Origin of the sequence: Kaistella polysaccharea (assembly GCF_020410745.1) — a bacterium.
Taxonomy (GTDB): Bacteria; Bacteroidota; Bacteroidia; order Flavobacteriales; family Weeksellaceae; genus Kaistella; species Kaistella polysaccharea.
The window spans coordinates 2,537,544-2,595,214 of the sequence record NZ_CP084528.1; the positions used below are offsets into that span (position 1 = coordinate 2,537,544).

Below are 57,671 nucleotides of genomic sequence, written 5' to 3' on the forward strand. Positions count from 1 at the left end.
GGGAGTCCATTTATCTTCGATGGTATTTTGGTCTTGGTAGATAAATGCTTTCCCTAAAATGGAGAGGTATTCAGAATTTTCATTATTCATAAAATAAAGCTGAACGCGGTTGTCTTCCTTAATTTCAAAATTCTTATGACTTTGGTCACTGCTTAAAAACCATAGATTACCTTCGTCATCGCATTCTTTTAAACTCATCGGCCTTGATGCGTTTGGTATAGAATCTAAATCGGTACAGAACATACATGTTCTTGCACTTTCAGAAAGTTTTTTTAGTGTTTCAAGAGCTTCTTTTTGAGTTAAATTTTCTGTAGACATCTATTTATCGTTTTAATGTTAATATTCAATCATCAATTTAACAATGATTTTTACAGCGTTTGGTATTCAAATATTAAACCATCATACTTATATATTGCGGGACAAAGGTTAAACTTTTCATAAATAGTGATCTTTAGAATTCTTAGATTTGAAAGCACTTTAAGTTGTGTCTATCGGCTTAATATTTGTTGCCTATGTTCAATGAAACATAGAAACATAGATTCATTATAAACCAGAATTACAGTTGATTAATCATTAAAACAAGTGATATGAAAAATTTAAAAAAAATAGCAATTCCAGTTGCAGTCACAATTTTAGGAATTGGGTTATTAAGTTCGTGTTCTGTCGGAATTCCAGAAGGTGCTGCGGCAGTTCAAAACTTTAAAGCAGATAAATATTTAGGTAAATGGTATGAGATTGCGCGTTTTGATTACCGTTTTGAAAAAAACCTAAAAAACGTAACCGCGACTTATTCCCAAAAGGATAATGGAAATATTAAAGTGGAAAATCGAGGGTATAATTACGTGAAAAATAAGTGGAGTGAAAGTACGGGAGAAGCAAAATTTGTAGGAAATGAAAATGTTGGGCGTTTGAAAGTTTCTTTTTTTAAACCAATTTGGGCGGGTTACAATGTCATCGATATTGATGAGGATTACAAATATGCTTTGGTCGCTGGTAATAATTTAGATTATTTATGGATTATGTCGCGTGAGAAAACAATTCCTGAGTCTTATAAACAAAGATTTATTGAAAAAGCAAAAAAAATAGGCTTCAATACAGAAAACTTGATTTGGGTAGAACACGATAATTAAATTCTTTCTAATTATTTTTTTAAAGATCGTACTGGATTTTACGCACGCGTTGCCGTAGAATTCCGTATTTTTATATTTTAAAATCTTGTATGAAAGCAGTACTCATTACCATCGGTGACGAAATTCTCTCGGGCAATACCGTTGATACCAATTCTAATTTTATAGCGACGGAACTCAAGAAAATTGGAATTCCCGTCGTTCAGATATTTACCATTTCAGATGAAATTAATTCTATAAAAAAAACTTTAAAATCGGCTTTTGACCTTGCAGATTTGGTGATCACAACGGGTGGTTTAGGTCCTACAAAAGATGATAAAACGAAAACTGCTTTCAAAGAATTCTTTAACGACGAAATAATTCTAGATCCTGCCACTTTCGACCATCTCCGCAGATTGTTCGAGAAAAGAAATCGCGGTCATCTTTTGGAATTGAATAAACCACAGGCAGAAGTTTTAAGAAAAGCGTTCATTTTTCAAAATGAAAATGGAAGTGCCCCTTGTCAGATGATTCAGGAAAATGGAAAAATCGTCATTTGTCTTCCTGGAGTTCCTTTCGAAGTGAAACCTTTAATCAAAGATAAAATCATTCCCTTCCTTGCAAATAAGTTCGGTTTGAACCATATTGTTACGCAAACTATTTCCGTCGTTGGTATTCCAGAAAGTCTGTTATCAGAACAAATTGAATCCTGGGAACTGGCTTTGCCAAAAGATATTTCGTTGTCTTATCTTCCCGTCGGAAACCGAATTAAGTTGCGTTTGACTGCGCAGGGAAAAAGTAAAGAAGAATTACAAGTCAAAATCGATACTGAAGCTCAAAAACTAAAACCACTTATCGGCGAAAATGTTATTTCCTGGAATGGTGACCATATTCAAGAAATTTTAAAAGAAATTCTAGACGACAAAAAACTCACTGTTTCCACGACGGAAAGTTGCACCGGCGGTGAACTTTCAAGATTACTCACTTCAATATCAGGAAGTTCTACTTATTTTTCAGGAGGAATTATCGCTTATGATTACCACAAGAAAATAGAAATATTAGGAGTTTCAGAAAAAACAATTCAAGAGAAAACAGTGGTTTCGGAAGAAGTTGCGCAGGAAATGTCGGCGGGCGCGCAAACGCTTTTTAAAACACAGATCGCGCTTTCTACAACAGGTGTCGCCGGTCCAGATTCTGATGAATTTAATAATGAAATAGGAACTGCTTTCTATTCTATTCGTGTTAATAATTTCGAGAAAACCCGTCGTTTGAATCTTCCACACTTTGAACGGAATGATTTCGCGAATTTTGTTTCACAAAGAGTTTTACAAGACTTAGTGGAAATTTTACTCCACGAAAACTATTGATTTATTAAGCACAAATCGGAGATTCACTTGATTCCTTAAAAAAATAGAAAGGTGAAGTAAAGTCACAAAAAAATTCATTTTTCTCTCTTCCAAAAGTAATTGAAATTATTTAGCGGGTTAAAAGTTTGATTTTTTTTGAACTTCAACTTTTGTGACTTCTGTGGTTTTTCAAATTTAAAGTTCAAAAATAAGATCATCTGTAAACGCAATACAGTCGAAATCCTGACAAGACTGCGTATCTAATCCTGTGAATTTACTAAACGCCGGCAAAATCAACTGATTTTCTGAGATGCGGAAGCACGGCAAACGCACCGACTTTCTTTTTTCTAATTTTACAGTTACGCCCGGATGAAGATGGCCGGAAATTGAAAACTGCTTTTCCTTATTTTCTGGAATGTGAATGAAGGTGAAAGGTTCGATGATCAGAGAATTTTCCTCAATTGAGATATCCAGATCATGTAAAAAATTTGCTCTATGAACGTCGTGATTTCCTTTAATTAAAGTAATCTTCAAACTGAGGTTTATAGTTCTCCAGGCTTCAAAAATATTGAAATCTGCATTCTTTCCCGAATGTAAGAAATCACCCACAACAATGAGTTTTTTGGCGTCAAAATGTTGAATTAAAAAATCAAGTCTTTCCAAATCATCTTCCAGAATATCCGAGGGAACGGGAATTCCATTTTTCCGGAAATATGCCGATTTACCTAAATGCAAATCGCTGATAATTAAGGATTTGTTTTCAGTCCAGAATAAGGCACGTTGATTTGTAAAAATGAGGTTTTGGTCGTGAACTGTTTTTTCTATGGTCTGAAGGGTCATTTTTTCATTTTCTTTTTCATGGCTTCCACTTTCATTCGTAAAATCCGGGCTTTCAAATCTTCACTGCTTAAACTTTGACGCAGACTGTCCACTTTTATAGGGAAACTTAAGGGCGTAAAGGTATTTGAATTTTTAATAATAATCTCACTTTCATGAATTCGATTGAAAGCATCAACCAATCTTCCTTCATCAATTTGCTGAAAAAACACTTCAGAATAAGCTTGTTTTAATAATAAGTTTTCCGGATCGTAATCTTCCAGAACATTAAATATTAATCCAGATGACGACTGTAAATTTTTATTGTTTTTCTGCTGTCCGGGATAAGTGCGGATCACCATTCCAGAAATTACAGCGATATCCCGAAACTTTCGTCTTGCCATTTCTGTGGAGTTCACAGAAGCCATCACATCGCGAATTAAATCTTCTTTTGATAATATTTCGTTGATATTTTCTTCCGTTAAAGGAATTTCCAGTTTTGAAAATAGTTCAAAACCATAATCATTCATTGCAATAGAAAAGGATATCGGTGTAATTCTGGAAATACGATAGGCGATTAAGGCGGACATCACTTCATGAATCAACCTTCCTTCAAAAGGATACATAAATAAATGATGGCCTTCGCGGGTTTTGATGCGTTCTACCAAAAACTCTTTTTCACTGGGAATATGAGAATTCTCTTGCTGGCTCACCAAAAGCGGATGTAAAAAGCGAAGTTCTTTTTCTGATGATTTTGCGTCTAAAGACTCTGATAATTTCTGTCTTAAAAATCCACTCAAATAAGACGACAATGGTAATCTTCCGCCCAAATAACTCGGCACAATTCCTTTTCCGCTGGAGTTCCGAACAAAGACTGTCATTTCCTTAACATGCGAAACTTCCAGCACTCGTCCAGCCAAAATAAATTTATCGTTCTTCTTTAATTTTGAAATAAAATATTCCTCGATCATTCCAATATAGCCACCACCGAAAAACTTCACTTTCAACATAGAGTCGCTCACAATCGCACCGATATTCATTCGATGCAACATTGCGATTCTGCGAGAAGTCACTTTATACAGACCATTTTCGACGACAACTTTATGGTATTCTTCGTAATTTTTTAATTTTCCACCTATGGTAATGAATGTCAAAATCCAGGTCCATTCTTCCGGCGACAAATCTCTAAATGCATTAGTCGCAGTAATTTGCTTAAAGGTTTCTTTTTCTTCAAAACCATCGCCGACAGCGAGTGTTATGACGAATTGAAGCAAAACATCATAACATAAAACTAAAGGTTCCCGCGGTTCGATTTTATTTTGCTTAACAGCTTCCTTTAAAGCTGCCACTTCAATCAGCTCCAAAGAATGCGTCGGGACAAAATATATTTTTGAGGTCTCAAAAGGGGAATGACCACTTCGGCCTGCACGCTGGAGAAATCGCGCAATTCCTTTACTGGAACCAATTTGAATTACAGTATCAACTGGTTTAAAATCGACGCCTAAATCTAAAGAAGAGGTTGAAATAACGGCTTTTAAATATCCCGAAGACAGATTATCCTCAATCCAAATTCGAATATCTTTGTCTACGGAACTGTGGTGAATGGCGATTTGCCCTGCAAAATCCGGATGCGTGTTCAATAATACCTGATACCACATTTCAGCCTGACTTCTCGTATTGGTGAAAACCAAAGTAGTTTGACTTTCGAGAATAATTGGAATAATTTTATCCGCGAGTTTCGTTCCCAAATGGCCGGCCCAGGGAAGAACTTCAACATCATCGGGAAAGACTGATTTTATTTCAATTTTCTTTTTTTCTTTTGCAACGATTTTTGTTTTCTTGATATCATAAGGAATAAGCACGTCCATGGCTTCGTCGAGGTTTCCGATGGTTGCTGTAATTCCCCAGATTCTTAGTTTTTTCTGATAACTAAATATCCTGGAAACTGCCAATTCTGTCATTACGCCGCGTTTCGAGCTGAGCAATTCGTGCCATTCATCTACAACAATGCATTGCAAATGATTAAAGAATTTTTGATGTTGTTTTTGAGCCAAAAGCAAATGCAGACTTTCCGGCGTGATGATTAAAATATCCGGCATTTTCTTCGTCTGCTTCGCGCGAACAGCAGTCGGCGTATCGCCATTCCTCACGGAAACTTCCCAATCCAGTCCAATGTCTTCTAAAGCTTCGCTCATGGCTTTGGCAATGTCTTTTGCTAGAGCACGAAGTGGCGTGATCCACAGAAGTTTCATGCCGGATTTATAATTATCCGGATGATTCATGTAGTCAATAACTACTGCTAAAAATACAGAGAACGTCTTTCCAAAACCTGTGGGTGCGATGACCATTCCCGAGTAATTATTAGAAAATTTAAACCACGTTTCAGACTGAAAACCAAAGGGTTCCCGATCTTGAGAATCCATCCATTTTTTGATGATTTGGAAACCTGTGGAATTTTTAAATTTCTCGGTCATTATTTAAATGAAAATTTGGTCGTGGCGGATTAGATTAGGTAATTAGTTTTTTAATTTCTTCAAGTTCATCAATTTCATCTACGGTTTTATCGCGACGCCAACGAACAATTCTTGGAAATCGTAAAGCAATTCCACTCTTATGACGGCTACTAAATCCTATTCCTTCAAAGGCAATTTCAAAAACTAATTCTGGTTTTACAGTACGTACAGGCCCGAATTTTTCAATCGCATTTTTATTCACGAATTTACTGACTTCCATAATTTCTTTATCCGTCAGTCCCGAATAAGCTTTAGCAATCGTTACCAACTTATCTTCGTTCTTAACTGCGAATGTATAATCAGTGTAATAACTGCTTCGTCGTCCAGAGCCTTTTTGCGCGTAAATCAAAACCGCATCGATGGTCAAAGGACTCACTTTCCATTTCCACCAGTCGCCTTTTTTCCTACCGGCATGATAGTGCGAATTATTTTCTTTCAACATCAAACCCTCGGAATTATTGTCACGGGAATTTTCCCGGATTTCTGCCAAACCCTCCCAGGAATCTGCATTAACAATTTCTGAAATTCGGATGCGATCGACCGGTGAATTTTGAATCAAACTTTCTAAAAGCAAACGTCTTGCGGAGAGTGGTCTTTCCCGCAAATCTTCAAACTCAAGTTCCAAAATATCATAAACATAAATATGAACTGGTAGCTCTTCCAACATTTTCTTCGGAATCGTCTTGCGGTTTAGGCGCTTCTGTAATTCATTAAAATTGAGAACTTTATCTTCTTTTACCACTAAGATTTCTCCATCAATGGCGAAGTTGCCTTCTACCTCTTTAAGAGCAGCGACAATCTCTGGGAATTGTTCCGTAACGAGTTCTTCCCCGCGCGACCAGATGAAAATTTCGTCATTTCGTTTGATAAATTGTCCGCGAATGCCATCCCACTTAAATTCTGCCTGCCAATTATTTCTATCGCCCAAATCTTGAGTTTCTTTTTCCAAAGGATAAGCCAAGCAAAAAGGGTAAGGTTTGGAAGCATCAGGATTAATGTTCGTTCCCTGAATAAGATCATCGAAATTTTCTTCCTCCATTTTCCATTTTCCCATAATGGAATGCATCAGAATATTACCATCAACTGCCGAAAATTTTGAAAGTGCGTTAATCAGCAACTTTTTCGATACTCCGATCCGAAAACTTCCGCCAATTAGCTTATTGAATATAAACCGTTCAACATGGTTCAAACCGTTCCAGGATTCTAAAACATATTTCTTTTTCTCTTCTTCGGTCTGATCTTTTAGCGCAACCAATTCAGTCATCCATTGAGTTAATGATTTTTCGATTTCATTTTCGGCATTGGGAAGAATCAATGATAATGTTTCGCCCAAATCGCCAACAGATGAATAAGATTCAATAAATAACCATTCGGGAAGCTGCGTAATTTCTAGAGCCCATTGTTTTAAAAGATTGGTATTTACAGGTCTTTTCGGTCTTTTTCCTGTAAATAAAGCAAGAAACCACAACTTGTCATTAGCATCGGCAATCTGAAGGTAAGAAACCATGGCTTCGACCTTTGCCGTAGTTTTATTGGTGCTGTCGAGCGCATTGATAAGGTTTGCGAAATCTTTCATCTAGTTTTCTATCAATTCTTTTTCGGTCGTTTCCTCGTCGCCGAAAATGGTTTTTAATTCTACCGCATTAATTCCAATCTCATTTAAATATTTGGAGAAAACAGCTGTTTGTCCGTGTGTTACATACACTTTTTCAGCTTCGGTAGCTTTCACGGTATTGATTAAACCATTCCAGTCTGCATGATCAGAAATTGCAAAACCGGCGTCAGCTGAGCGCCACCTACGAGAACCTCTAACCTGCATCCAGCCAGAACAAATGGCAGTCGCACGATTTGGTATTTTTTTAATAATGTTGGAATCAAATAAAGCCGGCGGTAAAATTACAATCTCACCATCTGCATGTTTCACACTTTCCAGAAAATCTAAAGTTTCGTATTCCGGCAGATCGATACCGACAGATTCCATTCCTTCATTGAGTTTCCCAATGGAACGATGAACAAATATTTTTCCACTTCCTTCAATTGACTTCATGATCCGCTGGGCTTTTCCTAAGGAATAACCAATGAAAACAGAAGTTTTTCCATTCTCTCGATTCTGCTGCACCCACGTTTTCATTAATTCAGAATATTCCTGCGGTTTCAGCCAATTGTAAATGGGAAGTCCGAAAGTACTTTCGGTAATAAATTCATGGCATTTAACGAGTTCAAAAGGAGTTGATAATCCATCGTCATCTGTTTTGTAATCGCCGGAGAACACAATAATATACCCTTTGTACTCCATTTTTATTTGGGCAGAACCTATAATATGTCCAGCGGGATACATGGAGACTTTAACACCGTTAATCATTATTTCTTCCCCATAACCCACGGTCTGGACTTCAATATCTTCGCCGATACGATGCAGAAGAATAGGTTTGGTAAAATGGTGACACAGGTATTTTTTCATTCCCCACCGTGCATGATCACCATGTCCGTGTGAAATTACAGCCAAATCTACGGGTTTCCAGGGATCAATATAAAATTTCCCGGGAACACAATAGATTCCTTTGTCGGTTAATTTGATGAAGGTTTTTGATTTCATAGAAAGCGGAAAAGTAATTTTGGAAGATTATTGCTATTCAAAAATTGAACCTTTCTCGGTTTAAAAAGTATTCCGTTTAACATCCTAAAGTACGTTTCGTTGAATAAAATTTGGAAATATCGCATTGGTTCAAAATAAAACTGCTGTAAAAACCGTTGTTTTAATTAAATTAAAAGTTATGAAAAAAGTTGCGGTAGGTTTAATGTTGGGATTGTTCCAGCTTTCTTTTGCTCAATTCAGTAGAAATGTGGGTGAATTTAATTCTTTGAAAGTGTATGATAAAATCACGGTGGTTCTTATTCCATCTTCGGAAAGCAAAGTGGAAAGTACAAGCGGTGACGCAGATGTGGAAACCGTAAATAAAAACGGGGAGTTGAAAATCAGAATGGCACCAACTCGCCTTTTGCAGGGAGATCAAGTTTCGGTAAAGGTTTATTATCAGAATTTGAATGATATTCAGGCAAGTCAAGGTTCCACAGTAAGTTCTCCTGAAACAACTGAAGCGAAAATGCTGACTTTAACTTCCAATGAAGGTTCAAAGATTATTTTGGATATTAACACGGGAAAATTGAACGTAAAAACAAATTCTGGTGGAGAAATTAAAGTTACGGGAAATGCGGATTATCAGGATATCGTGGTGAATTCGGGTGGAAAATTTAACGGCCAAACTTTAGAATCGCAAAGTGCTACTGTTACGGCAAATGCCGGCGGTATCGCTGATGTTTTTGCAACTGAGGCTGTAAACGCAACAACGCGCGCCGGCGGGATCATAGATGTATATGGTGATCCTGAAGATCGAAAATTTAAAAATGTGATTGGCGGTAAAATCACTTTCAAATAAATAATTTAAAGTCATTCATCACGAATGGCTTTTTTTTATGACCTTTACTTGTAACAAATAAAACTATTTTTTGACTAAATAATAAAGTACGCTCTATGAAAAATTTAAATATTGGTATTCTGGCGTTTGCCGGAATAATCGCCTTAAATTCCTGCGCCTCGAAGGTGGTGCCGGCTGAACCTTCTGTGAATACAGAAATGGTGAAAGAAGTTCCCGAACAGGGATTAGATCTATCAACCATCGATAAGTCGGTAAGGCCGCAAGATGATTTCTATAACTTCGTGAATGGAAGTTGGATGAAAACCGCGAAAATCCCAGCTGATAAATCGACATGGGGAAGTTTTAACAAACTTGCTGAAGATACAGACAACAATTCGATGACGATTCTTAATTCCCTGCTGAAAGATGATTTTGCAGCGGGCAGTGAAGGCAAGAAAATTCAGGATTTATACGGTACGTACATGGATATGGACAAAAGAAATGCGGATGGTATTTCTCCGATCAAGTCTGACTTGGCTAAAATCGACGCCATTAAAACAGTCGCAGATTTACAAAATTATTTAATTGGAGCCACGAAAGATGGTGAAAATCCTTTCTACTCCTGGGGTGTTTTTTCAGATTTAAAAAACTCTACCATGAATGCGGTTTATCTGGGTGAAGGTAGTTTGGGTTTGGGAAGAGATTATTACCAGAAAGTAAATCCTAAAAACACGGAAACTTTGGCAGAGTATACGAAATATGTATCCACAATGTTGAATGTTTTAGGATATAAAAATCCTGCAGTTACCGCAGAAAATATTGTGAATTTCGAAAAAAGTATGGCGCAGACTTACTTAACCAATGAGCAAATTCGGGACGCAACTTTACAATATAACCCACGCACAATGCCCGAACTTGCAAAGCTGGTTAAAAACGTCAACTTGCCGAAATACCTGAGCGCAGTTGGTGTAAATACAGACAAAGCAATAATTGGAGAACTAAAATATTACCAGAATCTAGATAAATTTTTAAACGCAAAAAATCTTCCGTTAATTAAGGATTATATGAAGTTCCATTTGCTTTCTGGCAGTGCCAGTTATCTTTCTGAAAATTTGGATAATATGAAATTTAATTTCTACGGTAAATATTTACGGGGTCAAGATGAGCAACGGGCGCAAAATAAAAGAGGATTTGAACTTATCAACGGTTCTTTGGGAGAAGCTTTTGGGAAGTTGTATGTAGAGAAATATTTTCCTGCAGAAGCAAAAACTCAAATGGTAGAACTTATTGGATATCTGAAAAAAAGCTTCGCTTCGCACATCAGCAATTTAACCTGGATGTCCTCAGTAACAAAGGAAAAAGCATTAAATAAGCTCAATAAATTCACCGTAAAAGTAGCTTATCCAGATACGTGGAAAGATTATTCAAAGCTGACTGTTAATTCAAAAGAAAGCGGAGGATCATTGTATAAAAATCTACAAAACATTTCCTCTTGGCAATATGACAGAAATTTAGAAAAAGTGGGAAAACCTGTGGACCGCACCGAATGGGGAATGACGCCACAAACTGTAAACGCATATTACAACCCGGTAAACAACGAAATCGTTTTCCCGGCTGCAATTTTACAACCGCCTTTCTTTAATCCAAATGCAGATGCTGCCATCAATTTTGGTGGAATTGGAGCCGTAATTGGACACGAAATCACGCACGGTTTTGATGATTCAGGTTCGCAGTTTGATGCAGACGGAAATTTGGTTGATTGGTGGACGCCAGCTGATAAAGCAAACTTCCAAAAAGCTACGAAAGCACTTGCGGCTCAATACGATAAATTCGAGCCCGTAAAAGGTACTTTCGTTAACGGAACATTTACAAACGGAGAAAATATTGCCGATTTAGGAGGTGTAAATATTTCTTACGATGCGCTGCAAATGTATCTGAAAGATCATGGGAATCCAGGATTGATCAGCGGTTATACCCAAGAACAAAGATTCTTTATGAGTTGGGCAACCGTTTGGAGAACGCTTCAAAAAGAAGCTGCGCTCATCAATCAAATTAAAACGAATGAACATTCGCCAGGATTATACCGCGCGTTTGGACCTTTGGTAAACACCGATGCTTTCTACAAAGCTTTCGATGTGAAGCCTGGTGATAAACTTTACAAAAAGCCGGAAGATCGTGTGAAAATCTGGTAAAATAATCAGAAACTATTTTTATAAAATCACTCAATTTAATTTGGGTGATTTTTTTTGGGCGTATCCTTCACAGGGGAATTTTATTCCCTCATTCAGGTCGGGCTTTCCGCTATATCCCGCCACGGCGGGGATGCCGCTGCAATCCCTTACGCAACCATAATCCTCTGAAAAGTAGATTTTAAAATATAAAATAATTGCTATCTTTACGAGTACCAATAAAAATTTCAATTACAGGCTTATGAAAAAAATTACAATTACTGTACTCGCATTTTCGGGAATCGTATTCCTAAATTCGTGTGCTACCACGAAAACCGTCGCTCCGGAAACCGAGCAGGCTCCGGTAGAAAATAAAGTAGTGGCAGAAGAAGGTTTAAATCTTTCTTATATGGATACCACCGTTCGTCCACAAGATGACTTCTTTAATTATGTGAATGGAAACTGGATGAAGACAGCTGAAATTCCGTCCGACAAATCAAGTTGGGGAAGTTTCAACGCTTTGAGAGAAGACGTGGATAATGCGTCTTTGGAAATTCTTAATAAAATCCTTACCGATGATTTCGCTGCAGGTTCTGAAGGACAGAAGATCCAGAATCTTTACGGCACTTACATGGATTGGGATAAAAGAAACGCCGATGGACTAAGTCCCATTAAAAATGATCTACAAAAAATTGATAATATTAAAACAATTGGCGATTTACAAAACTATCTAACACAAGCGACCAAAACGGGCGATAACCCTTTCTACGCTTGGCGTGTAGGTGCTGATATGAAAAATTCGGTGATGAATGCGGTGTATTTGGGTGGCGCTTCATTAGGTTTGGGCCGCGATTATTATCAGAAAGAAAATGAGGCTAACACTAAAACTTTAGGTGAATATAAAAATTACTTGACGCAAATTTTTGAAGCCATTGGTTCTAAAAATGCAGATCAGTCTGCACAGCGTGTTGTAAATTTCGAAAAGAAACTCGCGCAGGATTTATTGACGAATGAACAAAATCGTGATGCAAACCTACGGTACAATCCGAAAACGATCCCGGAACTTTCAAAATTGGTTTCCAATATCAATCTACCGAAATACTTAAGTGATGCCGGCGTAAATACCGACAAAGTAATCGTCAGCGAGTTGAAGTATTATAAAAATATGGATTCTTGGATGAATTCTAAAAATCTTCCGCTGATCAAAGAATATATGAAAGCCCGAATGGTTTCGTCGAATGCGGGAAATCTAAATAAGGAGTTGGATGATTTAAACTTTAATTTCTACTCAAAATATCTTCAGGGTCAGCAAGAACAAAGACCGATGAACAAAAGAGGTTTGGGAGTTATTAATGGTGTTTTAGGAGAAGCTTTCGGAAAATTGTATGTAGAGAAATATTTCCCGGCAGAAGCAAAAACACAGATGGAGACGTACATCAGTTATCTTAAAAAATCCTTCGAGCAACATATCGCTGAGAATGATTGGATGTCTCCAGAAACAAAAGTGAAAGCCCAGGAAAAACTTTCTAAATTTGCGGTCAAAATTGCTTATCCGGATACTTGGAAAGACTATACGAAATTACAACTTACAGGTCCAGCACAAGGTGGAACCTATTATAAAAACCTACAAAACATCACCGAATGGCAATATGCCAAGAATTTAGATAAAGTAGGAAAACCTGTAGATAAAACAGAATGGGGAATGTCGCCCCAAACGGTAAATGCTTATTACAGCGGTTCTAACAATGAAATCGTTTTCCCGGCAGCAATTTTGCAACCGCCATTCTTTAATTTTAAAGCAGATCCTGCCGTAAATTTCGGAGGAATCGGTGCTGTAATTGGTCACGAAATTTCTCATGGTTTTGATGATTCAGGATCCAGATTTGATGGTGACGGAAATTTAAATAATTGGTGGACTGAAGCTGACCGCACAAACTTTGATGCAAAAGTGGGACAATTAGCCAACCAATATAATGAATACGAACCGGTGAAAGGGAGTTTCATCAACGGTAAGTTCACAAGTGGGGAAAATATCGGTGATTTAGGTGGAGTAGCAGTTGCGTATACCGCATTGCAAATGTATTTGAAAGACCATGGTAACCCGGGTTTAATCAGCGGTCTTACTCAGGATCAACGATTCTTTATGAGCTGGGCAACTGTTTGGAGAACGAAATCTACCGAGCAGTATATGGTGAATCAGGTAAAAACCGATCCACACTCTCCGGGTTATTTCCGCGCGTTTGCTCCTTTAGTGAATCAAGATTCATTCTACAAGGCATTCGACGTGAAACCGGGTGACAAATTGTATAGAGCTCCGGAAGAAAGAATAAAAATTTGGTAAAAACCGAATTAAAAATATTCTCAAACCCTTTCAACCTTTAATGGCTGAAAGGGTTTTTTTACTCTAATCAAAACGGTTTAGACTTTGTGAATGTTTTCATTTTGAAAATTTCATCATCTGCTTAGCTTTACTTTTTATAATTGATTAACTTTAATAAAAATAAAAAATATTCAAATGGAACTTCATATCAACCGAAATATCATCATTAAAAATTCCGAGACACGGGATTTTTTAGCCGACGCTTATTATCGGGAAACCGAAGAAAAATTACCACTCGTTATTTTTGCACATGGGTACAAAGGCTATAAGGATTGGGGTGCTTGGGATTTGATGGCTAGGAAATTTGCAGAAGCAGGATTTTTCTTTGTTAAATTTAATTTTTCGCATAATGGAACAACCCTTGATCAACCTGAAGAATTTGCAGATTTAGAAGCTTTTGGAAATAATAATTTCACCAAAGAAATGTCAGACTATCACCAGGTGATTAGCCATTTCGAGAATGATCCCAAAATTGACAACGATAAAATTGTCATCATCGGTCACAGTCGCGGCGGTGGAATCTCGGTGATTGAAGCTTATGAAGATGCCCGCGTGAAAGCTTTGATTATTCTCGCTGGAGTAAGTCATTTCGGTTACCGTTTCCCATCTGGCGAGAGATTAGAGGAATGGGAAAATGAAGGGGTTATGTACTCCGAAAATGGACGAACGAAACAACAAATGCCCCATTATTTTCAATTCTTTGAAGATTATAAATCCCATGAAGACCGATTCAATATTCAGCACGCTGCCCATAATTTAGAAAAACCAACTTTGATTGTTCAGGGAACAAATGATGAAGCGGTGAAAGATAAAGAAGCTTATTTGCTCAATGAATGGATCAAGAATTCTAAATTATTTCTCATCGATAAGGCAACACATACTTTTGGAGCAAAGGAACCTTGGCCGGAGGATCAACTTCCTGAAGATTTAGAAAAAGCAACATTGGAGATGATTAATTTTATCCAAACTCAATTCACATCGTGATGTAAATAAAAATTAATATTAGATTAAATAGAATTTTCTGTAATTTTGCGAACCAAAAATTTTATATATGATGCTTCTGTCGGTTCTAGAATTCCCTGATTTTGCGCAACCGCAAATCTGGATCAGTTTATTAACGCTTACTTTCCTGGAAATTATTTTGGGTGTAGATAATATCATCTTCATTTCCATTATTTCTGATAAATTGCCCAAGGAAAGACAGAAATTTGCTAGAAATCTGGGATTGGCTTTCGCCATGATTTTCCGTATTGCTTTGTTGTTAATGATCAACTGGATTATCGGTTTGAAAGAACCTATTGTAACGTTGCCATTTCTCGATGAACCCGGTACAGATCTGCCACTCTCGTTAAGCTGGAAAGATTTAATCTTATTAATCGGAGGTATTTTCTTGATCGGAAAAAGCACCTTTGAAATTCACGGAAAAATGCAGGTTCACGATGAGCATCATCAACCAAAATCTGCAGGTTCATCGTTAATGACCATGGTCATCATTCAGATTATTTTAATCGATATGGTATTTTCATTAGACTCAATTCTTACCGCGATTGGTCTGGTTGATAATGTGGTGTTAATGATTATTGCAGTGGTTATTTCAATCGGAATTATGATGGCATTTGCGGGACCGATTTCGGCCATTATCAATAAATACCCAAGTTTGCAAATGCTTGCTTTGTCCTTCCTGGTTGTGATTGGAGTGATGTTGGTTTCAGAAGGAATTCATCAACATGTGAGCAAAAACATCATTTATTCTTGTCTTGCTTTCAGTTTACTGGTAGAAGTGTTGAATATTAAATTAAGAAATAATCAAAACCGAAAAGCTTTGAAACTGAATCCAGATCTAAATGAAGATTTAAGTATTAAGGACTAATTCAAATATAAAAGCCACAGATAATGTGGCTTTATTTTTATCTTTTGTGTAAATGTTCCGCTGATTAAACCCGTAATTTTTCCCACGCCTCCAAGATTTGATGATGATGTAAAAGATTTTGCGCTTCTTTATGAACGGTTTCATCTGCGCTGAAATTTCCTTCCATAAGATCTTCAATATTTGCCAGCATCCCTAAATCATTGCCGGTGAAGACGGTGCTGAACTTAATTTCATTGGGTAATCTGTCGAAACCAATTCCCTTTGTAACTAATGGTTTCGGAACTTCAAATAGATTATCTTCATTATTTCTGGAATACCAACTGCCGCCTAATCGGGCAACAAGATCCAATTTTTTCTGATCCAATGCTCCTTGATCATTAAGATATTCTTCGCGAACATGAATTTTAATCACTTCACAAATTACTAAATTTCCTGCGCCGCCTTCTGTTCCTAAATGTTTAACTTCTAGAACCTTGCATTCAAGATTGACAGGACAGTCGTCGATTAATTTTGGTTGAACTAAATCTGCTTCCTTCATGGTCAAGCCTGATTTTACAAACTCGTTGATTTCTTTGTCATATTCTGTAGAAGCCAGAGAAATTTGCTGAACGATCTTATAATTCACAATTCCAATCACAACTTCAGGAACTTCCAAAACATTTTCTAAAGTATGCTTTGTCGTATTGTCTCGAACTCTTCTCGCCGGCGAAAATATGACGATTGGCGGATTAGAACTGAACATATTGAAAAAACTGAAGGGACTTAAATTGACATTGCCATTTATATCAATCGTTGAAGCCAATGCGATAGGACGCGGTGCAATCGCAGTCTGCAAAAGCGTTTGTAATTCGAAGTTGTTTAAGTCTTGTGGAGAAATAGTTTTCATTGTCTTTAATAAAATATAAAAAGGAAGTTTAGATTTTCGATATGGTATCGATCTACTTGGCCGGCAAAACTTTCCCCACGACTTCTCCAAAACCAACTCTAATTCCATCTTTTTCAGCGTGACCACGCATAATGATGGTGTCATTGTCTTCGATGAATTTTCGCTCAGAACCATCTGCCAAATGGATTGGTTCGGTCCCGCGCCAACTTAGTTCGAGCATTGAGCCAAAAGAATCTTTATCCTTCCCAGATATGGTGCCGGATGCATAAATATCTCCAACTTCTACATTACAGCCATTTACGGTATGATGCGCAAGCTGTTGCGTCATATTCCAGTACATGAATTTATAATTGCTTTGGCAAATTAAATTTTCCTCACCACTTTCCGGTTTTAAATACACCTGAAGTTTAATGTCTAAATTCTGCTTGCCCTCAAATTTTAAATAATTCAAAACTTCTGGTTCCTGAATTGGCGACTCGATGCGGAAAGGTTCCAAAGCTTCTAAGGTAACGACCCAGGGCGAAATGGAAGAACAGAAATTTTTCCCTAAAAATGGTCCCAATGGAACGTATTCCCAACTTTGAATGTCGCGCGCAGACCAATCATTAAATAAAACCATTCCGAAAATTGCATCATTTGCTTCCGACGTTGAAATACTGTCGCCCATCTCCGAGTGTTTATTCACAATGAACCCCATTTCGAGTTCAAAATCCAACTGTTTACAAGGTCCAAAAACTGGACTTTCTGCTCCCGGCGGTTTCATCTGTCCTTTTGGGCGGTAAAAATCTGTCCCAGAAACCACAATAGAAGAAGCGCGCCCGTGATAACCTACAGGAAGATGTTTCCAGTTTGGCAACAGTGCGTTTTCTTCACCTCGAAACATTTTTCCAACATTTGTTGCATGTTCAATACTGCTGTAAAAATCGGTATAATTTGGAATATGTACAGGCATCATCATCTGAACATGGTCAAATTTGTAGAAACATTGTTCCACCGTTTTTTTGTCTTGTCCAAGTTTTGAATCTTCCTGTAAAAGTTCCTGAATTTTAAGTCTTACGGCATTGGTAACCGGTTTTCCGAGTTCTATAAATTCGTTTAGCGTGTAGGCTTCAAAAACATTTTCCTCAAGGCCTTCTATTTCATCAAAAAATCCGTAATCATAAATAGTGGCCAAATCGAGAACCATATCACCAATCCTTGTACAACAGGCGATATATTCCTGATTGAAAATGGCAACACCAAAGGGAATATTATGAATTGAAAAATCTGAATTTTCCGAATAAGAGATAAAAGATTTCATAAGATAGTATTTAAAATAAAGGTTCAAAGTATGCGATTATCATGACTTTGAACCTTAAATGAATAATTTGTATTTAGTTTTTATTTATGGCAGTTTCATCAATCCATCTTTCTTTGGTGTTGATGTCGATGAGGTACAGAATTTTTTTCTGCTTTGTCATCAGAAAGGTTTTTGTAACCGCGATGGGGATCTTTTTCCCCTCCAGCAAATCTGCACGCAACGATACGATGTTGTGTTTAGACCGAACTACATCTCCACTGAAAACATTCGATGTACTTTGCCCGTTACTTTTGTCATCAAAAATTTCGATATAGGTGGCTAAATTACCTTTAATCACAAGAAATGAGCGTTCTGTGTGATCTTCAAAATCTTTAATTAAAACAAACTTCTTATCATCAATGTTTACATTTTTTAAATTTTGATTAATGCCTCTTCTTTCCTCCAAACGGTCTAAAATAGCATTGGCCGAACCATACTGTGCCCGGAGCCCAAGCGTGGAGAAAACAAGAAATATGAGGAGCAGTAATTTTTTCATCTTATACTTTTGAAATTGTAGCATCTATAGATTTCCTCTTTTAGCTTGCTCTCTTTCTAAAGCTTCAAAAAGTGCTTTAAAATTTCCGGCGCCGAAACTTTGTGCGCCATGTCTTTCTATAATTTCAAAGAAAAGAGTCGGGCGGTCTTCTACAGGTTTTGTGAAAATCTGGAGTAAATAACCTTCCTCATCGTGATCGATCAGGATTCCTAATTCCTGTAGTCTTTTAATATCTTCATCAATATGTCCCACGCGTTCCGGAACCATATCGTAATACGCTTCTGGCGGTGCAGAAAGGAATTCAACTCCTCGGGATTTAAGTTCAACTACAGTTTTTATAATATCTTTTGTTGCTACGGCAATGTGCTGAACGCCTTCTCCTTCATAAAAATCCAGATATTCTTCCACCTGAGATTTTCGTTTACCTTCCGCCGGTTCATTGATAGGGAATTTAGCAAAGCCATTACCATTGCTCATTACTTTTGACATCAAAGCAGAATATTCTGTGTTGATCTGCTTGTCATCAAAACTGAGAATATTAACAAAACCCATGACTTCTTCATACCATTTTACCACAGGTATCATACGGTCCCATCCAACATTTCCAACGCAGTGATCTACATAAAGTAAACCGACATCGGTAGGAGCATAATCGCTTTCCCATTTCTGATAGCCAGGCATAAAATCACCGTTGTAATTTTTACGTTCTACGAACATGTGCACTGTTTCTCCATAAGTATAAATTCCAGACATGCGAACTTCGCCGTTTTCATCTGTTAGAGTAGTCGGCTCTAAATAAGGTTTTGCACCTCTTTTTGTAGTTTCTTCGAATGCAGAATAAGCGTCGTCAACCCACAAGGCGAGAACTTTCACACCATCGCCATGTTTTTTCTGATGTTCACAAATGGGTGAATCAGAATTTAAACCTGAAGTAAGTACAAGTCGTATTTTGCCCTGTTGTAAAACATAAGATGCGCGATCACGCATTCCTGTTTCAGGACCGGCATATGCTACAGACTGAAATCCGAAGGCGGTCTTATAAAAATGGGCAGCCTGCTTGGCATTACCTACATAAAATTCAAGATAATCTGTACCATTGATGGGCAGAAAGTTTTCTGCTTGTGCTATTTTTTCTGCAAAGGTGAGTGTTGACATTTTTTTCAAATTTAGATATTGCAAATTACAAAAATTTTAGGAGTAGTAGAATTGAGCGTTTAGTTTTAATTTTCTTTTAAAATAATTTCAACCTTATATTAATCTTCAAAATTATAGGAATTTGTATGAAAGGTTGGTTGATCTGAAAAACCATATTAAAACAATAATTCCCGAAGTGATCGGGAATTATTATTTATTTTCAAATTAGACTAAAACTTTAAAACGTTCAAATGCTGCTTGATCCAACATTTCACGGTCATCTGGATGCGCAATTTCGATTAGATCTTTCGCACGCTGACGTAAATTTTTACCATAAAGATAAGCCACGCCATATTCAGTTACCACATAATGAATGTGACCTCGCGTTGTAACAACTCCTGCTCCAGGTTTTAAGAAAGGCGTAATTCTCGGAATTCCTTTTTTAGTACGTGATGAAATGGCGATGATTGGTTTTCCACCTTCAGATAAGGCTGCGCCACGCATGAAATCCATTTGTCCACCAATGCCACTAAATTGATAAGTTCCTATGGAATCGGCGCAAACCTGTCCGGTTAAATCTATCTCAATAGCGGAATTAATGGCGATCATTTTTTTATTTTTCATAATATTGATCGGATAATTCACGTGCTCCACATCCATAAATGCAAAAGACGGATTATCATCAATGTAATCGTATAATTTACGGGTTCCAAACGCAAAACTGGTGATGGTTCGGTTCAAATGGGTTCCCTTGTATTTATTCGTAATCACATCATTGGCAACCAAATCTACAATTCCGTCGCTGATCATTTCTGTATGTACACCCAAATCTTTGTGATTGCCCAGACATTTCAATACCGCATCGGGAATGGTGCCGATACCCATTTGTAAAGTACAACGGTCATCAATAAGTTCTGCCACATTTTTACCAATCAGCATTTCACATTCACCGACTTTAGCACCATAATCGATCGTGAGCAATTCCTCTTCGTGCCACACCATTTTGTCGATTTTAGAATAGTGAATCATTCCATCACCATGTGTTCTTGGCATTCGTGGATTTACTTGTGCGATGATAATTTTTGCATTATCCACGGCACTTCTGGCAACATCCACAGAAGTTCCAAGCGTGCAATATCCATGAATATCTGGTGGGGAAACAGTTACAATGGCGACGTCAAGCGGAAGAATTCCACATTTGAAAAGCGTTGGAATTTCACTCAGGAAAACAGGTACGAAATCTCCGCGTTCTGAATTTACCGCTTCCCGCACTGGCGTAGATACGAAAAGTGAGTTGATGTAAAAACTGTCTTTATACTGTGGTTTTGCAATCTCTACATTTCCCTGTTGCGTAATGGAAACAAATTCGATATCCCGTAACCGAGCCGATTGTCTAGCCAACTCGTCAATAAGCAGATTGGGCGTACAGGCGCTGCCGTGAGAAAATATTCGATCGCCACTTTTGATGACAGAAACTGCCTCTTCGGCGCTGATATACTGAACCATATTTTTATTTTTTATTATACATTAGAATACGTCTCAAAAGTAATTATTTACTTTCAGTTTTGAAATGAGTAAAGTCAGTTTTAGATTATTTACAACATGATATTTATTCCTGGCTGCGGTCTGCCAGATAATTCTCGTCGGTTTCTAACCAGGAAGTTTTATAAGTTGGATCTTCAACCTTTAATGCTTCTTCCGTTATTTTAAATGGACGAAAAGGATCAACCATTACCGCATATTCCTCCGTGAATTTTTTCCCGATGCTGCGTTCCATAGCACCCGGATGCGGTCCGTGAACAATACCACCAGGATGTAAAGTGAAATCCATTAAATCGATATGATTGCGGCTCATAAAATCACCTTCGGTATAGAATAAAACCTCATCGGAGTCAATATTTGAATGATTGTAAGGTGCCGGTATTGCTTGTGGGTGATAATCATACATTCGCGCAACAAAAGAACACACAACAAAATTATGGGCTTCAAAATTCTGGTGAGTCGGTGGAGGAAGATGAACGCGACCTGTTATCGGTTCGAAATTTTTGATATTGAATTTATAGGGATAAAAATAACCGTCCCAACCAACGACATCAAATGGATGCGTGGCATAAACGAAATCCCAAAGTTGATCTTCTTTTTTCACTTTAATTAAAAATTCTCCTTTTTCATCGATCGGTGTTGAAAATGTAGGAGCTATTATATCTCGCTCACAAAATGGCGAATGTTCCAGCAATTGTCCAAATTCGTTTCGATATCTTTTCGGTGTGTAAATAGGAGAGTGACTTTCAATGAACAAAAGTACATTGTTTTCGTCTTTAAATTCAATAGAGTAAATGGTTCCGCGCGGAATAATAAGATAATCGCCCACAGAAAATTCTATATTACCGACAAATGTTTTCAGTGTCCCACTTCCTTCATGTATAAAAAGCATTTCATCGCATTCGGCATTTTTATAAAAATAATCAGTGGATTTTCGGGGTTTTGCTAAGCCTAATTTCAGATCATTATTTAGGAGAAGTACTTTTCTACTGTCGAGAAAATCATCTTCCGCAGAAATATTCATTCCTTTAAACATGCGCGGCGTAACATTTTTGGCGACTGCAATTTTAGGTGTTACATCTTTGGGTTCACTGATGGATTTTATCTGCGTTGGTCGGTGAATATGGTAAAGAAGTGAAGAAATACCATGAAATCCTTCGGTACCGAAAAGCTGTTCGTAATAAAACTTATCATTTTCGGACTTAAAAACGGTATGTCTTTTCTGTGGAATTTTCCCGGACTGATGATATCTCATTTTGGTAATTTTAGTAAGTAAATTTAATGAAATTTTCAGACTTCGGAAAAAGACGCTGATATTTAAGCAGGTGTGAATTCCATCACCGCCTCATAGAATTCCTCTTCCATAATACCAAATTGCTGGGCGAGCAATTGTAAACCTGATAAATTGGATGCTAAGATTTCGTCATCAGTATGAAAAGGAATCGAGCCCATCGGGCTTTTAATCAAGAAATTTCGGCCGTTTTGGGAGTAATCAGTTTTAGTAAATTCTAACTTTCTAAAGTAAGCACTTGGCGCTTCTACTTCAGCATTTAAAGTCTGAGGATAAATTAAAACGCCGCCGGATATCATTGAGTTGCTTACGAAGTTTAAATCATTTTGCTCAACTTCCGAAGTTACTACTGCGATATTTGGTTTGAAATTTTTAACAATTTCCGGGTCGAATGATTCCAGAATTACAAAATCATTTTCAGAAATTTCAAGATCTTGATTTGAGGAAAAATAATCAAACTGCTTGCCGTGAAAATTTAAGACCTGTAAAAAAAAGGGCCGAACAGAAGGCGTTTTACTAAAAAGGAGGACGCGCGTTTTACTTTGAAACTTGCTAAACATATTCTGAAATAAAATTATTTTTTCGAATCTGCTTTTACGTGCTTGGTGATAATGTCCTGGAAAACCATAACAACTTTATCCCAACGTTCCTGATCCTTCGGCATAATATAAGAAGCGTCACTTTTTCTCCCGGTATTATTGCCTTTTTTAACACTGATAGATGTTGAGATATGATCATACAGTTTCTTATAATCTTCCTGTATCATCCGAAAATTGTTGTCCTCAAGCACGTTTTCTATTTCTCTTAGCTCCTGATTGGTAATTCTAAAATCCTTTTTAATTTTTTGATTTTGACCTTCGAAAGAGTAATGCGCTTTATGACCTTTGATCAACAAATTCTCATAAATAGGCGACAAACCGCCGCTCCTGGCGTAGCTGTAATCGAAATCGCTGTATTTATTTGGTGTTGCACACGCTGTTAAAAGTAAAAGGGTAAAGACAAAAATCAGTTTCTTCATACGGGTTTAATTTAAATTTTAACTTCTGCTTTTTGGGCTTTCAGTTCTTCATCATAATCGTGTAAAACGTTAAAATCTTCAGTCTGCTCTATAGCGACCATGATTTTACGCATTATTTCGTTTGAATTATCGTTATCGTAATCAATATCTAAAGGAGGTTTGAATTCCATAGTTGGCTTTACGCCGGTGACTTTTACGCGTAAGCCTTGCTTATCGAAAGCCCGTCGGAAGCCATTTATTTTGATTGGAATTACGATTGGTTTTTGACTTTTCACCAACTTTGCAGTTCCTTTTCTACCTTGCGCAAAAGCAGATGTTGTACCCTGCGGAAAGGTAATTACCCAACCGTTGTCCAGCGCTTTCATGATGTTTTCTACTTCCGATAAATCTACCATTCTGTTCACATCATGACCTTCTGCCCGCCAGGTTCTTTTTACGGTTACTGCGCCGGCTAATTTGAAGATTTTAGTCATAAAACCTTTGTTCATTGTTTCTTCCGCCGCGACATAATAGATGTCAACTTTTGGATTTAAAAGATAGATCGGATTTTTAATTGAATTTAAATAACCATTGTTTACCGCGCAAAAAGCCTGATACATTGCGGCAACATCAGCAAAATAAGTTTGGTGATTTGAGACGAAAAGAACATTCGAATCTGGAAGATTGACTAAATTTTCAGTACCGGAAATTTTTAGCTTATTGAAACCATTAAATCTTCGGTAGGATACCATTCCTAAAATGAAAATAATCATCCTTTTCAGGAAATACAGATTACCAAAAGCATCCGTGAAAATATTTTTCTTCGCCATTATCTAATTAACATAGGCTGCGAATTTACAAATTTTTCAATAATTGACTAAATTCGCTTAAGATCATTGATGTCGCACCCCAAATGATATATCCATTGAAGTTGATAACAGGAACTTCAACTCCGCGGGAACTGTCTAAAACCATCATTTCCGGTTCATCTTTCAAGCTTAAAATAGAGGAAATTGGAAATTCGATTAACTCCACCGCTTCGCTTTCCTGAAGGATAAAAACTGGATTTTTCTTCGTGTAAGAGACAAAAGCTTTCACGTAGAAGTTGCTCGGCGGTATATAAATGGGCGAAAGTTCACGGATAATACGGATATAATGTTCATCAATTCCCACTTCTTCTGAAGTTTCCCGTTTTGCTGTGGCCGCATAATTGGGATCAAAATCTTCTTTTTTTCCACCGGGTAAAGAAATTTGTCCGCTGTGCCGGTCACGCTCATTTTCACTGCGTACAATTAAAGGCAAATACCACTCATTATCCTTTAAATATAAAAGAATATTGACTGCAGCAAATTTTGGATTTTTTGTTAAAATTTCTTCGTATGAATAAAGTGGTCGGTAAGGCGGAGAATATATTTCGTGTGCAGCTTCGCCTTCAAGCTGGGCTTGCTGTATTTTGGTCAGGAGGTCTCTTCCGAAAGTTTTCATAGGTCAAATTTACACAATCAGGAAGTGAAATTGTTTTAAAGGAAAGTTAAATTTCCGTAATAATTGTGCGGATCGTTTATGATTAAAGATTTTATTGATAATTCCTGGTGTTTTCTAAAAAATCGCACATTCCAATTATTTGGAATTTTTTATTGAAGAAAATAAGTGAATAAATACATCAATCGAAGCAAAACACCCAAAACATGAAGACGGTTTATTTTTTTTCTTTTTTAATTTAGTTACTTTTGCAATTCTTATAAAAACAGTTTGGAGACTCAAGAACTTATTTTTAATCCTCAGGATATTGCAGAAACACTCAGCGACCTTCGCGTCGATGAGCGGCTTATTGCTTTCCTGAAAGTTCCCAAAGAGTATAAAGCAGATGTTTTTTCGCATCTTGATCCAGACTTTCAGGAAGAAACCATTCGGGGTATTGGCAGCGATGAGGTTTCGGAAATTTTGAATGGAATGACGCCGGATGACCGGACCGCTCTATTCGAAGATTTTCCAGACGAGCTGATTAAATATTCCATTAATCTTTTAAATCCTCAAGAACGAAGGGTTGCATTGAAGCTTTTAGGCTACGATTCTGATTCTATTGCCCGATTGATGACGCCTTACTATATCCAAATTCGCAAAGAATGGACGGTAAAGCGATGTTTTCAGCAGATTAAAAAATTGGGTAAGAAAGTAGAAACCATGAACCATCTTTATGTGGTTGATGAGCGAAACCGCCTTATTGATGATATTATGATTGGATCTTTGCTTCTTGCGGAAGAAGATACCTTGATCTCCGAAATTACCGACAATCATTTTGTTGCGATTACGACAACAACTTCAAAAGAAGATGCCGTACCGTATTTTGAAAAGTATGACCGGTCAGCGCTCCCAATTGTAACCGAAAGTGGAGTATTGGTGGGAATTGTAACCATTGATGATATTTTAGATCAAATTGCGTCTCAGAATACGGAAGATATTCAGAAATTTGGTGGAGTTGATGCTTTAGATTTGCCGTATACACAAACGTCGTGGACGGAAATGATCAAGAAAAGAGCAACCTGGCTTGTTATCCTTTTCTTTTCTGAAATGTTAACCGCTTCAGCAATGGGTTATTTCGAACATGAAATTGAAAAAGCGGTTGTATTGGCACTTTTTGTTCCTCTTATTATTTCAAGTGGTGGTAATTCCGGGTCGCAGGCAGCTACCTTGATTATTCGGGCAATGGCGCTCCAGGAACTTACGTTAAAAGACTGGTGGTACGTGATGCGCAAAGAAATAGTGTCAGGAATTTGTCTCGGTGGAATTCTTGGGATTATCGGTTTCATACGAATTATGATGTGGCAAAAAATGGGCTTGTTTGATTACGGAGAATATTGGATGTACATCGCTTTCAGTATTTCTGTTTCCCTGGTTTTGATCGTTTTATGGGGAACATTATCAGGTTCTATGATTCCATTCGTTCTGAAAAGATTAAAATTGGATCCCGCGACTTCTTCGGCGCCGTTCGTAGCAACTCTTGTCGATGTTACCGGATTGATCATTTACTTCACCGTGGCGGGCATGTTCCTGGCCGGAAAGCTCCTTTAGCATGAAAATTATTTCCCTCGTTCCCAGCATTACCGAAACACTTTTTGATTTTGGACTGACTTCGCAGGAGATAATCGGACGCACAAAATTCTGTATTCACCCGGCAGATTTGGTAAAAAACGTTGATATCATTGGAGGTACTAAAAATTTAAATTTAGAGAAAATCCGAAATTTAAATCCTGATTTAATCATCGCCAATAAAGAGGAAAATGAAAAAATTCAGGTTGAAGAATTGATGAAAGATTTTCAAGTTTGGGTTACAGATGTTCAGACAGTAGAAGATAATGCACGTTTCATTTCTGATCTTGGTATTCTTTTAAAAAAGGAAGATTTAGCACTTCTTTTTAATCAAAAAATTAATGATGTTTTCGATAATATTGAAATATCTAATTCCAAAAAAGTAGCTTATCTTATTTGGAAAAAACCTTATATGACAATTGGTTCAGATACCTTTATCCATGAAGTTTTAATGAAACTTGGCTTTCGAAATATTTTTCAAAACCAAAAGCGATATCCTGAAATAGAACTCGCTGAATTGAATGATGCCGACTTTATTTTTTTATCCACCGAACCATATCCTTTTCAGCAAAAAAATATAGATGAGTTTCAACTTGAATTTCCGAAAAAGAAAATAATTTTGGTTGATGGTGAAGCTTTTTCCTGGTTTGGAACCCACTTGATGAAAGTTGGTGATTATTTGAAAAACCTCTCTATTTATAATTCATAAAAAAAGGACTCCTATTTTGAAGAGTCCCATTAATTTTTAAAATATGGTAATTATATTTTTGCCATTTCAGCTTTAATTTTATCCTGAAGTCCTGTGCTCGCGACAACTAAAGGCAGTCTCACGTAATTTTTTACGATTCCCAGTTCCGCCAATATAGTTTTAATTCCGGCTGGATTACCTTCAGCGAAAATAAGTCTGGTAATATCAACCAGTTTATTATGAATTTCATAAGCTTCCTTTACCTTTCCGTCAAAAGCCAATTGAACCATTGTTGAAAATTCTTTTGGATATCCTTGTCCAATCACTGAAATTACGCCATTCCCACCTGCTAAAGTGACCGGAAGTGTAAATTCGTCATCACCCGAAACCAAGTTAAAATGTTCAGGTTTTTGACGTAAAATATCGAAATATTGATTGATGTTTGAAGCAGCTTCTTTAATCATAAATAAGTTGGGAAATTCTTTCGCCAATCTTACCGTTGTAGAAGCTTCTACATTTTGCCCTGTTCGCGAAGGAACATTGTATATGATAATTTGTTTTCCAGTTCCTGCCAGCACTTTATAATGTTGGTAAAGCCCTTCCTGATTTGGCCTGTTATAATAAGGAGAAACCGAAAGTACGGCGTCGAATGGAGATAGATCAGCTTCTTCAATCTGTTTTTTTACATCCATCGTATCGTTACCGCCAATTCCTAATACGAGCGGAAGTCGATTGTTATTCACTTTAATAATATGCTCAGTCACCGCTTTTTTCTCCTCCGAAGAAAGTGTGGCAGCTTCGGCAGTCGTGCCTAGAACAACCAGATAATTGGTGCCGTTTTTTATATTGAAGTCAACCAACTTGGTTAATGAATCAAAATCTACAGATAGATCCTCGTTAAACGGTGTTACTAAAGCCACACCAAGACCTTTTAAATTGCTCATCTTTTCTTTAATTTATCTTTCAAAATTACAAAATATTACACGAGATTTAATAAAAAGTAAGATAACTTTATATTCATATCTTTATATTTGCACCTCTAGTTTTTAAGATTATGAAAAGTAAATTTCTAATTGCGGGATTCGCCGCAATTTCCCTCATTTCATGTAGAACTCCACTGGCAATCGCCAAAGTAGAACCGCAGAAAAACATTTCAATTGCTGATAATTTACCGGAAGATCCCAATTTTATAAGAACTATCGAACCCTATAAGATTGAGCTTGAAGGTAAAATGAGTTCCAAACTTTCACATACTGCTATTGATCTTACCAAAAAAGGAGATAATAGTAATTTGGGAAATTTGTTAGCGGACTACACTTTCGAAGGTGCGGATTCCTGGGCAAAAATGAACGGAATTCCTGGTGGTATTGATGGCGCTGTTATTAACGTCGGCGGGATTAGAACGACCATCGGTGCAGGTGATATTTTTACGAGGCAAATTTATGAGGTAATGCCCTTCGAAAATGAAGTGATGATCATGAAAATGAAAGGTGCAGATATGCAGGGGCTTTTTGATTACTATCTTAAAACGCTGAAAAACAATCCAGTTTCCCATATCGTTATAGAAACGGATGGTGATCAAATAACCAATCAATTGATCAACGGCAAAAAAATAGATCCTTCGAAAACGTATTATATCGCAACCTTGGATTATCTGGCATTTGGTGGTGACAATATGGACTACTTTAAAAAAGGCGAAATGATTCCTACGGGAATTAAATTGCGAGATTTATTTCTGGAAAAATTTAAAGCTAATCCGGAAGTTACCGTACCCACCGATTTACGTCTAATCTTTAAAAATAAAAAAAACAAAACCGATGAATAGGAAACAGTTTTTAAAAACCGCAGGTGGCGGAACATTAGCCCTAACACTGGCACCTAATCTTCTTTTAGCCGAAAATTTTAATTTTTTAAAGTCCGCGTCGGAATATCAGCTGACTATTCTTCATACCAACGATCAACACAGCAGAATTGAACCTTTTGATTCTTCCTATACGCGAAATCCAAATCAAGGAGGTTTTGCGCGTCGTGCAGCTTTAATTCAGAAAATCCGAAGCGAAGAAAAAAATATTCTTTTACTCGATTCGGGCGATACTTTTCAGGGAACTCCGTATTTTAATTTTTTCGGTGGTGAACTTGAATTTAAGTTGATGACGATGATGGGTTATGATGCATCAACAATGGGTAATCATGACTTTGATAATGGTTTACAGGGTTTCAAAAAAGTAAGACCCGTTGCTAAATTTCCTTTCATCTGCTCAAATTATGATTTTAAAAATACCATTTTAGACGGAGAAACCGAAACTTATAAAATTTTTAATAAAAATGGGATTAAAGTAGGGATTTTCGGTGTGGGAATAGAACTTGCTGGGCTTGTAGGCAAAAAGGATTACGGCGAAACAGAATATTTAAATCCGATTGAAGTCGCGCAGCATTATTCTGATTTTTTACGGAATGATAAAAAATGCGATATGGTCATTTGTCTGTCGCATATTGGCTATGATTACCGAGACAATCCAGAGAAAGTTTCAGATAAAATTCTTGCGGCAAGTACTGATGGAATCGATTTGATTTTGGGGGGACACACGCATACATTCCTCGCAGAACCACAATCCTTCTTGAACAGAAAAGGAAAAAACGTATTGGTGAACCAAGTGGGTTGGGCAGGATTGCTTTTAGGAAAAATCAACTTTTATTTTGATAAAGATAAAAAAGTTAAAAATATCTCCTGGGAAAATCAAGTTATTGATGACCGTATTTTAGTTTAATTTAATGAAGAAAATATTTCCATTACTTTTTTTTATTCTTTCGCTGAATTTTTCGGCGCAAAAAATTTCTTCTACAAAATGGACTGATTTATTTTCCTATAATAATGTTTTGGTTATTCGTGAAGACGCAGGAAAACTTATTGCCGCAACTGAAAACGGAATTTTTTATTACACTCCAAATTCTGGAGAAATCACGAAACTGTCCAAAGCCAACGGGCTTCATGAAGTTAAAATTACCGCTTTCGATTATAACGCAGAGACGAAGACAGGATTGGTCGGTTATCAAAATGGCTCTTTGGATGTCATTGCACCTGATGGAATAACCTACGTGGTTGATATACCCATCGCAACGGGATACTCGGGAGATAAGAAAATTAACCACATTTCGATAACAGGTAATTTGGCTGTAATTTCAGTGGGATATGGCGTTTCTATTTTTAAGTTGGATAAGAAGGAATTCGGCGACTCCGCGTTTTTTACCAACTCTGTAGGTAGTTATGAAGCTTCACGCGAAGCAATTATCAAAGAAAACACGGTCTACGCGGTAACAACCACTGGATTAAAAACGCATCTTCTTGATGTTACTTTTCCTATATATCGGGAATGGAAAACGCTTGCAAGCGGAAATCTGACACAGATTTCTACGGGAAATATTATCGCATATGCTTCGCGTACAAAAGTATATTTTGGTGATGGAAATTCTTTTTCAACTTTACCTGGGAATTTCAGTGATATTAAAGATCTTATTATTACCGACCAAAATATTGTAATTGCCGACCAGAAAAAAGTTTTTATTTATAATTTATCTGGTAATTCGGTAAAGTCATTTGACGCTAAAGAGATTATAAATACCGCTTTTTTTTCTGAGTCTAAAATTTACGCCGGCTCTCAATTTTCAGGAATTTTAAATGAAAACAGAGAGACGCTGAAACCTGATGGACCATATAGCAATACTTCCTATAAGATTGATTTGGTGGCGGATCAAATCGTGATTTCCAGCGGTGGTCGCGAAAGTTATAATAATCCCATTTACCGAAATTTGGGCTATTATCATTTTAATGGAAAAGAGTGGGTTTACCCGGATTTTTTTAAAACTTTCCAAGGTTCGCTGAATGTTTTGGATGCCGTGATCAATCCAGCTAAAAAAGAGGAGATTTTTTTCGTGAACTACACCTTTGAAACCGGAAGAAGGGGAGTTTACCGTATGCTGGACGACGTCTTTAAAAATAAATATTTAACCGAAAGTGACTTTTATAAAAGAGTCGCCGGTCTGACGTTCGATGAAAATAACCAGCTTTTTGTTTCCACTTCTGAACAGGACGGAAAATTCGGGTTTTATCACTATAATGCTGCGGCAGATCACTTTAATTTAACGAGTGTAGTTTCTGGAGGCGACACGCAAAAACCTTTCGCGAAAGATGGAATTCTGTATGTTTTTTCACCTTTTTTTGACAGTCGTGGCGGACTGATTATTTACGATTACAATAATACGCCCACCGTGCGCGGCGATGACCGGTTTAAAGTAATTCGCCAGGAAAATAATTTGGCCACAAATGGCGTGGTTTCCGCGACAATAGATAAAAATGATGATTTGTGGATCGGTACGAGAATCGGTTTGCGTATTCTTCAAAACCCAAAATCTGCAATTTCCGAAACTTTCCCACAAGCGGGCCCTGTTATCATCGAAGAAAATGGCGTAGGAGAAGAATTGTTCCGCGATACGCAAATTCTGCAAATTGAAGTGGATTCCGGAAATCAAAAATGGATTTCGGTGGACGGTGGCGGCGCTTTTTATTTAAGCGCAAACGGCGAAAAAACCCTGCAGCATTTCACGCGCGAAAATTCACCTTTACCGACTAATGATGTGACGGATATTAAAGTAGATGCGACGACGGGAAAAGTTTATTTTGTAACGGTAGACGGCGTGGTCATTTACCAGGGCGATGTGGTGAATGTTCAGGATACTTTCGCGAATGTTTTGGTTTATCCGAATCCGGTGGTTTATGCGCAATATAAAGGAAATGTAAAAATCCGTGGTTTGGCGGCGAAAACCAATATCAGAATTACGGATGCTGTCGGAAACTTGGTGCATCAGGCGGTGGCGCGTGGTGGATTTTATGAATGGAATTTGTTGAATCACCGCGGTGCACGCGTGTCGTCCGGAATTTATTTTGTTCTAATGACCAATGAAGATGGAACCGATACCGCAACTGCGAAAATAGCCGTGGTCAATTAATGCAGATCATCAAATGTTTTTTGCTGTCGTATGTGAAGTACGGCGACACCGACGCAATTCTACACTGTTATACGGAAGAGGCAGGTTTTCAAAGTTTTTTTGCGAAAGGACTTTATACTTCGAAAAATAAGAAAAAACCTTACCTTTTTCCGCTTAATTTTCTCCTGTTTTCAGTGCCGAAAAAGGCGGATGAAAATCGTATTTCGCGCGTTTCAAAAATTGAAGCCGGCGCAGATTTTCATGATTTTCAAAATGTAGCGGCGAGTTCTGTGTTATTTTTTACTGCAGACTTTCTGCATCAGGTTTTGCGGGAAGAAGGAAAAAATGAATTGCTGTTTCAGGAAATCCTGAATCTCCGAGATGAATTTATCGAACAAAATTTTAACGCTTATTTGGCCTTTATTTTTAAATTTTTATTGGTGTCGGGCGTCGCACCCTTAAAAGGAAGTGAGCGGTTTCTAAATCCGGAAAGTGGCATTTTTGAAGCGGAAATTTCACATTCTTTCTTTGACGAAAACGTTTCTGAAATTTGGTTGAAGTTTTTAAACGCCCCGGAAATTTATGCCGTTAAACTGGCAAAAAAAGAGAAAACAACTTTTCTGGATTCGTTGATGATTTACTGCCAGTTTCACATCACGAATTTCTACATTCCCAAATCTTTAGCGGTCGTACGCGAAATTTTCGAATAAAATCAAGAACGAAAAAAAGCCCCAAAAAGGAGCTAATTTTTTCATTAATTTAAAATAAATTATCTTGTAGCTGGCGCTGGTGTTGATTTGTAAACCTGGAAATTAAAAATAAAACTTCGGTCTTTAAAACCAATTCCTGTATAATTATAATGAGCATCCCGCGCAAATGCTGCGCGCGAAGGAACGATAATTAAACCCTGAAGGTTGTAATTGCTGTCGACTTCTAAATTGAAAGCTTTAAATTTCTGTAGAGCTTCGCGAAACCCTTCGATTTCGTAAAAACTTCTTTGCTTTTGCAAATCATCTTTTGCCGCATTTCTCACCGATTCTTTAGCAAAATAATACAGTGGATCAATTTCAGGAGTACCCGTCCCAGCGATCGTATTTCTAAAAGGGTATGGCGAAGTAAATTCTACTTTATTGTCGGTATTTGTAGCTACGAAAGTTACCGTATTATGCATTAAACTTAAAATATCGGTATCTCCAATCACAGTTCCAGGCTCTGGTTGCGCACCATTCCGAATGATATATACCACACCAGAAGGTAATGTTACAGGATTTAAGTCTGCCAATTTAATGTTGGTTTTATCGCTTTCTGCTAAGAACTGCACATTGCCTTTCGCATCCAAATAATGATTTTGCAAATAGGCTGCTGTCGCTTGGTCGTCATAACTATTTTGAGTTTCTATACTTACTTCCGGCGCGGCTACATTTTCATCTTTTCTACAAGAATTAAAGGTTACTGACGCGATGGCTAGGTATAAGAATGTCTTTTTCATATTTAATATTATCATTAAATTGCTAAAATTTTTAATCCAGCAAAAGTATAAATAAAATATGAGAATTGATAAGTTTTTATGGTGCGTACGATTTTATAAAACCAGAAGCATTGCTGCTGAGGAGATTAAGAAAAATAGAGTCTCTGTAGCCAATCAAACGGTGAAATCTTCGCGGGAAGTAAAAGATGGTGATATTATTAAGATCCGAAAAAACCAGATTGATTACCAAATCAAAATTACACAGATTCCAAAAAGTAGAATGGGTGCTAAACTGGTTCCACTGTACATTGAAGATAAAACAGATAAGGAACAATATGAAATTTTAAAACTGCGCAACTTGAGCCAGGAACATTACCGAAACAAAGGCGAAGGAAGACCTACCAAAAAAGACCGTCGTGATTTAGATGGCTTTGTAGAAGGTGATTCGACTGGTGATATGGCGGACGGTGATTGGGATTTATTTTTCAGCGACGTTGACGATTCTAAAAATAATTAAATTATAGAAGCGATTTCAAGGGCAATTTCTTCTGGAGTCTTTAAATCGGTAACGACGGTGAATTTTGACTGCGAATAAAATTGCTGCCGTTCAAAAAGATGTTGTCCCACGAATTCTGGCAGCTGTTCATCAGAAATTTTGGAAATAAGGGGTCGTTTCTGCTTCTGTTTCAACAATCTCTCGGTCAGCGTCTTTACTGAAGTTCGCAAATAAACACTCGAGCTCTTATCATTAATCAAAGAAATATTATCATAATATGCGGGAGTTCCACCACCCAGACTTAAAATGCATTCGGTTTCGGAGTTTAAAATTTCTTCTAAAATTGCCCTTTCTTGTTTTCGAAAATAGATTTCGCCTCTTTTTTCGAATATTTCTGCAATAGACATGTTGTTGCGCAAATTAATCACCTTATCTAAATCAATTAATTTAAGGTTCATATTTTTGCTCAAAACTTTGGAAATGTGAGATTTGCCACTTCCCATGTACCCAATAAGTGAAATTATCATCTTTTTATTTTATACAAATTACCTAAAATATTTTGAGATTTTAAAAAAAGAAGTATCTTTGCACCACTTTAAAACGAGAATATAATTCTGCAGATTTAATGGTGACCGACTCGGTAGCTCAGCTGGTAGAGCAATACACTTTTAATGTATGGGTCCTGGGTTCGAATCCCAGCCGGGTCACAAGTGAAAAAATTCCGTAATTTTTACGGATTTTTTTTGCCTGCGTGGTGAAATTGGTAGACACGCCATCTTGAGGGGGTGGTTTCCTATGGATGTGCTGGTTCGAGTCCAGTCGCAGGCACACAGCAAAAAAACTATTAGAAGGTAAATTTATTTACACATTCTAAGACTCGGTAGCTCAGCTGGTAGAGCAATACACTTTTAATGTATGGGTCCTGGGTTCGAATCCCAGCCGGGTCACTAAATTACTTTTCCGAAAGTAATTTTTTTTTTCATATTAATATTTTGTGATTTGGTTTTCAAAAGTCTTCCCATGAGGAAGACTTTTGATGTTTTATAAAGGTCTATTAATCCAAATGCAAATTGTCTATGAGCCGAACGTCATTTACGAGAACAACGATGAACGCGCGATAATTATGACCTTTATAAAAGAAGTCGGTCTCTTTCAGCGTTTCTTCATCGGCGATTATAAAATACTCCAACACCATACCGCGCTGATCATCAAAAATATCTTTCACTCTTTTGTTAATTTCTGGAACCGTGATGATTCGGAACCAGTCGTTTACCTTCAGTAAGGTTTCGTGGATTATTTTTGATGCTTCTCGCTGAGACGAGCTTAAGCGCTCATTCCGTGAACTCATTGCTAAGCCATTCTTTTCCCGGAAAATGGGAGCACCATGAATTTTTATGGGTAGCTTTAAGTTTTCAACCAACTTTTCGATAATAGCCAGTTGCTGAAAATCTTTCTCTCCAAAATAGGCATTGTCAGGTTTCACTTGTTGCAATAATTCTTCAACTACCGTTCCTACACCGTCGAAGTGGCCAGGTCGGGATTTGCCTTCCATTTCATTTTCCAAACCACCGAAGTCATACGACTTACTTTTCAAACCGTCTGGATAAAGATCTTGAACCTCGGGAAGATAGACTGCATCAACAACACCCGTTTGCTCCAAAAGTTTTAAATCACGCTCCGTAGTTCGGGGATATTTTTCTAAATCCTGGGGATTATTAAACTGTGTTGGATTCACAAAAATGGACGCAATAATTAGATCATTTTCCTGATCGGCTTTTTTATAGAGTGATAAATGTCCCTGATGAAGTGCGCCCATAGTGGGAGCAAAGCCAATTTTTTTACCCATTTCTTTCTGCCTTTCGATGTAATCTGTGAAGGGTTTTTTGCTTGTGAATATTTCCATAAATGTTTTGATTATCCTTGTAAAAATAACAATTAAGTTTAAAATAAATCATTACTTTTTGTTAATTATTTTTGATAAACCGTGTTTTAGGTTAAATGCTGCCAATATTATGTTAAGTAGGGAGATATTAGTTTAAATTTTGTAAATTTGCGCGGTAGAATATTCTGCCTTAAAATTAGAAGAACGATAGAATTTATGCCGAACCAAAAGATTTTGTATGTCACCACAGAAATGTTCCCATATCAGGAAGATAGCAATATGGCGACTATGGTGAGTAAGATGGCGCTCAAAATGCATCAGGAAGGAAATGATGTAAGAGTGTTTATGCCAAGATTTGGCCAAATCAGCGAAAGAAAATTTCAGCTGCATGAAGTGATTCGTCTTTCTGGGATGAATATTATTATTAATGATTTAGATCAACCTTTAATTATAAAAGTTGCATCGTTGCCCGGTGAGAGATTGCAGGTGTATTTCATTGATAATGAGGAGTATTTTAAAAGAAAACAATTCTATATCGACGATGAAGGGAAAGCCTTCGAAGATAATGATGAGCGCGCCATATTTTTTGCCCGCGGTGTCATTGAAACGATTAAAAAACTAAACTGGGTTCCGGATGTTATTCACCTTAATGGCTGGATGGCTTCTTTTATTCCTGTTTATTTAAAGACTTTTTATAAAAACGATTCCTATTTCAACGATTCGAAAATTGTTCTATCAGTTTACAATGAGGAGAATTTACCACTAGCCGAATCCGTAGAAGAAAAAATGAAGTTCGACAATATTACAGGTCTTGCTGCGTTTAAGAATCCAAGTTTTCATAATTTCGTTATCGAAAGTATGAACTTAGTGGATGTTGTTATTAAAGGTGATGAGTTTTTGGAGGAAGATTTAGAAGCAGGTTTTGAAAAAACGACCGCAACAAAATCCGAATATCTCGAACCTGAATCTATCCTTAACTTGTACTAATCAATTTTTATTTAATGATAAGAAATATTCAAAAGATATTCAGAGCTGCTAGTGTTTTAGCGCTCGGAAGTGTAATTTTATGGAGTTGCGAACCAGATGCCGATCAGTTAGGTTCTCAGTTTTTTCAAAACGGTGCGCAAGCTACTGAGACGGCTTATCCGCTCATCGCATATACGGTAGATAATCATGATACCATTCGTACGGATGCAGCGCGTTTACTTAGTGCCACTTTGGGTGCTTTTAATGAGCCACAATTTGGACTGCAAAAATCTGATTATATAACTCAACTTAGGCTAAGTTCTCCCAATCCTGATTTTGGCGCTAATGCAATCTTGGATTCTGCGGTACTTGTTCTCAAGCCAACATATGCAATAGATTCTGTAACTACGACGACGGTAGAAGATTATATCTTTCCAGACGGTGCTGTTCCGGCGAAAAAAGTGGTAAACAATTATCCCATCACCAAATATGGAAAAACCAAAATTGGCGGTAACACTTTATTTAATATTAAAGTAGAGGAGGTTACTGAATTTTTGTTTTCCAGCACAGACCAAATCCGATCTAATAAAACGGTGTCTACAGGCGCACTTCTCGGTCAGAAAGTATTTGATGGTACAATCCGTTCTATAAAAGTGACCAAGGACACAGATAATTCTTTACTTTATGAAAGAACGCCTGCAATTCGAATTGACTTGGATAGTACTTTCTTCCAGAATAAAATTATAGCAAAAGGTAAATCTCCCGAACTTGCTGACGTTGCAACATTTATCAGATATATTAAAGGTATCAAAGTTTCCGTTGCAGAGAATGACGGTTATATTTTTAATTTTGATCCCAATGCGGTTGAAATTAACCTTTATTACAAAACAGATAAAGTTGATGGTACAACTACCACTAGAGCCCAAGGTGTTTATGTTTTAAACGGTGGTGCTGGTAATACTCATTTTAACCATATTGCAATTAATCGTGCCGGAACTCCATCTGCAGCAGTACTTTTAGTAAGTGATACAATTACGGGTGCTCCGAAAGTATACGCACAAGGAATGGGCGGACCAGGAATTGGATTAAAAATTCCTGAAGCTACAATTGCTACAGTGAGATCAATGTATGAAACAGATAAGATCGGAATTATTTCTGCGAAAATGAGAATCTATACAGATGTAGATTTGTGGAACAATAATTATAAAAAACCTGCGAGCTTTGTGGTTAAACAGAAAGTTAATAAAGTTGACTTAAATACCTTCTTGGAGGATATGAGCGCCTTATATACGACTGGAATTTATAGTCTCGTGAAAGCTTATGATCTTGAAAAAAATCCTGCTTATTATGATATCGGGATTACACAAACCTTCAAAAGCATTATAGAAAAAGGTGCACCGATCAACGGTCACTTTATCCTAAACGTGGGAACATATACCACAGACAGTGGTGGCAATTTAGTTGGCGCGAGCAATGCAAGTCAGGGTCCGCAAAACTTTACAACCAGAAGTTTTACGCCAAACAGAGCCGTTTTTGTAGGTACTGATCCAGGCAACGACAAAAGCGCAAAATTGATATTAACGTACGGAAAGAAATAGTAATTAAAAAATTTATAGAATATGTGTGGAATTGTAGGATATACTGGTTTTCAAGATGCATATGAAGTAGTCATCAATGGGCTGCGTCGTTTAGAATATAGAGGATATGACAGTGCAGGTATTGTATTGGATCGAGATAATGAATCATTTGAAGTTGCCAAGACTAAAGGTAAAGTTGATGATTTAGTTGCCATATCTAAAAACCTGGCTGGGAAGTCACATGTTGGTATGGGTCACACCCGTTGGGCTACTCACGGAGTACCAAGCGACAATAATTCGCATCCGCATCTTTCTAATAATGGTAAAATAGCTTTGGTTCATAATGGAATTATCGAAAATTATGATACCATTAAAAAAATGCTTACCGATAAAGGTTTTACATTTCAGTCAGAAACAGATACGGAAGTTTTAGTCAATCTTATTGAATACGTAATGGACGTAAACAAAGATTTTGACTTTGCAACGGCCGTACGATATGCTTTAAATGAAGTATACGGCGCTTATGCAATCACTGTTATGCATGATGATTTTCCAGGATTATTGGTTGTTGCAAGATTGGGTTCACCATTGGCGATTGGTTTAGGAACTAATGAATATTTTATTGCTTCCGATGCTTCCCCCTTTGTTGAATTTACGAAAGAAGCAGTTTATTTAGAGGAAGGACACATGGCTACGATTTCTTTGGAAAACGGAGTAGACATCAGAAATATTAAAGATAATGTGAAGATCACTCCAGAAGTTCAGCAGCTTAAATTAAGTTTAGAGCAAATTGAAAAAGGAGGATACGAGCATTTCATGTTGAAGGAAATTTTCGAGCAGCCTAAATCAATCCATGATACTTTAAGAGGAAGATTATTGGTAGAGGAAGGCATCATCAAAATGGCCGGAATCTGGGATAACTTAGAAAGATTAAACCAAGCTCAAAAAATCACCATTATCGCGTGTGGAACCTCCTGGCATGCTGGTCTTATTGGCGAGTATTTAATTGAAGAATTTGCCAGAATTCCTGTCGAAGTAGAATACGCTTCAGAATTCAGATACAGAAATCCAATCATTAGTGAAAAAGATATTGTAATTGCTATTTCCCAATCAGGTGAAACTGCCGATACAATGGCCGCCATTAAAATGGCTAAAGAGAAAGGTGCCTTCGTTTATGGAATTTGTAATGTCGTTGATTCTTCTATCTCAAGAGTTACTGATGCCGGCTCTTATACGCACGCTGGTCCGGAAATCGGAGTTGCTTCAACAAAAGCTTTTACTGCACAATTGACGGTTCTTTCTTTAATTGCTTTAAAATTAGGAAAACACAACGGTCACTTGAGCAATCAAGAGTTTATGCGTTTAATTACAGAGCTTGATGGACTTCCTAAGAAAGTGCAGGAAGTTTTAGAAACGACGAATGAAAAAGTAAAAGAAATTGCGAAAAACTTCGTAGATGCTCAAAATTTCCTTTATTTAGGTAGAGGTTATAATTTCCCTGCGGCATTAGAAGGAGCTTTAAAATTAAAAGAAATTTCTTACATCCACGCTGAAGGTTATCCAGCAGCAGAGATGAAACACGGACCAATTGCTTTGATTGATGAGAACATGCCGATTGTAATTATTGCACCTAAACAAGGTCATTATGATAAAATTGTGAGTAATGTTCAAGAGATCAAGGCAAGAAAAGGACAAGTTATTGCGTTAGTGAACAAAGGAGACACCCAAGTGGCTTCTGTTGCTGATTATGTTATTGAGTTCCCAGAGACGTCTGAATGCTTCTCTCCGATTATTGCATCTGTGCCACTTCAACTGCTATCTTACTATGTAGCAGTGTATCGCGGAGCAAATGTTGATCAGCCAAGGAACCTAGCAAAATCAGTAACTGTAGAGTAATAATTTACTGTTAACAAAATATTAACAATAATTTTGCGTTTTTGAAAAAAAAGCATAGTTGTTTTTCTAAAAAATTATATATTTACCGCTTAATTTCAATTATAGAATGAAAAGAGTACTTCTAATATTATTATCAGCATCCGTTGTTATGTCTTGCTCCAGAGGAGGAGGATCATCGGCAGGGAAGCCCGGATCAAAGGGTGAACTTATTGCTAAGAAAAGAGGAAAATCGTTCACTGCTGAACGTCCGCATGGCATGGTGGCAATTCCCGCTGGTTCATTTGTGATGGGATTAGCTGATCAAGATTTTACCAATACCCCAGAAAAAGCACCGCTTAAAACGGTAACGGTTTCATCTTTCTTTATGGATGAGACTGAAATTACCAATGGTCAGTATAAAGTCTTTGTTGATTACGTACGCGATTCTATTGCACGCTCTTTATTGGCTGAAGCAGCTGGTGATGGAAGCGGCGGTGGAAACGGAACATCAATTGCAGATTACGCGTACTCTTCAAAAAAAGCTGGTGATAACAAAAATGCCTATCAGGAATTTATGGAATCTCAAGGTGGTCGTGATGGCTACGATGAATCTAAAAAATTAGATTGGGACGTTCCGTTGAAGTGGAATACAAATGATTATCCCGATGCACAATATGCGGAGATCTTAGAATCGATGTATATTCCGCAGGCAGAAAGAATAAATAATGAAAGAATTATCGATACGCGCAAATTAAAATATGCTTTCCAATGGGAAGATATTTCACAAGCAGTAAAAGACAATTCCAGAGGGGCTAACTACCTGAAGAAAGAAAGTATCGCAGTATATCCCGACACAACCGTTTGGATTACTGATTTCAGTTACGCTTATAATGAGCCATTGTACGACGGCTATTTCTGGCACAAGTCCTATAAAGATTATCCAGTTGTAGGAGTTACGTGGGATCAGGCACGTGCTTTTTGTAACTTCCGTTCTAAATTAAAATCGGATTACAACGAATCTTTGAAAAAAAGAAAACAAAAACCTATGTCCTTTAGACTTCCTACGGAAGCGGAATGGGAATATGCAGCTCGTGGTGGAAAAGAAAATGCAACTTACCCTTGGGGCGGTCCGTATTTACAAGATGACAGAGGTTGCTACCTGGCCAACTTTAAACCGAAACGTGGTAATTATTTAGAAGACGAAAAGAAAGGATACACTTATACAGCACCAGTTAAAACTTTTCCAAGAAATGGATTTGGTTTATATGATATGGCTGGAAACGTTGCAGAATGGACAGAGTCACCTTATAACAACTCTACATACCAGTTCGCATCAACTTTAAATCCATATTTATCAGGTCAGGCTGCTAAAGAACCAAGAAAATCTGTAAGAGGAGGATCGTGGAAAGATGTAGGTTATTTACTGATGACTGGTTACAGAGACTACGAAAGAAAAGATTCTGCAAGAAGTTTCATCGGATTCCGAACAGTTCAGGATATTCCTGAAGGATCTGTAAAATTCAAAAAAAGAACAAAATAAGACATTAAAAAAAATATTAAAAAAACTAAACTTTACACCACATGTTTAAAACTAAAGAAGCAACGTACAATTTCATCTACTCCATAGGAGCAGCAATCGTAATCCTTGGAGCACTATTCAAGATGACTCACTGGAGCATAGGTCCTCTTACTGGAAACGTAACATTAGCAATCGGTTTGATTACTGAAGCTATCATCTTTACCATCTTTGCATTTGATGCACCAAAATCTGAAGAATCTTACGCTTGGGAAAATGTATATCCGGAATTATTGGATTCTGATGCATCTCCAAATCCAAAACATTCAACTTTCGGAATTCAGGCTGCTGAAGTAAAAGAACTAGAAGTTTCTTTATCTGATAAATTAGATAAAATGTTGGCTGATGCTAAATTAGATGTTGGTTTATTTGACCGATTAAGAACTGGAATCGATAAATTTTCAGCTTCTGTAGATCAAATTAACCAAACGGTTGACGTTACAGCTTCTACTCAAAAATACAACGATCAGTTGTTGTTGGCTTCAAGTCACCTAGAAAGTATGAACGCATTATACGCACTTCAGTTAGAGCATGGAAAAGAACAAACTGAATACAGCAAAAAATATATTGCAGATATGCAGGAATCTGCGCAACATTCAGTTAAATTTAATGAAGAATTATCTGGATTAACCTCTAACCTTAATAATCTTAACAGAGTATACGGCGGAATGCTTAGCGCGATGAAATCATAATTTCCTTACCATTATCATTTAAAATTTATATTTATCAACAAAATTTACTAAAAAATGGCACAAGGAAAACAGACTCCTCGTCAAAAGATGATCAACTTGATGTACTTGGTCTTTATCGCAATGCTTGCGATGCAGATTGATCAAGAAATCATCCGATCATACAAAGATACCACCGGCTCTCTGGAAGAAACCAGAGCCCTAACCGAAAATAATAACTCAATATTCAAGCAAACTTTAGAAGCTAAAGCCAAAAATACGCCTGATACCTTCGAAGCTCCTTTAGAAAGATACAAAGGATTAGAAGAGAAAGCAGATGATTTGGTTAAATCTATTGAAGGTTTAAAAATCCAACTTAGTAAAGAAGCTGAGTACGATCAATCACTAGAAATTCAGGAAAGTTTTGCTTCGCTTAACAATACTGAACCTTCTACAAACATTTTCTTTGAAAATGGAGATGAAAATAAAGTTTCAAAAAATGCGACTGCTTTAAAAGCTAAAATTGAAGCTTTCAAAAAGTATATCAACGATAATTTCGCTTCAAATAATTTGATGAAAGCGATGGTTGCCAGAACAAACAAACAGATGATCACTGAATTTGACAAACCTAGAAATGGCAAAAACTGGTTACAATATAAATTTTACAATCAGCCTCTTATTGCGGCGCTGTCAAATTTAGAAGTAATACAGTCATCAGCTCGAGGGATTCAAGGTGATGCTCTTTCTGTCATGCTTCAGGAAAAAGTGGATGCTGATATTAAATTTGATGCGTACTCCGCTATTGTTTCCGCACCTGCAACCGTAGTTCAGGGTGAATCTGCACAAGGAAAAGTTGCAATCGGTAACTACTCTAGTAACGTTCCGGGATTATCAATGCCAGGCCTGACTGTTACGAATGGACAAGGAGTTCGTAATTTAGATACTGGAGGTTTAGGAGAAAAATCCTTCAGTGGAAAAATATCTTTCACCGATGTGAATGGAAAAGTAATTGAATTACCTTATAACCACACCTATAAAGTAGTATCTGGAGCTCAGGAATTAAAAGCTCAGAAAGGTGCAATTCTTACTGCTGATAAAATGAATGTTCTTTACAGAGGATTACCAAATCCAATCTCCGGATCTATTCTTGGTGCTGATATGGCAGGGATTTCCCTTTCAGCGTCTGGAGCATCTGTAAAAGGAGGAGGTGGTAAATGGACGGTAACTCCGGGAGGAGGAAGCACTGTAAACCTGACTATTTCTGGACGTGATCCAAAAGGTGGTACAATTTCCCAGTCATTCCCTTTCCGTATTAAAAATGTACCGCCGCCAGTTGGAGAAATACAAGGAAGATCGGTTGTTTCGATGCCTGCATCGTCAATTCCGAATCAAAGAGTAACGGCAGATATGCCTGATTTCGATTTCCCTGTAAGTTTTACGGTAAACAGTTTTATGTTTAAAGTTCCTGGTAAAGCAGCAATGTTAGTAAATGGAAACTCAATGAGTTCTGTAGCCAGTTTAACTAAGAATCTTAGAAATGGAGATATCGCGTATGTCTTTAATATTCAAGCTACTGCAAGTGGACTTGGTGGTCAGGCTTTAAAACAGATTCCACCTGTTGTAATAAATGTACAGTAATTACGTTACAGATATTATAGCTGATAAAATTTTAAAAATTTTCGAATGAAAAAAATAATATTCGTATTAGTGGCATGCAGCTTTATTACTGCTGGTGCACAGACGAAGAAAAAGACTAAACGTAAAACAACACCTAAAACTGCAGTGGTAGCCGAACCTGTAGTTGAAGAGCCTGCAGCAGAAATTCCTGTTGAACCAGCTCCAACTCCAGAAGAAGTGCCCTCGTCTATGTCTATTTTAAATGCAAAATCCCCCGAGGCTTTCCGAAAGTACCGTGATTTACATTTAATTAAGCAAGGTGATTCTGTAGTTTCCAACAAAATCGTACCTCTTAAATATGGCTTTATTGAAGATAAAGACATTTTGAAAAGTATGGTGGTTTGGGAGATCATTGATATGAACGACAAAATTAATCAGCCTTTCTATCACAATGGAGATGGATTGATTTCTAATAACCGTTCTCTCTATCAGCTTTTGTTTGATGCCATTAATGATGGTAGAATTACAGAAGTTTATGATGATGAACTATTCATGACTCGCTTAAGTCCTGACGCAATTCAATCTCGTATTAAAAATGCGGTAATGAGTGATGCAGGTATTGATCGTTTAAATGAAACTGGAAAATTAACTGAAGACGAAAAAAAGGAATTCACCAATGTTTATGAAACCAAAACTGAAAATGTAAAGGTTTTAAAAATTAAAGGAATGTGGTATATTGACCGTCGAGACAGTCAGATGAAATACCGTCTTTTAGGAATTGCTGCAATGGGTCAGGATCCTGCTACAATGGGGCAATACGGACCAGATGGTCAGCCATTGGCCTCCAGAGATGAGCTTATCGATTTGTTCTGGGTGTATTATCCAGACGCGCGGGAAGTACTTGCAAACGCTGTAGTTTTCAACAATAAAAACTTGGCTTCCGATATTACTTTTGATGATTTGCTAAACGCACGACGTTTTTCAACCGTCATCTATAAATCAGATAATGGTTTAGGTAATGGTGTGATCAAAGATTATATTCCAAATGACGCCGATGGACAGTTGGAAGAAAGCGAAAGAATTAAAGCGCAAATCCTTCAAATGGAAAGCGATATGTGGAATTACTAATATTCTTCCTTAAATATTTAAAACCTGAGTACATTTACTCAGGTTTTTTTCATGCTTTTTCGTAAATTAAAAATTCATTTATAAAACAAAAAATAGTGAAAAAGGTTGATTATATTATTGTGGGTGATGGCTATGCAGCTCTATTTTTTGCACATCAACTTATTAAACATCAAAAATCTTTTGTTCTATTTTCCGCTATGGAAAAAAGTGCCTCTCAAATTTCAGCAGGCGTTGTAAATCCATTGGTTTTAAAAAAGTTTACCACTTTTTGGTTGGCAGCAGAACAGATTGAGTTTCTTACGAAAACATTAGCGGAAATTGAAAAGTATACCGGCCATAATTATTTAATTTCAGAAAATATTCACCGAATTTTCCACGATGAAAAGGAAAAGGAGCTCTGGCTTTCGAAATCAGAGACCGAAGAATTAAGTCAATTTCTAAATGATGATTTTGAGAATCTGGAAAACATTATAAATCCGTTCGGAACAGGTTCTGTAAATAAATCAGCACGATTAAATGTAGATGCATTTTTTGGCGATTTCCGAAACTACTTTCAACAAAATGAGCATTTAATTCAAGAAAAGTTTGACTACTCCCAAATTTCTGTCAAAAGATATAAAGATTTTACTTTCAAAAATATTGTGTTCTGCGAGGGCATGGGCGTCACCCAAAATCCTTTCTTTTGCCATATTCCCCTAATTCCAAATAAAGGACATCACTTGAAAGTAAAACTTTCAGCCAAAATAAATAATCAGTATACCATAAAGAAAAAACATTTTCTCTTTCCGCTTAATGACGAGTTGCATTACTACGGCGGAACCTATGACCCGAATGAACGTGATAATGAAGTTGATGATTTTGCAACGCAACAACTTAAAGATGGACTTTCAGAATTTTACCCACATCAATTTGAAGTGGTAGAAGTAAATTATGGTTTTCGACCAACGGTGAAAGACCGTCGCCCCATCTTAGGAAATCACGCCGAACATTCTGACTATTTTATTTTTAATGGTTTGGGTGCTCGTGGAATTCTAAATGGGTGTTACTTTTCCGAGGAACTGTTTCAGCATATAGAAAATGGCAAAGAGTTAATGAAGGAAGTTGATTTGAAGCGTTTTGAAAATCCTAAATTCATTAGGTTTTAAGTAATTTAAAACAATATTGAAGTTTTCAAGACTACGCTTGTATTTTGGTTATAGTAAATTTCATTTATAAATTCTGCTTGTTGGCTGAATGTTTGTTCCTGTTTTTCGTCTTGTAAGATTATATCACAATACAGTGATTCTTTAAATTAAATGCACTTCGCATTATACTAAGCTTCTTGCTTCATCTTACAAACCCTTTTAATTATTGTAAAAGGGACTTAACACATTAAGAAGATAAATAATATGGAAACTAAAAATTTAATTCAAAAAGCCATTGATACCGTCAGAGTTTTATCCGCCGATGCAGTGCAGAAAGCCAATTCCGGACATCCTGGAACTCCGATGGCTTTAGCTCCCTTAGGTCATGTTTTATGGTCGGAAGTCATGAAGTATAATCCGAAAAATCCCGAGTGGATTAATCGAGATCGTTTTATTCTCTCCTGTGGGCATGCTTGTATGTTGCAATACAGTTTTTTGCATTTGACGGGTTATGCACTTACCCTTGATGATATTAAAAATTTCCGTCAACTTCACAGCATTACTCCTGGTCATCCGGAATATGGATTAACTCCCGGAATTGAAGTGACGACTGGACCTTTAGGGCAAGGTTTTGCAAACGGAGTCGGAATGGCAATCGCTCAGCAATATATGGCGAAACGTTACAACCAACCCGATTTTAATATTTTCGATTATCATATTTATGCAATTTGTAGCGACGGTGATTTAATGGAAGGAGTTTCCGCAGAAGCAGCTTCTTTAGCAGGTCATCTCGGCTTGGGAAATATGATTTATTTCTACGACAGCAATCATATTACCATTGAAGGCGATACTGATATAACTTTTGAAGAAGATGTTTCCAAAAGATTTGAAGCTTACGGATGGCATGTTCAAAACCTTCCCGATATTAACGATTTAGAAGCACTGAATGCCGCCATTAAAAATGCGAAGGATGAAATAAACCGTCCTTCCTTAATAAAAGTTCGAAGTATTATCGGCTACGGAAGTCCGAATAAAGAAGATACCGCCGCGGCTCACGGTTCGCCACTGGGAAAAGATGAAGTGCGCTTGGTGAAAGAAAATTTCGGCTTTGATCCGGATAAAAGTTTTATCATTCCCGAAGAGGTTGCCGATTTTTACAAGAAAGCAGGAGAGAAAGCCGCGAAGAACGAAACTGACTGGAACGAGCTCTATAAAAATTATAAAGAACGCCATCCAGATTTAGCCAAAGAATATGAAGAGATCAGTTCTGGAAAATTACCGGAAGGTTGGCAGAAAAAACTTCCTGTGTTTGAAGCTGGAGAAGATTTGGCTACCAGAAAAGCTTCCGGAAAAACATTGAATGCCATCGCAGAATATTTTCCACAACTTATTGGTGGTTCTGCGGATTTAGCACCTTCTACAGATACTCATCTTGATGATTACAAATCATTCTCTCCAAAACATCGTGATGGAAGAAATTTCCACTTTGGAATCCGGGAACATGCAATGGGTGCGGTTTTGAACGGAATGGCTCTCAGTAATTATCTAATTCCTTACGGCGCAACATTTTTAATTTTTTCTGATTATATGCGTCCGCCACTTCGATTGGCATCCATTATGAAAATCCGGCCGATCATGGTTTATACGCATGACAGCATTGGTTTGGGAGAAGACGGAACTACGCATCAACCGATCGAACAACTGATTGGATTACGCACCGTTCCCAACATGACAGTCATTCGTCCCGCCGATGCAAATGAAACGGCTCAAGCTTGGCGCGTTGCCATCGAACACAAAGATGGTCCAGTTTGCATTGTTTTAACTCGACAGGGAATTCCGATCATCGACCAGAAAAAATACGCGAGTGCAAAAAATTTGGAAAAAGGCGCCTACATTCTTTCAGATTCAGAGGGAGAACCAGATGTAATACTCATCGCAACAGGTTCAGAAGTTCACCTAATTATGCAAGCGCAGGACGAACTCAAAAAAGAAAATATCAATGCAAGAGTTGTAAGCATGCCATGTTGGAATCTATTCGACCAGCAAAGCACAGAATATCGAGAAAAAGTTTTTCCGAAAAAAATTAGGAAACGTTTGGCGATAGAAGCTGGTTCTCCTGTTGGCTGGCTGAAATATATAACCGATGATGGAGATGTTATCGGAATAGAAAAATTTGGTGAGTCCGCACCAGCTGAACAAATATTCGAGGAGTACGGATTCACTGTAGAAAATGTCGTGAAAAGCGCACGGAATTTGCTTTTAAAGAACGACTAAAGTCTATTTTCCAGCTCTTTTCCTTATCATTTCTAACGAATTTAAATAAAATAAATGTCCAACGAAACGCTTAAAATAGGAATTTGTGCTGACCACGGCGGTTTCGAGCTTAAAGAAAGAATAATTTCTTTTTTAAAGGATAATAATTTCCAACCCGTTGATTTTGGCGCAAAGGAACTAGATAATGCTGATGATTTTCCTGATTATGTAATTCCACTTGCGAAAGCTGTTGCAGCCGAAGAAGTTTTCCGCGGAATTGCAATTTGCGGAAGTGGAGTCGGAGCCTGTGTTGCCGCAAACAAGGTTTCTGGCGTAAGAGCAGCATTAATTACCGATTATTTTTCTGCGCATCAAGGTGTGGAAGATGATGACATGAATTTGATCTGTCTTGGTGGTCGAGTAACGGGATACGCAAGTGCGGAGGAATTAGTTCTGACATTTCTAAATGCCAAATTTATCGGAGCAGAAAGACATTTGCGGCGACTCAATAAAATTCAAAATTTGGAATAGCATCTTTAAAAAGTTTGAGTCTTTATCAAATTGACCTTGAGAATTATTAATCTTTAAAACAAAAAAAATGAATCCATTAAATAAAATAAGAAACTTAGGACAAAGTATTTGGCTCGATTTACTAGACCGCGAAATTATGACGTCGGGCAAATTGCAAAGTCTCATCGATAATGATGACCTGCGCGGATTGACCTCCAATCCTTCCATTTTTGAAAAAGCCATCAGTGGAAGTTCAGATTATGATGAAGATATTGTAAAACTGGCGCAAAAAGAAACTGATAATTCAGCAATATTTTTCGATCTGGCCATTGACGATATTCAAAAAGCTGCAGATATTTTCAAACCAGTTTATGATAGTACCGGGGGCAAAGATGGTTTTGTAAGTTTAGAAGTTTCCCCTTATTTGGCGAGAGATACCGACGGAACCATCGAACAGGCGAGAGAACTTTGGAAAAGAGTCGGCCGTAAAAATGTGATGATCAAAATTCCTGGAACTAAAGAAGGTTTAATCGCAATCCGCGAATGTTTGCGAGAAGGAATTAACATTAATGTCACTTTGCTTTTCGGACTTCCACGTTATCGGGAAATTACCGAAGCTTTTATGGGTGGGCTTGAAGATCGATTGGCAGAAGGTAACTCAATAAAAGATGTCGCTTCAGTAGCGAGTTTTTTTCTCAGTAGAATAGATGTCATGGTTGATCCAATGCTAAAGGAAAATGGCGCAGATGATTTAGTTGGAAAAGTCGCAATCGCATCTGCGAAAAAAGCATATCAAATTTATCAGGAGATGATTGAAAGCGATCGCTTTAAAAAATTGGAAGAAAGCGGCGCCCAAAGACAACGCGTTCTTTATGCAAGTACAGGTACAAAAGATCCGTCCTTCAGCGATGTGCTTTATGTGGAAAGCATCATCGGAAAAGACACCATCAATACTTTGCCTATAGAAACTATCGATGCTTTCCGCGATCATGGAAATGCCGAAGAAACTTTGACAACCAATATCGACGAAGCAAATAATACGATGGACGAATTAAAAGAAAAAGGAATCGATATCGATAAAATTACGCAGAAACTTGAAAATGAAGGAATTGAAAAATTCAATCAGGCTTATGAAAAATTGATCAAAAGTATCGACAGTCAAAGACGAAAACTATAATCCATGAACGATTTTGATACTTCAAAAATTAAGGTGGTCTTCATGGATATCGGCGGAGTTTTATTAACCAATGGTTGGGATCATGAGTCAAGGGAAAAGGCGGCGGAAGTTTTTAGCTTTGATTATACCGAAATGAATATCCTTCATAATTTCATTTACAACGTTTTTGAAATCGGCAGTATTTCCTTGGATGAATATTTAGATACCATTTTATTTAATCAACCACGAGATTTTTTGAAAGAGGATTTTAAACAATTTATGTTTGACCAATCTGTCGAATTGCCTCAATTTCTTAACTGGTCGAAATCTTGGAAAAAACAAACTGATTTAGCAGTGTTCGCGCTCAGTAATGAAAATAATGAACTCAACGATTACCGAATTAAGAAATTTAAATTGCACGATCTTTTCGATGGATTTTTCTCCTCCTGTTATTTAGGGATGCGAAAACCAGATCCCAGAATTTATAAAAGGGCCATGGAAATCGCGCAGGTTGAACCCGATGAATGTATTTATCTCGATGACCGACCGATGTTGGTTCAAGTCGCGAAGAAATTGGGAATGAACAGTATTCTTCACCAGGATTTTGAAACATCAAAAAATATTTTAGAAAACTTTATAAGAAATTAATATCATGAACGAAAATAGAAATCAAAACGCTTTTGGAATGATCGGTTTAGGAACAATGGGTTCCAACCTTTTACAAAATATTGCAGACCACGGATATGCTTGCGCAGGTTATGATAACAATGCGAAAACGGTCCAAAAACTTAATGATCTAAAAAATGAGAATATCCATGGGTTTTCTGATTTGAAAGAATTTACGAATAGTCTTAAAAGTCCAAAAGTTGTCATGATGTTGGTTCCTGCAGGCGAAATTGTGGACAGCGTGATTAAAGAATTATTGACCGTTTTAGATAAAGGTGACATCATCATCGATGGTGGAAATTCACATTTTACAGATACAGAAAGACGTTATTTAGAATTGGAAAAACAAGGTTATCATTTTGTCGGAATGGGTGTCTCCGGCGGTGAAGAAGGCGCTCGAAGAGGTCCGAGTATGATGCCGGGTGGAGATAAAGAAGCTTACGAAATTATAAAACCGATTCTCGAAAAAATTGCAGCTCACGTAAATGGCGAACCGACGGTTGCTTTTATGGGAGAACGTTCTGCGGGTCATTTTGTAAAAATGGTTCATAACGGAATTGAATATGCGATCATGCAATTGCTTTCTGAGTCTTATGAAATCATGAAGAGAGGTCTTCAAATGGAAAATAATGAAATTCATGAAGTCTTTCAGAAATGGAATAAAGGAAGATTAAAATCCTATTTAGTAGAAATTACCAGTGATATTTTTGCTTATAAAAATGAGGGAGAAACAGACCTTTTGTTAGACAGTATTCGCGATCAGGCGAAAGCAAAAGGTACCGGAAAATGGACTTCTCAGGCGGCGATGGATTTACATCTTCCAACGCCAATTATAGATATCGCCGTTTCTATGCGCGATTTATCCAGCTTAAAAGAGTTACGGGTGGAAGCTTCTAAAATATATCCGGATTCTACTGAAATGCCTTACAATACCAACAATGAAAAGTACTGCATTGAATTAGAAAAAGCCTTTTATTTTGCCATGGTTTCTGCGTATGCACAGGGAATGCATTTGTTATATTCAGCAAATCAGGAATTTAAATACAATCTAAATTTAGATATTATTGCAAAAATATGGCGCGGTGGCTGTATTATTAGGTCTGAATTTTTGGAGGATATTTACGCTGCTTTTAATAAAAATCCGAATCTGAAACATTTGATGCTAGATGGTAAAGTCGCAGAAAGCCTTAGAAAAAGTATACCTGCAACTCGTTCTGTAATATCAGATGCCACACTTCACGGAATTTCGACACCGGCATTTTCTGCATCACTTACGTATTTTGATAATTTCAGAAACGAAAATATGCCGACCAATCTCATACAAGCTCAACGTGACTATTTCGGTTCGCATACTTATGAACTCAAAGCGAAAGAAGGCGTTTTCCACACCAAATGGGTCATGGAAAATATTAAAGAATAATCTGTTTATAATTTTCCACTTTATAAAAATTAACTCATGCTAAAGACTTTAAATAAAAAATCAGATCCTACTATTTTCATTATTTTCGGTGGAACGGGCGATCTCACGAAGCGCAAAATAATGCCTGCGCTTTATAACCTTTTTCTAGCAGGTTATTTGCCAGTCAATTTTGCGATTATCGGAACTTCATCAAGTAAAATGACCGATGAAAAGTACAGTAATGAATTACTTGATGCAGTAAACGAGTTTTCTAGAAATGGAAAAACCAAAAAAGAAGACTGGACAAAATTTGCTTCTCATATTGGTTTTCAGGATGCTGATATCACGGACCCTAACGCATTTAAACCCTTTGGAAAACTGATTGAAAAATATAAAAAGGAGTGGAAGGAAACGCCGTCAATTATTTACTATTGTGCGGTCGCACCTCATTTTTTCTGTACGATTGCGGAGAATATTACGAAAGCTAAACTTGAAAACGATCTCGATACAACTAGAATAATTATTGAAAAACCGTTCGGGACTGATTTAGGATCTGCACAGGAACTCAATAAAAAATTGCTCAGTATTTTTGATGAAAAGCAGATTTACCGTATCGATCATTATTTGGGTAAAGAAGTAGTACAAAATATCATGGCTTTCCGTTTTGCCAATTCGATTATGGAGCCCCTTTGGAATCGAAATCATGTGGAGCACGTGCAAATATCGGTAACAGAGCAAATTGGGATTGGCAGCAGAGGTAAATATTTTGAAGGTGCCGGTATTCTGCGGGATATGATTCAAAATCATCTTCTACAATTGTTATGCATCATCGCTATGGAACCGCCAACCAACTTTAATGCAGACGAAGTACGTGACCGAAAAGTGGATGTGCTAAAAGCAATGAGAAAAATTGAAACGGGCAAAATTGAAAGTATGTCTGCGCGGGGACAATACAGCTCTGGATGGATCGAAGGCAAAGAAGTTTTAGGTTATCGGGAAGAAGAGAATGTGGATCCAGATTCTAATACAGAAACTTATGCAGCCATGAAACTTCATATTGATAATTGGCGTTGGCAAGGTGTTCCTTTTTATTTGCGAACAGGGAAACGTCTTTTTAAATCTGCTTCCATTATTACAATTCAATTTAAAGAAATTCCGCACAATATTTTTGTGTCAGAAGAGTCGGGCGCACCGAAGCAAAATAGATTGGTCATCAGCATTCAACCTGATATGGCCATTCGTTTTCAATTGCAGAGCAAAGTTCCGGGGTTGGAAATGAATTTAAATACCGTTGATGTCGTTTTCGATTATGCAGGAAATACGAAATCAGATTCTCCCGAAGCGTATGAAACGCTTTTACTGGATGCGATTACTGGAGATCAAACATTGTTTATGCGAGCCGATCAGGTAGAGGTGGCTTGGAAACTGATTATGCCAATTCTTAATTACTGGGAAAAAAATAAGGCACAAAATTTTCCAAATTATTCTGCAGATTCCTGGGGTCCCGAAAATGCAGAAGCCTTAATTGCAAAGGATGGTTATCATTGGTTTAATCTCCCTGATAAAAATAAAAAGGAATAAAATGAAAATAAATATTTACAAAACTCCAAATGAATTGAACCACGCCTTGGCGCAAACTATTTGTCATGCTTCTGAGTTAGCGATTAAAAAAAGGGGGCAGTTTAATTTGGTGCTTTCTGGCGGAAGTTCTCCACAGAACCTCTACAAATTATTGGCTTCAAAAGCCTATCACAACAAAATCGCCTGGAATAAAACCTATTTTTTCTTTGGCGACGAACGTTTTGTTGCAGAGAATGATCCTCAGCGAAATTCCCTCATGATAAAAGAAATTTTACTTGAACCTTTAAAAATTCCAAAATCCCATATTTTTAATATGGATACTACAGGAACTCCTGAAGAAACTGCGAAAAAATATGCTGAATTAATCGAATCACATTTCCGGAACAAACCGATTGAGTTTGATTTTAATCTTTTAGGTTTAGGAGATAATTCACATACGGCGTCACTTTTCCCGAATACTTCTGTTTTAAAAGAAACAGAGGCAACCATTAAATCAGTATTCGTCGAAGAAGTAGACATGTACAGAATCACGATGACCGCACCTTTAATTAATCAGAGCAGAAATATTGCATTTTTGGTTTTCGGAAAAGGAAAAGCAGATGCAGTATTTCATGTTTTAGAAGATCAGGCTGCATCAGCAATGAAATATCCGGCACGGTTAATTACAAAAGATGACAAGAAAGTTCAGTGGTTTTTAGATAGCGCTGCAGCTTCTCGATTGTAGATCAATCTTTTTGACAAAGAGTTCTGCTTCGATGATTTAATGCATAGTTCCCATCGCAGCATAATAAGCTGCACCCATTAGAGCGGTATGGTCATTAAGAACAATTTTTACAGGAATGGTTTTTAAGAGATTGTCCAATCGACCCACGTTGATAAAGTTTTTATAAAACTCTTTTTTATCAATTAAATCTAAAATCTTCGGAGCGATTCCGCCGCCAATGTAAATTCCACCAGTTGCTTTAGATTTTAAAGCAAGTTGTGCTGATTCTACGGCGAGATATTTCACGAATAATTTCAGCGTTTCAGCACATATTATATCATTGCGTTCTAAAGCTGCGGAAGATATAACTTTTGGTGCGTCTTCAATTTTAAACTTTTCTGTCAGCCAATCCGGTTCTTTTATCGCCCTGTACTTACGCAAAAATTTATAAATATTGTGAATGCCTTGACCAGAAAGGACTCTTTCCCAACTGATATGGTCAAATTTCAATCTTAAAAACTTCCAGAATTCCATATCCAAGTCGTCAGATGGACTGAAACTACAATGTCCACCTTCTGTCGCATAAGGATGGTAATGAGAACCGTCCCAATACATTATTGCTTCGCCGAGGCCTGTTCCAGGAGAAATTATTGCTGCATTTCCCTTTCCGCTCTCACCTTTTAACACCGTTTCAAATTCTGAATTCTTTAGCGCAGAAAGTCCGTATGCATTAGCTTGTAGATCATTAATTAAAAAAACCCGTTTAATGTTCAATTCGGATTCTAATTTTGAGGCATCGATTTCCCACTCAAAATTTACACCTTTCACCTTATTTCCCTCAACCACACCGGCGACGCCTAAACAAGCCGAATTAATCGTAGAAATTTTATCGCCGTGAAAAGTTTGAATCGCTTCGATGAAAGACTCGTGATCCGTCGTGGCAAAACGCTGGTTTTTAATCGAAACTAATTTTCCATCTTGTATTTGAAATAATGCAAGATCGGTTTTAGTTCCACCAACATCGCCTGCTAAAAAAATTCCAGATTCAGGCAAACTGTTTTTCCGGGACGGATAAGCCATGGGTAAAGTTGCAGCTGAAACATCAGGTAGGGATATTTTTATAGACTTTTCCATTTTTTAAGTGCTTTTGTTGTTAAGGATGCTTTGAAATAAATAGTCTGAGGAAACCTTACTTTGATTTCCTCAATCAGGATGTGCTCAGGACAAAACAATGATAATCTTTCTGTAGAAATTTAATAATTCCAGACGCAGCGGTTTTCATGTGTTCTAGAAGTTTCGACTCCTATTTTTTCCAGCCTGTTACAAATTTATTCCCAGAAGCTTTTTGGTTTTCACCAATTTTTTGAAAATGTTGTTCCATGATTTTATTATTTATGAAACAGATTGAAAACATTCAAAGGTACAACGTTCAAACAAATGGGAGTCAGTTGTTTATGATTTTTTTCCAAAATAGAAAAAAATGGAGTTTAAGATTTATACGTATATTAGATCACCAAAATTATTTATAAAAGAAATAGGCTTTAGATATAAGATCGTAGACATTAGATTGTAAAAATTCAAAATTAAAAAATTATAAATAGATATGGATACTTCAAAATTATTTGATTTAACAGGAAAGACAGCCATCGTTACAGGTGGTGCAGGTGGGATTGGAAAAGCATGTTGCGAAATGTTGGCAGCGTTCGGGGCTAACGTGGTCGTCTCAGATTATAATTTGGAAGCGGCAAAAGAAACTTCAAAATCAATTAATGATACTGGCGGAAAATCAATTGCGATTGATTGTAATGTCTTGGAAGACGACGCGCTCGTCAATTTAGTAGATAAAACGATTGAACATTTTAGCAGCATCGAAATTTTGGTCAACAATGTTGGTGGAGGAGGTGCCGGAAAAGAAAGTCCGTACGATATCGACGTTGCACAATTCAAAAAAGTGTTTGATATGAACGTTTTCAGTATGTGGAGACTGTGCCAGTTGGTTGCGCCACACATGGGGAAGGCGGGTTATGGCAGTATTATCAATATGTCATCAATGGCATCCATTAACAAAAGTCCAGCGATTAGTGCCTACGCTTCATCCAAAGCAGCGATCAATCACATGACCAGAAATTTGGCGTATGATTACGGTCCAGCCAATATTCGTGTCAATGCAATCGGACCTGGAGCAACGCGAACTGCTGCGTTAAGTACCGTCTTAACTCCAGAATTAGAAAAAGCAATGTTGAAACATACACCGATTCACAGATTAGGTGAGGCCGAAGATATTGCAGGAGTTGTTTTATATTTTGCTGCACCTATATCTAGTTGGACCAGTGGACAAGTTATTTTCATCAATGGAGGAGGAGAACAGACTTTGGATATGTGATATAAAATGGAAAGTTTTTTCGTAAGAACGACTCAATATCCAATATAAAAAGAGCAGGATTAACCGTCCTCTTTTTTAATAAAAAAGGCAGAAACCATAAGTTTCTGCCCTTAATGACTACTTCTTGAGATTGCAGTTGCAAACGGCAACCTATTTCCAGAAGTTTTAGTTATAGTATTTGATAATTATTGGCCAAAAGCATAGCGTGCTCCTCCAGGCTGGAAAATAGCTAACATTCTTGACTTCTGATCGTTAGAGAACATAAACATGGCTCTGTCATCTACATAATCCATGTAATCCATGGTCATCTCCACTGGCGTTCCTGCGCAGGTGCTGTAATGCGGATAGTTTGGCGCTCCATAATTGGCAGTATTATGTGAAGGTGTGTCTGCAACATAATCATTTCCACAAGTGGCGTCTCCCCAAATATGTCTCAAATTCATCCAGTGACCAACTTCATGCGTAGCAGTTCTTCCTAAATTATAAGGATAATTTGCTGTACCGGAAAGTCCAACATATTTTGAATCGATAACAACCCCGTCCGTTGCTGTACTTCCGCCAGGGAATTGTGCGTATCCTAGA

Annotated in this window: 51 protein-coding genes and 3 tRNA genes (2 of these 54 cut by a window edge); 33 read left to right on the forward strand and 21 right to left on the reverse strand. The window is 37.2% G+C overall.

The genetic code is table 11. The features are described from left to right. Positions 1–318, reverse strand: partial view of a pyridoxamine 5'-phosphate oxidase family protein gene (locus LC814_RS11760; protein WP_226064129.1) — the 5' portion only. 189 nt of this gene lie to the left of the window's left edge; the window shows 318 of its 507 coding nt (coding positions 1–318); it begins with the start codon at positions 316–318; its stop codon lies beyond the left edge, outside the window. 269 nt (positions 319–587) lie between these two features. Here LC814_RS11760 and LC814_RS11765 point away from each other — a divergent pair, with 269 nt between their 5' ends. Further along, the gene (locus tag LC814_RS11765; protein ID WP_226064130.1) at positions 588–1,130 is read left to right on the forward strand and encodes a lipocalin family protein; all 543 of its coding nucleotides are present in this window, start codon (positions 588–590) and stop codon (positions 1,128–1,130) included. An 89-nt stretch (positions 1,131–1,219) separates the two neighbouring features. Next, the gene (locus LC814_RS11770; protein ID WP_226064131.1) at positions 1,220–2,473 is read left to right on the forward strand and encodes a CinA family nicotinamide mononucleotide deamidase-related protein; all 1,254 of its coding nucleotides are present in this window, start codon (positions 1,220–1,222) and stop codon (positions 2,471–2,473) included. A 174-nt stretch (positions 2,474–2,647) separates the two neighbouring features. On the opposite strand, the gene pdeM is transcribed toward LC814_RS11770, so the two are convergent. From pdeM to LC814_RS11790, 4 genes are read right to left on the reverse strand one after another with little or no spacing between them, the layout of a single operon-like run. Beyond that, the gene (gene pdeM, locus LC814_RS11775; protein ID WP_226064132.1) at positions 2,648–3,292 is read right to left on the reverse strand and encodes a ligase-associated DNA damage response endonuclease PdeM; all 645 of its coding nucleotides are present in this window, start codon (positions 3,290–3,292) and stop codon (positions 2,648–2,650) included. Then, positions 3,289–5,742 carry a ligase-associated DNA damage response DEXH box helicase gene (locus tag LC814_RS11780; protein ID WP_226064133.1) on the reverse strand — a complete coding sequence of 818 codons (2,454 nt, stop codon included), beginning with the start codon at positions 5,740–5,742 and terminating at the stop codon, positions 3,289–3,291. Before LC814_RS11780 ends, pdeM begins: the two co-directional genes overlap by 4 nt. Before the next feature lie 34 nt (positions 5,743–5,776). Beyond that, the gene (locus LC814_RS11785; RefSeq protein WP_226064135.1) at positions 5,777–7,357 is read right to left on the reverse strand and encodes an ATP-dependent DNA ligase; all 1,581 of its coding nucleotides are present in this window, start codon (positions 7,355–7,357) and stop codon (positions 5,777–5,779) included. Then, positions 7,358–8,377 carry a ligase-associated DNA damage response exonuclease gene (locus tag LC814_RS11790; protein ID WP_226064137.1) on the reverse strand — a complete coding sequence of 340 codons (1,020 nt, stop codon included), beginning with the start codon at positions 8,375–8,377 and terminating at the stop codon, positions 7,358–7,360. It lies immediately after the preceding gene. Positions 8,378–8,555: 178 nt separating this feature from the next. On the opposite strand from LC814_RS11790, the gene LC814_RS11795 reads away from it, so the two are divergent. From LC814_RS11795 to LC814_RS11815, 5 genes are all read left to right on the forward strand, one after another. Further along, complete coding sequence (locus LC814_RS11795; protein WP_226064138.1) at positions 8,556–9,218, forward strand: head GIN domain-containing protein; 663 nt, start codon at positions 8,556–8,558, stop codon at positions 9,216–9,218. 95 nt (positions 9,219–9,313) lie between these two features. After that, on the forward strand, positions 9,314–11,389 hold the full coding sequence (locus LC814_RS11800; protein ID WP_226064140.1) for a M13 family metallopeptidase: 2,076 nt from the start codon (positions 9,314–9,316) through the stop codon (positions 11,387–11,389). A 238-nt stretch (positions 11,390–11,627) separates the two neighbouring features. After that, positions 11,628–13,706, forward strand: coding sequence for a M13 family metallopeptidase (locus LC814_RS11805; protein ID WP_226064142.1), 2,079 nt, complete (start codon positions 11,628–11,630; stop codon positions 13,704–13,706). Positions 13,707–13,880: 174 nt separating this feature from the next. Then, positions 13,881–14,729 carry an alpha/beta hydrolase family protein gene (locus LC814_RS11810; RefSeq protein ID WP_226064144.1) on the forward strand — a complete coding sequence of 283 codons (849 nt, stop codon included), beginning with the start codon at positions 13,881–13,883 and terminating at the stop codon, positions 14,727–14,729. A gap of 67 nt (positions 14,730–14,796) precedes the next feature. Beyond that, positions 14,797–15,615 carry a TerC family protein gene (locus LC814_RS11815; RefSeq protein WP_226064145.1) on the forward strand — a complete coding sequence of 273 codons (819 nt, stop codon included), beginning with the start codon at positions 14,797–14,799 and terminating at the stop codon, positions 15,613–15,615. 64 nt (positions 15,616–15,679) lie between these two features. Here LC814_RS11815 and LC814_RS11820 read toward each other — a convergent pair whose 3' ends face one another. The 10 genes from LC814_RS11820 to LC814_RS11865 form a co-directional block, all read right to left on the reverse strand. Further along, entirely contained in the window at positions 15,680–16,501 is an 822-nt protein-coding gene (locus tag LC814_RS11820; RefSeq protein ID WP_226064146.1) for a flavin reductase family protein, read from the reverse strand. A 52-nt stretch (positions 16,502–16,553) separates the two neighbouring features. Further along, positions 16,554–17,801 (reverse strand): fumarylacetoacetase, encoded by a 1,248-nt coding sequence (fahA, locus tag LC814_RS11825; RefSeq protein ID WP_226064148.1) that lies wholly within the window; start codon positions 17,799–17,801, stop codon positions 16,554–16,556. Between the two features lie 73 nt (positions 17,802–17,874). Beyond that, entirely contained in the window at positions 17,875–18,336 is a 462-nt protein-coding gene (locus tag LC814_RS11830) for a hypothetical protein (RefSeq protein WP_226064150.1), read from the reverse strand. A 24-nt stretch (positions 18,337–18,360) separates the two neighbouring features. Next, positions 18,361–19,491, reverse strand: coding sequence for a 4-hydroxyphenylpyruvate dioxygenase (hppD, locus tag LC814_RS11835; protein WP_226064151.1), 1,131 nt, complete (start codon positions 19,489–19,491; stop codon positions 18,361–18,363). A 204-nt stretch (positions 19,492–19,695) separates the two neighbouring features. After that, positions 19,696–20,976, reverse strand: a complete 1,281-nt coding sequence (locus tag LC814_RS11840; protein WP_226064152.1) for an acetyl-CoA hydrolase/transferase family protein — start codon at positions 20,974–20,976, stop codon at positions 19,696–19,698. Between the two features lie 103 nt (positions 20,977–21,079). Continuing rightward, positions 21,080–22,267 (reverse strand): homogentisate 1,2-dioxygenase, encoded by a 1,188-nt coding sequence (locus LC814_RS11845; protein ID WP_226064153.1) that lies wholly within the window; start codon positions 22,265–22,267, stop codon positions 21,080–21,082. Positions 22,268–22,329: 62 nt separating this feature from the next. Further along, a complete protein-coding gene (locus LC814_RS11850) occupies positions 22,330–22,863 on the reverse strand; it encodes a hypothetical protein (RefSeq protein ID WP_226064154.1) in 534 nt (177 codons plus the stop codon). Between the two features lie 14 nt (positions 22,864–22,877). Continuing rightward, positions 22,878–23,321 (reverse strand): hypothetical protein, encoded by a 444-nt coding sequence (locus LC814_RS11855; protein ID WP_226064155.1) that lies wholly within the window; start codon positions 23,319–23,321, stop codon positions 22,878–22,880. Between the two features lie 11 nt (positions 23,322–23,332). Beyond that, entirely contained in the window at positions 23,333–24,130 is a 798-nt protein-coding gene (locus tag LC814_RS11860) for a lysophospholipid acyltransferase family protein (protein WP_226064156.1), read from the reverse strand. A 25-nt stretch (positions 24,131–24,155) separates the two neighbouring features. Beyond that, positions 24,156–24,785, reverse strand: coding sequence for an NUDIX hydrolase (locus tag LC814_RS11865; protein ID WP_226064157.1), 630 nt, complete (start codon positions 24,783–24,785; stop codon positions 24,156–24,158). A gap of 267 nt (positions 24,786–25,052) precedes the next feature. Here LC814_RS11865 and mgtE point away from each other — a divergent pair, with 267 nt between their 5' ends. Then, on the forward strand, positions 25,053–26,372 hold the full coding sequence (mgtE, locus tag LC814_RS11870; protein ID WP_226064158.1) for a magnesium transporter: 1,320 nt from the start codon (positions 25,053–25,055) through the stop codon (positions 26,370–26,372). Between the two features lies 1 nt (position 26,373). Further along, the gene (locus LC814_RS11875) at positions 26,374–27,099 is read left to right on the forward strand and encodes a helical backbone metal receptor (protein ID WP_226064159.1); all 726 of its coding nucleotides are present in this window, start codon (positions 26,374–26,376) and stop codon (positions 27,097–27,099) included. A gap of 50 nt (positions 27,100–27,149) precedes the next feature. Here LC814_RS11875 and dapA read toward each other — a convergent pair whose 3' ends face one another. Further along, the gene (gene dapA, locus LC814_RS11880) at positions 27,150–28,022 is read right to left on the reverse strand and encodes a 4-hydroxy-tetrahydrodipicolinate synthase (RefSeq protein WP_226064160.1); all 873 of its coding nucleotides are present in this window, start codon (positions 28,020–28,022) and stop codon (positions 27,150–27,152) included. 110 nt (positions 28,023–28,132) lie between these two features. On the opposite strand from dapA, the gene LC814_RS11885 reads away from it, so the two are divergent. From LC814_RS11885 to recO, 4 genes are read left to right on the forward strand one after another with little or no spacing between them, the layout of a single operon-like run. Beyond that, a complete protein-coding gene (locus LC814_RS11885) occupies positions 28,133–28,903 on the forward strand; it encodes a 5'-nucleotidase C-terminal domain-containing protein (RefSeq protein ID WP_226064161.1) in 771 nt (256 codons plus the stop codon). Continuing rightward, positions 28,896–29,846, forward strand: a complete 951-nt coding sequence (locus LC814_RS11890; RefSeq protein ID WP_226064162.1) for a bifunctional metallophosphatase/5'-nucleotidase — start codon at positions 28,896–28,898, stop codon at positions 29,844–29,846. The genes LC814_RS11885 and LC814_RS11890 overlap by 8 nt, the downstream gene beginning before the upstream one ends. A 4-nt stretch (positions 29,847–29,850) precedes the next feature. Next, positions 29,851–32,082, forward strand: coding sequence for a type IX secretion system anionic LPS delivery protein PorZ (gene porZ / locus LC814_RS11895; RefSeq protein WP_226064163.1), 2,232 nt, complete (start codon positions 29,851–29,853; stop codon positions 32,080–32,082). Continuing rightward, positions 32,082–32,771, forward strand: a complete 690-nt coding sequence (gene recO / locus LC814_RS11900) for a DNA repair protein RecO (protein ID WP_226064164.1) — start codon at positions 32,082–32,084, stop codon at positions 32,769–32,771. The genes porZ and recO overlap by 1 nt, the downstream gene beginning before the upstream one ends. Before the next feature lie 59 nt (positions 32,772–32,830). Here the strand turns inward: recO and LC814_RS11905 are convergent, their stop codons facing one another. Next, positions 32,831–33,550 carry a hypothetical protein gene (locus tag LC814_RS11905; protein ID WP_226064165.1) on the reverse strand — a complete coding sequence of 240 codons (720 nt, stop codon included), beginning with the start codon at positions 33,548–33,550 and terminating at the stop codon, positions 32,831–32,833. A gap of 58 nt (positions 33,551–33,608) precedes the next feature. Between LC814_RS11905 and LC814_RS11910 the strand changes: the two genes are divergently transcribed. Next, on the forward strand, positions 33,609–34,046 hold the full coding sequence (locus tag LC814_RS11910) for an Hsp15 family ribosome-associated heat shock protein (RefSeq protein WP_226064167.1): 438 nt from the start codon (positions 33,609–33,611) through the stop codon (positions 34,044–34,046). Here LC814_RS11910 and LC814_RS11915 read toward each other — a convergent pair. Beyond that, the gene (locus LC814_RS11915) at positions 34,043–34,552 is read right to left on the reverse strand and encodes a shikimate kinase (protein WP_226064169.1); all 510 of its coding nucleotides are present in this window, start codon (positions 34,550–34,552) and stop codon (positions 34,043–34,045) included. The genes LC814_RS11910 and LC814_RS11915 overlap by 4 nt on opposite strands. A 107-nt stretch (positions 34,553–34,659) precedes the next feature. Between LC814_RS11915 and LC814_RS11920 the strand changes: the two genes are divergently transcribed. From LC814_RS11920 to LC814_RS11930, 3 genes are all read left to right on the forward strand, one after another. Next, positions 34,660–34,732, forward strand: a tRNA-Lys gene (locus tag LC814_RS11920). A gap of 38 nt (positions 34,733–34,770) precedes the next feature. Further along, positions 34,771–34,853: transfer RNA gene (locus tag LC814_RS11925), tRNA-Leu, on the forward strand. A gap of 46 nt (positions 34,854–34,899) precedes the next feature. Beyond that, a tRNA-Lys gene (locus LC814_RS11930) sits at positions 34,900–34,972 on the forward strand. 107 nt (positions 34,973–35,079) lie between these two features. On the opposite strand, the gene panC is transcribed toward LC814_RS11930, so the two are convergent. After that, complete coding sequence (gene panC / locus LC814_RS11935) at positions 35,080–35,928, reverse strand: pantoate--beta-alanine ligase (RefSeq protein ID WP_226064170.1); 849 nt, start codon at positions 35,926–35,928, stop codon at positions 35,080–35,082. 195 nt (positions 35,929–36,123) lie between these two features. Between panC and LC814_RS11940 the strand changes: the two genes are divergently transcribed. The 15 genes from LC814_RS11940 to pgl all read left to right on the forward strand — a co-directional run bounded on the left by LC814_RS11940 (position 36,124) and on the right by pgl (position 54,727). After that, positions 36,124–36,894 carry a glycogen/starch synthase gene (locus LC814_RS11940; RefSeq protein ID WP_226064172.1) on the forward strand — a complete coding sequence of 257 codons (771 nt, stop codon included), beginning with the start codon at positions 36,124–36,126 and terminating at the stop codon, positions 36,892–36,894. 14 nt (positions 36,895–36,908) lie between these two features. Then, positions 36,909–38,471: a DUF4270 family protein gene (locus tag LC814_RS11945; RefSeq protein ID WP_226064173.1), complete on the forward strand. Its 1,563-nt coding sequence runs from the start codon at positions 36,909–36,911 to the stop codon at positions 38,469–38,471. Positions 38,472–38,492: 21 nt separating this feature from the next. After that, positions 38,493–40,346 (forward strand): glutamine--fructose-6-phosphate transaminase (isomerizing), encoded by a 1,854-nt coding sequence (gene glmS, locus LC814_RS11950; protein ID WP_226064174.1) that lies wholly within the window; start codon positions 38,493–38,495, stop codon positions 40,344–40,346. A 106-nt stretch (positions 40,347–40,452) separates the two neighbouring features. Further along, positions 40,453–41,865, forward strand: coding sequence for a T9SS ring complex lipoprotein PorK/GldK (porK, locus tag LC814_RS11955; protein WP_226064175.1), 1,413 nt, complete (start codon positions 40,453–40,455; stop codon positions 41,863–41,865). Between the two features lie 41 nt (positions 41,866–41,906). Beyond that, positions 41,907–42,593: a type IX secretion system motor protein PorL/GldL gene (gene porL / locus LC814_RS11960; protein ID WP_226064177.1), complete on the forward strand. Its 687-nt coding sequence runs from the start codon at positions 41,907–41,909 to the stop codon at positions 42,591–42,593. 54 nt (positions 42,594–42,647) lie between these two features. Continuing rightward, positions 42,648–44,207 carry a type IX secretion system motor protein PorM/GldM gene (gene porM, locus LC814_RS11965; RefSeq protein ID WP_226064178.1) on the forward strand — a complete coding sequence of 520 codons (1,560 nt, stop codon included), beginning with the start codon at positions 42,648–42,650 and terminating at the stop codon, positions 44,205–44,207. Between the two features lie 228 nt (positions 44,208–44,435). Next, positions 44,436–45,314 (forward strand): type IX secretion system ring subunit PorN/GldN, encoded by an 879-nt coding sequence (gene porN / locus LC814_RS11970; protein WP_226065824.1) that lies wholly within the window; start codon positions 44,436–44,438, stop codon positions 45,312–45,314. 95 nt (positions 45,315–45,409) lie between these two features. Beyond that, positions 45,410–46,459: an NAD(P)/FAD-dependent oxidoreductase gene (locus LC814_RS11975; RefSeq protein ID WP_226064181.1), complete on the forward strand. Its 1,050-nt coding sequence runs from the start codon at positions 45,410–45,412 to the stop codon at positions 46,457–46,459. A 243-nt stretch (positions 46,460–46,702) separates the two neighbouring features. Next, complete coding sequence (gene tkt / locus LC814_RS11980) at positions 46,703–48,712, forward strand: transketolase (protein ID WP_226064183.1); 2,010 nt, start codon at positions 46,703–46,705, stop codon at positions 48,710–48,712. A gap of 54 nt (positions 48,713–48,766) precedes the next feature. After that, a complete protein-coding gene (locus tag LC814_RS11985; RefSeq protein ID WP_226064184.1) occupies positions 48,767–49,222 on the forward strand; it encodes an RpiB/LacA/LacB family sugar-phosphate isomerase in 456 nt (151 codons plus the stop codon). Between the two features lie 67 nt (positions 49,223–49,289). Continuing rightward, positions 49,290–50,378 (forward strand): transaldolase, encoded by a 1,089-nt coding sequence (tal, locus tag LC814_RS11990; protein WP_226064186.1) that lies wholly within the window; start codon positions 49,290–49,292, stop codon positions 50,376–50,378. A 3-nt stretch (positions 50,379–50,381) separates the two neighbouring features. Further along, a complete protein-coding gene (locus LC814_RS11995; protein ID WP_226064188.1) occupies positions 50,382–51,005 on the forward strand; it encodes an HAD family hydrolase in 624 nt (207 codons plus the stop codon). A 4-nt stretch (positions 51,006–51,009) separates the two neighbouring features. Then, entirely contained in the window at positions 51,010–52,443 is a 1,434-nt protein-coding gene (gene gnd, locus LC814_RS12000) for an NADP-dependent phosphogluconate dehydrogenase (RefSeq protein WP_226064190.1), read from the forward strand. 36 nt (positions 52,444–52,479) lie between these two features. Next, the gene (gene zwf / locus LC814_RS12005; protein WP_226064191.1) at positions 52,480–54,003 is read left to right on the forward strand and encodes a glucose-6-phosphate dehydrogenase; all 1,524 of its coding nucleotides are present in this window, start codon (positions 52,480–52,482) and stop codon (positions 54,001–54,003) included. A gap of 1 nt (position 54,004) precedes the next feature. Continuing rightward, the gene (gene pgl, locus LC814_RS12010) at positions 54,005–54,727 is read left to right on the forward strand and encodes a 6-phosphogluconolactonase (protein ID WP_226064192.1); all 723 of its coding nucleotides are present in this window, start codon (positions 54,005–54,007) and stop codon (positions 54,725–54,727) included. Positions 54,728–54,763: 36 nt separating this feature from the next. On the opposite strand, the gene glk is transcribed toward pgl, so the two are convergent. After that, the gene (gene glk / locus LC814_RS12015) at positions 54,764–55,840 is read right to left on the reverse strand and encodes a glucokinase (protein ID WP_226064193.1); all 1,077 of its coding nucleotides are present in this window, start codon (positions 55,838–55,840) and stop codon (positions 54,764–54,766) included. Between the two features lie 469 nt (positions 55,841–56,309). Here glk and LC814_RS12020 point away from each other — a divergent pair, with 469 nt between their 5' ends. After that, complete coding sequence (locus LC814_RS12020) at positions 56,310–57,089, forward strand: glucose 1-dehydrogenase (protein WP_226064194.1); 780 nt, start codon at positions 56,310–56,312, stop codon at positions 57,087–57,089. Positions 57,090–57,274: 185 nt separating this feature from the next. Here the strand turns inward: LC814_RS12020 and LC814_RS12025 are convergent, their stop codons facing one another. Continuing rightward, on the reverse strand, positions 57,275–57,671 hold the 3' end of the coding sequence (locus LC814_RS12025) for a zinc metalloprotease (RefSeq protein WP_226064195.1). The gene runs 587 nt beyond the window's last position; only the last 397 of its 984 coding nucleotides appear in the window; its start codon lies off the right edge, out of view; its stop codon occupies positions 57,275–57,277.

Bases quoted from the DNA above. Each gene is read 5' to 3' on its own strand.
- LC814_RS11765 (WP_226064130.1), top strand. From the start codon at position 588: ATGAAAAATTTAAAAAAAATAGCAATTCCAGTTGCAGTCACAATTTTA.
- LC814_RS11770 (WP_226064131.1), top strand. From the start codon at position 1,220: ATGAAAGCAGTACTCATTACCATCGGTGACGAAATTCTCTCGGGCAAT.
- pdeM (WP_226064132.1), bottom strand. From the start codon at position 3,292: ATGACCCTTCAGACCATAGAAAAAACAGTTCACGACCAAAACCTCATT.
- LC814_RS11780 (WP_226064133.1), bottom strand. From the start codon at position 5,742: ATGACCGAGAAATTTAAAAATTCCACAGGTTTCCAAATCATCAAAAAA.
- LC814_RS11785 (WP_226064135.1), bottom strand. From the start codon at position 7,357: ATGAAAGATTTCGCAAACCTTATCAATGCGCTCGACAGCACCAATAAA.
- LC814_RS11790 (WP_226064137.1), bottom strand. From the start codon at position 8,377: ATGAAATCAAAAACCTTCATCAAATTAACCGACAAAGGAATCTATTGT.
- LC814_RS11795 (WP_226064138.1), top strand. From the start codon at position 8,556: ATGAAAAAAGTTGCGGTAGGTTTAATGTTGGGATTGTTCCAGCTTTCT.
- LC814_RS11800 (WP_226064140.1), top strand. From the start codon at position 9,314: ATGAAAAATTTAAATATTGGTATTCTGGCGTTTGCCGGAATAATCGCC.
- LC814_RS11805 (WP_226064142.1), top strand. From the start codon at position 11,628: ATGAAAAAAATTACAATTACTGTACTCGCATTTTCGGGAATCGTATTC.
- LC814_RS11810 (WP_226064144.1), top strand. From the start codon at position 13,881: ATGGAACTTCATATCAACCGAAATATCATCATTAAAAATTCCGAGACA.
- LC814_RS11815 (WP_226064145.1), top strand. From the start codon at position 14,797: ATGATGCTTCTGTCGGTTCTAGAATTCCCTGATTTTGCGCAACCGCAA.
- LC814_RS11820 (WP_226064146.1), bottom strand. From the start codon at position 16,501: ATGAAAACTATTTCTCCACAAGACTTAAACAACTTCGAATTACAAACG.
- fahA (WP_226064148.1), bottom strand. From the start codon at position 17,801: ATGAAATCTTTTATCTCTTATTCGGAAAATTCAGATTTTTCAATTCAT.
- LC814_RS11830 (WP_226064150.1), bottom strand. From the start codon at position 18,336: ATGAAAAAATTACTGCTCCTCATATTTCTTGTTTTCTCCACGCTTGGG.
- hppD (WP_226064151.1), bottom strand. From the start codon at position 19,491: ATGTCAACACTCACCTTTGCAGAAAAAATAGCACAAGCAGAAAACTTT.
- LC814_RS11840 (WP_226064152.1), bottom strand. From the start codon at position 20,976: ATGGTTCAGTATATCAGCGCCGAAGAGGCAGTTTCTGTCATCAAAAGT.
- LC814_RS11845 (WP_226064153.1), bottom strand. From the start codon at position 22,267: ATGAGATATCATCAGTCCGGGAAAATTCCACAGAAAAGACATACCGTT.
- LC814_RS11850 (WP_226064154.1), bottom strand. From the start codon at position 22,863: ATGTTTAGCAAGTTTCAAAGTAAAACGCGCGTCCTCCTTTTTAGTAAA.
- LC814_RS11855 (WP_226064155.1), bottom strand. From the start codon at position 23,321: ATGAAGAAACTGATTTTTGTCTTTACCCTTTTACTTTTAACAGCGTGT.
- LC814_RS11860 (WP_226064156.1), bottom strand. From the start codon at position 24,130: ATGGCGAAGAAAAATATTTTCACGGATGCTTTTGGTAATCTGTATTTC.
- LC814_RS11865 (WP_226064157.1), bottom strand. From the start codon at position 24,785: ATGAAAACTTTCGGAAGAGACCTCCTGACCAAAATACAGCAAGCCCAG.
- LC814_RS11875 (WP_226064159.1), top strand. From the start codon at position 26,374: ATGAAAATTATTTCCCTCGTTCCCAGCATTACCGAAACACTTTTTGAT.
- dapA (WP_226064160.1), bottom strand. From the start codon at position 28,022: ATGAGCAATTTAAAAGGTCTTGGTGTGGCTTTAGTAACACCGTTTAAC.
- LC814_RS11885 (WP_226064161.1), top strand. From the start codon at position 28,133: ATGAAAAGTAAATTTCTAATTGCGGGATTCGCCGCAATTTCCCTCATT.
- LC814_RS11890 (WP_226064162.1), top strand. From the start codon at position 28,896: ATGAATAGGAAACAGTTTTTAAAAACCGCAGGTGGCGGAACATTAGCC.
- porZ (WP_226064163.1), top strand. From the start codon at position 29,851: ATGAAGAAAATATTTCCATTACTTTTTTTTATTCTTTCGCTGAATTTT.
- recO (WP_226064164.1), top strand. From the start codon at position 32,082: ATGCAGATCATCAAATGTTTTTTGCTGTCGTATGTGAAGTACGGCGAC.
- LC814_RS11905 (WP_226064165.1), bottom strand. From the start codon at position 33,550: ATGAAAAAGACATTCTTATACCTAGCCATCGCGTCAGTAACCTTTAAT.
- LC814_RS11910 (WP_226064167.1), top strand. From the start codon at position 33,609: ATGAGAATTGATAAGTTTTTATGGTGCGTACGATTTTATAAAACCAGA.
- LC814_RS11915 (WP_226064169.1), bottom strand. From the start codon at position 34,552: ATGATAATTTCACTTATTGGGTACATGGGAAGTGGCAAATCTCACATT.
- panC (WP_226064170.1), bottom strand. From the start codon at position 35,928: ATGGAAATATTCACAAGCAAAAAACCCTTCACAGATTACATCGAAAGG.
- LC814_RS11940 (WP_226064172.1), top strand. From the start codon at position 36,124: ATGCCGAACCAAAAGATTTTGTATGTCACCACAGAAATGTTCCCATAT.
- LC814_RS11945 (WP_226064173.1), top strand. From the start codon at position 36,909: ATGATAAGAAATATTCAAAAGATATTCAGAGCTGCTAGTGTTTTAGCG.
- glmS (WP_226064174.1), top strand. From the start codon at position 38,493: ATGTGTGGAATTGTAGGATATACTGGTTTTCAAGATGCATATGAAGTA.
- porK (WP_226064175.1), top strand. From the start codon at position 40,453: ATGAAAAGAGTACTTCTAATATTATTATCAGCATCCGTTGTTATGTCT.
- porL (WP_226064177.1), top strand. From the start codon at position 41,907: ATGTTTAAAACTAAAGAAGCAACGTACAATTTCATCTACTCCATAGGA.
- porM (WP_226064178.1), top strand. From the start codon at position 42,648: ATGGCACAAGGAAAACAGACTCCTCGTCAAAAGATGATCAACTTGATG.
- porN (WP_226065824.1), top strand. From the start codon at position 44,436: ATGTCTATTTTAAATGCAAAATCCCCCGAGGCTTTCCGAAAGTACCGT.
- tkt (WP_226064183.1), top strand. From the start codon at position 46,703: ATGGAAACTAAAAATTTAATTCAAAAAGCCATTGATACCGTCAGAGTT.
- LC814_RS11985 (WP_226064184.1), top strand. From the start codon at position 48,767: ATGTCCAACGAAACGCTTAAAATAGGAATTTGTGCTGACCACGGCGGT.
- tal (WP_226064186.1), top strand. From the start codon at position 49,290: ATGAATCCATTAAATAAAATAAGAAACTTAGGACAAAGTATTTGGCTC.
- LC814_RS11995 (WP_226064188.1), top strand. From the start codon at position 50,382: ATGAACGATTTTGATACTTCAAAAATTAAGGTGGTCTTCATGGATATC.
- gnd (WP_226064190.1), top strand. From the start codon at position 51,010: ATGAACGAAAATAGAAATCAAAACGCTTTTGGAATGATCGGTTTAGGA.
- zwf (WP_226064191.1), top strand. From the start codon at position 52,480: ATGCTAAAGACTTTAAATAAAAAATCAGATCCTACTATTTTCATTATT.
- pgl (WP_226064192.1), top strand. From the start codon at position 54,005: ATGAAAATAAATATTTACAAAACTCCAAATGAATTGAACCACGCCTTG.
- glk (WP_226064193.1), bottom strand. From the start codon at position 55,840: ATGGAAAAGTCTATAAAAATATCCCTACCTGATGTTTCAGCTGCAACT.
- LC814_RS12020 (WP_226064194.1), top strand. From the start codon at position 56,310: ATGGATACTTCAAAATTATTTGATTTAACAGGAAAGACAGCCATCGTT.